Genomic DNA, 55,551 nt, shown 5'->3' with positions numbered 1-55,551 from the left:
CAAAGAGCAAGGTCAATGGTTAATAATCAAGCAGCTTAAGGCAGCGCCATTGGGCTGTAAAGCCCAACACTTATTTTCAATTACTGCTTAAGATGAGCGACATACCCCCAATACTCCTCCCAAAACAATTTTTTCACCCTTTTATCACCCCGAAAAAGATTAAGTAAAAACTTATGATTAGGGTTCTTACTGCTCATAATAATCATATTGGCGCAATCCCTTACCGGCATACAAAGCACAGCAGTGCCAAATTGAGCCCGCATGAGATCCAGAATCGGCTTTTGCTCTTTTACATTGGCGACATTCACCGCCAAAATTCCCTGATCTGTTAAACTGCGATAACAATGCTGAAAAAAATCTCCAGTTGCACAAGAGGGGGGATAGCAATGAGCGTTAGACAAATCGACCAGAATATGATTAAACAGCGACTGGTTTTGCCGTATGAAATCGCTGGCATCCTGATGAATAACAGATAAATTAGCTATTTTATCCAGTTGAAAATAACGATAGGCCAGATCAATCACTTCCTGTTCAAGTTCAACGGCTGTGATAGGCGATTCCCTATCCTGTTCAGCCAGCGCGTGTGCTGCGCCAGCACCGCCCAGGCCTAACAGGCAGCAATTACCGGGTAGTAATCTGGCCGCGTAAATCAGCAACTGAACATAATGCAAAACCGGTTTATGCGGGAATGATTTGTTAATCACAGTTTGCAAGGCGTTACTACCAAGTTTCAGCCAGCGAAAAAAAAGATTTTCCCAGACTTGCGCACCGCTATCAGCGTTATAAATGCATTTTCCAAAGCGGGTTTGCCAAATCATTTAGTTCTCTTGCTGAAAAGGATAGACAGAGCCTAATTTTAGCAGCTGCGTTAACGAATCCAAAGCGGTTAATACCTCAGTTATCAGCGCAGGATCAGCCAGATCGTTCGCATGCAACTCATGACGATAATGACGGAGCACCCATTGCTCTAACTGAGCGAGTAAATCATCATTAACCAATACACCTTGATGCATTGCTTTTAACTCTGCCTGATTGAGCGGAACCCGCAGCCGCAGGCAGGCAGGGCCGCCGCCATTACGCATACTCTGCTTCAAATCAAGATAGTGAACCAGGTTAACCGGATTATTTTTGTCGCTGATTATACTGTCGATCAAGTACTTAACCTGAGGATCATTCTTACACTCAGTCGGTGCAATAAGCGCCATGGATTGATCCGGCAAGGTAACCAGCTGAGAGTTAAAAAGATAAGTACGGACCGCTTGTTCCACCGTTAATTGTTCATTGCGGATTTCAATGATACTTAATTCAAAATCTGATTTTTTTCTTAATTCTGCTAAAACATGTAATTGATGTTGAAAGGCATGCTCGTGAATTAACAGCACATTTTCATTGCCAACCGCAATAACATCATTATGGAAAACACCCAAATCAATCGCCTGCGAATTTTGGCAGGCAAAAATAACTTTGGCAGGATCAAGCTCATGAGCACGAGCTACTATTGCTGAGGCTTCATAAGTCTGGCGGGCAGGGTATTTGACCGGCATTGGATCATCATTGCGCGAATGCAACGCATGTTTGCCATAAACAAACAGATTCAGTCCGGAAGCACTATGCGATTTACACAGACGGGTATGGTTGGCCGCGCCTTCATCGCCAGTGCTTACGCTTCCCGGCAATACCGGGTGATGCTGGAAATATTCCGGGTTGCTGAAAATCGTTTGCAATAATTTTCGGGAAAATCCTGCTTCCTGATGGCGGTGCAGATTACTGACCAGATTAGCTGCAGTGAAATGAACCCGATTATTGCTTGTGTCGTTACTGGCAGAGACAGTTGCCGCATTGGCTGTCCACATACTGGATGCCGAATAACAGGCGCTCAGGATCTCAGGAGCCTGCTTATGCGCTTTGGTAATTTGCTGCTCGGGAGAACCGCTGAACCCGCATTGATGTAATAATTCAAGATTGGGCCGTTGATGAGGCGGAAATAGAGCCTGCGGAATACCCAGCTTATGCAGCATCCTCATTTTCGCTATCCCTTGCAAGGCGGCTGCTTGTGGATTGGAACGGGTATGGGCATTGGACGTAGAGGCAATATTGCCGGCAGAAAGACCGGCATAATGATGAGTTGGCCCAACCAGGCCGTCAATGTTTAATTCAGTTACTTTCATACTGTTATTCCAAAGTAATACCGGGTAGTAATTGGGCCGGCTGTGCAAGCATGGTTTGCTCGAGGCTTGCAATAGGATAAGCGCAGTAATCAGCCGCAAAATAAGCGCTGGGTCTATGGTTTCCGCTATGGCCAACACCGCCAAATGGTAAATTGCTGGCAGCGCCGGTTGTTGGGCGGTTCCAATTAATCAAGCCTGCCCGTATCGTATTATAAAATTGCCGATAACGCTCTTCACTGTCGCTGAGCAGGCCGGCAGCAAGGCCGTAACGTGTAGCATTTGCCTGCAGAAGGGCCTGTTCAAAACTGTCATAGCGATAAAGCTGGATCAAGGGGGCAAAAATTTCTTCATCAGGCGCGTAGGCCGCTTCCGTCATATCGATAATGCCAGGCGAGAGTAGTCCACTGTTTTCTTTTAGCAATTTCAGCGGTAAAACGACATTGCCCCCGTAAGTAATCAGTCCTTCCTGCATCTTTAAATGGTGTTTGGCGTGTTCATGGCTGATTACAGGTCCGATAAAGGGTTCTGGTTGTTCAGTATAACTCCCGACCCGGATTGCTTCGGTGGCGGTAATCAGGCGTGAAACAAGCTCATCGCCGGTTTTACTGTTGCTGATGAATATACGTCTGGCACAGGTGCAGCGTTGACCGGCAGTGATATAAGCTGAAAGCAAGGTTTGATAAATAGCTGCATTAACGTCTTTGACATCATCTATAATCAGGGGATTATTGCCGCCCATTTCAAGGGCGAGAATTACCTCGGGCTTATTGATAAATGCCTGATGAATACGAAGTCCGGTGCGGTAACTGCCGGTAAAATAGACGCCCTGAATATTTTCTGCGAGTAACAGTTTGCCGGTTTCCGCATTGCCCTGAATGCAATTAATAACACCCGCCGGAATCCCGCTTTCATGCCAGCATTGCATAATTAATTCAGCAACTGCAGGCGTGAGATCGCTGGGTTTGTAAATTACGGTATTACCGGCAATCAGGGCGGGTACTATATGGCCGTTGCTCAAATGGGCCGGAAAATTAAATGCCCCCAGTACCGCAACAACGCCATGCGGTTTATAACGCAGACAGGCCATGGCGTCTGGCGCCGGATTTTGCCTTTCGGCATTACGTTCCTGATGTGCCTGAATCGATAAATTGATTTTGCCTATCACTGCATTGACTTCGGTGACCGCTTCCCATAGCGGCTTGCCTGTTTCCTGGGCGATTAGTAATGTTAAATCATCCTTACGCAGCTCAACTTGCCTTGCAAATTGTTGCAGATAACTGATACGGGTAGCCAATGTTTGTTGCGACCATTCGCTTAACGCTTTATGGGCTGCTTCCCCGGCAGTTTTTACTTCAATTTCAGTTGCGATGGTTCCCTGCCAGAGCGTGCTGTTGTCATAAGGGTTTTTCGATAGGAAGGGAGTTCCATTACCGTCAATCCATTTACCGTCCAGATAATGTCTGCCATTCAATGCAACAGTTCTATTCATCATCATTTATTTATCCTTGTGCTGCACCGGGTATAGATCATCAATATGTAATGGCGCAATTCTTATACAGTCACCTTTCTGAACATCAAGTAAAACAGCTGTTTTCTTGCCAAGTATGCAGCTACCATGCTCCAGGTTAAATACCGCTTGCCCAATCGTTGCTTTAAAATCAAGTCGAGTATTGGCCAATAAAAACCGCTTGCTGCTTACTTCATCACTGATATTTTTGATTGTCAAAACATGGCTGGCCGCAAGTGTGGAGATACTATTGAGGGGGGCTTCGATAGTAGGGCCTGCATCAAAAATATCAACATAACCCAGATAACGAAAACCTTCGCGTAGCAAGATGTTCATTGCCGGTATCGTGGACTGGTGGGGTTTTCCAATAACCGCTTGCGCTTCAGGCGCTAACAATTTGATATAAAGCGGATTGCGCGGCATTAAATCAGCAATGAATTGTTTATTGGTTGATAGCGTCAACCGGTCTGCATCCACAAAAGGCATGTGAAAAAAATGACGGCCAACGCATTCCCAGAAGGGCGATTGCCCCCAGTCGTTAGAAATACCGCGCATTTCAGCGATAACTGTAGAGCCAAAGCGATTAGGATAATGTGCCATAAATAAAAAACGGCTGCGGGATAGCAGCAGCCCATTTCCGTTACTACGATAGGCGGGCTCCAAAAACAGGGTACAGATTTCACTTTTGCCCTGATTATCATTAACCAGGCTTAATACTTCGTAATCACTGCGTATACCCAGTGAATGGCAGACACGGGTACGTTTTGAGAGCTTGTATGAATAAAACGGCGTTTCATAACCAGTGGCCGCGTCTATTGCCGAAGTGCCGATAATTTTTTTTGTTTCCCGATCTTCAAGCACAAATAAATAATATTCATTCTTTGGCGCATGGACATTTTTTTCAAACGACTTACACGACCACAGTAGACGCTTGTGCAGCAATTCTTTGTCTTTAGTCAGGGTCGTGATGCCATATCCGCTATGTTCGGCCAAATGATGAATGGCGTCCAGATCGTCTTCTTTTGCCCGGCGAAACAGGATCATTTCGCCAGCTCCTCAAGACCATTTTGTGCCAAATCGCACAGCAAAAGGGTGCTTAAGGCAGTACGCTCAACCAGGCTATCCAACAGAATGAATTCATCATGGCTATGGATATGGCCGCCACGCACGCCCAGGGTGTCAATTACAGGCAAACCATGACAGGCCAGATTATTGCCGTCGCAACAACCGCCGCTATCTTGCCAATCGATAGTCAAACCCAATTTCTGAGCCAGTAGCCGGATACGATCAAACATCCGTTCGGTTCCCGTGCAAACGCGTTTGACCGGCCGGCCAAAACCGCCATGGATGCTCAGGGAGTAGTCGTTACGTCTTAATTCTCCAAAAATGGCATACAGCTTATCCATAACCCAATATTCATCATCAGGATAACTAATCCGTACATCAAGCTGGGCAACCGCTTTTGCCGGCACTACATTTAATGCTTCGCCGCCGGCAATTTTTCCGACATTAATGGTCACGCCTTCACGCTCGCCATTGAGCGCATGGATAGCGGTAATTGCTTCTGCCAGGTAGGCGATTGCATTACGGCCTTCATAAAAATGACGCCCGGCATGCGCTGCTTTACCGGTAGCAACCAAAGTCAGCTTGCCGCTGCCTTTACGGTTTCGTGCCAGAGTGCCTATAGCATCCATAGCGGGTTCATAGACCATTGCTGCCTGATAATTTTTGGCAATTTCAGCATATAAAGGACTGGATGCCGGCGACCCGATTTCTTCATCGGCATTGAGCAAGACATCCCAACCAATAGAGCCGGCCAAATCAGTCTGCTCAAACATGGTAAGCGCATGTAACATAACAATAATCCCGCCTTTCATATCGGCGACGCCAGGACCATTGATTTGATTATCGTTAATATATTTCAGCGTCTGAAAGCTGCTGTCGCTGGGATAAACCGTATCCATATGACCTGCAAGCAAAACACGGCGTTTCAGTTCAGGCCGCTTGCGGATAAATAAAGCGTCGCCGCAGCGTTGAGTAGCTAATTCACCAGCCATGTTAACGGTAGCCACAGGCGCCAGGGATTTGGTTTCAATTTTGTCAGCAACCGATTTGAACGCAGTTGCAAGCGTCTGATGCATGTGCTTTAAGCCAGCCAGGTTGTCAGTGCCGGAATTGATTTCACAAAAATGGTGTAACTGCTCCACCATGATTTGCTTGCGTTGTTCAATTGAATTAAACAGTTCTAGAGCGACAGATTCCATTGCATATTTATTCCAATATAAAGAATATTGACCTTAACTTAAATTCAACAGCTTCGCAAGGTATACCACCAAACGCAGCCTTGATGCACGCAGCATAATCAAGGGTTTCCTAATTCAAACTGCCTAAAAGATGCTCCTTCTTTTGAGACACTGAATTTAGATTTTAAATCTGATTTGTTAAGTTTATAGAGGTTATACGGCAAAACGACCTAGCGGAATAGCTCTTAGATTGCTTTCTGTAGTACAAAAATATGGTATTCCCATTCTTGGATAAGGTATCAGGGGCTAAAAAAGAGCGTCCTGGGTTAAATCAATGAGCAAGACCAAACAAAATTGGACTTTCATTGATATGATTTAAATGGTCGTTGCTTTTAATAAATTCATGATGAAAAAATACAATGCATTGAACTCTAATTTAGGATGCCACTAAATATGGGAGGTTTACAGAGTGGGCAAATAATCATTCGTCCGGAAATGATGAGTTTCAATCCGTTGCCAAATCGGCTATATTTGAACCTAAAGTTGATTTCTATGAGAAAAGGCGGTAGCTCCTTATTGCAAGGGATTAAAGCCTGTTTAAAAAGTGAAGTGACCAATTTGCACACGTATCCTGACTTACCCCAAATAACTAGCAATTACAGTTTTTAAGCGCAAAGAGTGGAAATAATATATAAAATATTATATAATTAATTATGAAAAAAATAATATGGCTTGGCTCCAGCTACAATGACTTATTGAGTTTTTCAAAACCTGCAAAACAAGTCGCGGGCTTTAATTTGGATAGGGTTCAAAGGGGTTTGGAACCTGCTGATTGGAAACCGATGCCTTCGATTGGTAAAGGAGTTAAAGAAATTCGAATTCATTGTGAGAATGAATACCGAGTTATTTATGCAGCTCAATTTGAAGAAGGAATTTATATCTTGCATACGTTTGTTAAAAAAACCCAAAAGACAAGACACGCCGATATAGACTTAGCCAAGCAGCGTTATAAAGAGATTGTAAAACCGTAGTGATGGGAGTGCTTGAAATGAACCAACATATTACTAATGGCAGCATTTTTGATGATTTAGGATTTGATGAGGTTGAAGCAGAGAACTTAAAAATTCGTGCAATGTTAATGCGCGCGATTGATAAATATATTCAAGACAACAAACTCACCCAAATTACTGCTGCAAAAGTACTTGGCGTTAGCCAACCCCGAATTAGTGATCTGATTCGTGGTCAAATTGACAAATTTACTATTGATATGTTGGTGAACATGCTAGCAAAAGCACATGTTTCTGTCACAGTAGTTATTGATGATAGAATTGCCGCCTAAACAGGGTTTTAGCGCATATCCAGACATTCAGCCCAAACTTGAAGACATTGTTTTGTTTTAACTCAGGTGGCTTAAGGAGCATAAGCTTTGCTTTAAACACAGGCAGAGCGTGATCGATATTAGAGCGAACCAACGAAGGTAGGCATGCGGCTAAAAACAATAGCGTTAAATTTGGCAGGAAATCTTTTATTGATAGAGACAAAAGATTTCAATCTCTTCGTCATCCTCTGCTTTTTCTCAGTGCCTACCCTTAACCGGTGGGCTTTGTTGAATAAATAGAGAGTAGCCTTGATGCAGCGAAGCGTAATCAAGGTTTCTATCCCGTGTTTAGGCACCTATGGCTTGTAATTTCAGAGCGGGTAATCCCTTTCCTTTAAAGGTTTTTTGCAAACACGCATGAAGTCATCCTGACGCTCCCAGATGCCATCCGTGGCATCTGAGGGCTTGCAAAAAACCTTTAAAGGAAAGTGCTTACTGGAGAGAGTGGTAATGGTTCTTACTCTGATTCTAATGCATGGGTAAAATGGTGGCTGTTTTTCCGAGAGATTATTGAATAACCAGAGTGGGTTAACAAAGAATTGAAGTTACGCCGAAACCCAAGAAATAGAAGCGTTTGAATTAACCGATTTGGGAACACAGGATTGGGAAGGCCTGGAGGCATTAATTAAAAAACTCGATGAACCCGTGAGCCAGGTGACTGGAGACGGGGCTTATAACCAGTTTCCTTCTTATGCTCTTGCTGAGGAAAAGCAATTTAAGCTCATTGCGCCACCACCTGCGAATGCTCGGATATCCCAGGAGAGAAAGGATAAAATTAATAAAAAGAAACAGGCCTTATTAATCCAACGGGATGAGACGATTGAGAAAGTCCGCCAGTTCCGACGCAAAGAATGGAAAATAGCAAGTGGATATCATCAACGCAGCCTCGTGGAAACATCCATGTTTCGGATTAAAGCTTTATTAGGCGATAAATTAAGTGCCAAGCTATGGGAAAAGCACTCAACATTGCCATCGCGCTTTCAGCATGCGTAGTTAAGTCTAAGGTGTTGTATTTGCGGACACCCCGCCTTCCGGCGCTGTAATAACAACGTTTTGATTTCGAGATACGTTTTGACGTTAACCAAATAATCAGCCGGCGGGTTAACAGTCTGCCCAAAGGGACTGGGGAGTGCTTCGAGCGCTTCAAATTTATCAACCATAGGTCGTGGAAAGCCTAAAAAATTGCCACCAAAACTCTTGCGATTTCCAATTGATTAAATAGTCACACTCTTCAGCCAAGCCTTTATCGAGCGTTTCGTAAAAGTGCTTTTCAGCAATAGCTCCTAACCGACTTTCACCAAGCTCGTTATTGTTAATCCGAAGCGACATTGTCATCAGCGGTTAGGCGTTGCCAGTGCAAACAAACTTCAGCAGCTTTTACGAGCTGTTTTGGATTTAAACTGGCAAAGACCTGAAGAAAGATTTCATCGGAAAAAATCTCATTAGCTGAAATTTCATTTAGCAAATCATGAGGCATAAAATATACACATTGCTTTTACCAACGCCAGCCACTAAATTCACAAGATAGCCCATCATCTTCTCTACGACTAGGAATAACAGGCCCCCTTGCTGGCCTTGGTTCCGGCTCATTAATAATAATATCCTCAAGACTATCTCTTGTAACATCAGATAAGCTCTCTCTTTGGCTATTATCATGTAAGGCAGCCATAGGATGTCTGGTGTTATTATTTGTTTCCCTCGCCTCTTGCGCTGCTTCAGTAATCAATGGATTATTTTCACTCTGCCTACGATATAATTTTATAATCAAAAAACCAAAAACAACAATTACTAAACGTAAAAAATCAAACATACTACTCTCGCTTGTAAAATAGCCAGTATAATATGTTAACTAGATATCAATTTTTAGTCAAAGTATTTATTTTTTATCCGTGTTATTACTGATAATTAAACTATCAAATATCACATATATGGGCATAGACTATAATTCAATCAATACCTCATAATGATAGATGAATCATGTTTGATTTTTTTAAAACTAAATCATTAAAAGACGAGTTTGAAAATTGCTTGAAAAGTTATGCACCCTATAAAGGCAGCAACCTTTTTACCCTACGCTCACATATCCCTAGCCAGGAAATTTGGCGCTTGTTTGTCGATGGCTGCCTACAATCAGGCCGAGGATTGGTTAACTGTCCTATGTTTAATAAAAAAACTGTGGTTCTTTATTAGGTTGGAATTCTTTCAAATTGTATTGTTGTTTAATACAAGCGTCAGATTGGGCATAAGTATTAATCACGATACGGGTAGCTGCGGCAATTACATCGTCACGTTTTGGTGCATTTTTATCATTGCTTGAATAATAAATTGTCAGCACAATCGGATGGCATTTAGGCGGCCAGATGACAGCAATGTCATTTGTTGTACCATAATTAAAACCTGTACCTGTTTTATCACCCACGATCCAACCTTTTGGCAGGCCGGCTCGGATACGTGTATCACCTGTTACATTCTTCTTTAACCAGGAAATAAGCATATGACGCTGTGGCGGTGCCAAAACATCACCCAAAATAATTTTTCTCAAACTTTTTTCCATTGCTGCAGGTGTTGTTGTATCTTCTTTGCTAGTTGGACTTGCAAATGCTTCGTCAGGCCACCAATGGTCCAGTTTGAAATGCTTATCATTAATAGTGCGGGCAAAGGTATTTAATCCTGCTGGGCCGCCTAGTTTTTGAGTCAACAGATTCATGGCTGTATTATCACTGTAAGAAATAGCTGCAGCACAAAGTTCTGCGATAGTCATGCCATCGGCTAAATGCTTTTCCGTAATGGGTGTCCAATGCGTTAAATCACTTTTTTTATAGTTAATGGTTTCTTGTAGTAATTGCTTGTCTGTCATGCTCTTTTTGAGAATGGCGGCAACGCCAATCACTTTCGATGTGCAACCCATGGGGAAATATTCGTTAGCACGATACTCAATGCGTTGATTGTTTCCTGTATTTATGGCAGCAACTCCCAGCCGTCCCCCGCTTGCTGCTTCCAATTGCGCTAATTGTGCCTCTACTGAATTTGCCTGCTTACTGCTAAACGCTGACGTAGATATTCCTATTACACTAAATAATACGATACTTAAAATTAAACGATAATTCATTTGTACTCACTTATAAATGTATGATATTTGCATATAGATTCAATTTTTGCACAGTATAGATGTTTCAAAATCACTTTAAAAGTGATAAATTAAGCAACAACTGTTTCCTTTTTGTTAACAACCGTGTCTGATTTGGATCGTTTTGAAATTTTCACCTATGCGGCTCAAACCTGTAGCTTATCTCAAGCAGCTAAGCATTTGTCGCTAACAAAAGCATCCATAAGCAAACAAATCAAAAAATTAGAGGCAGATTTAGGCGTTGATCTGTTTATACGTACCAATCAGCGTTTGCATTTGACAAATCAGGGTGAAATTTTGTTGCAGCAATGCTTACGTTTAAAAAAAGAATTAGAAGATACCCGTGCTGTGTGCCAGGATTTTCATGCAACGCCTCAAGGCACTCTGCATGTTGTGGCGCTAGATTATTTCGCTAAAAAGATTATTTATCCCCGTTTACAAGACTTTATGCAGAAATATCCAGAACTGGATTTAATTATCGATATTAGTGAGCGTGTTCCTAACTTTGAACAGGAACAAGTCGATATTGCGGTTGGATTTTCATTAATTGCACCAGACAATGTGATACAAGGTAATTTAACAACCACGCGTCATGTGATGTGTGCTTCCCCTGCTTATTTTAAAAAGCATGGTAAACCAAATACCCTGCAGGATTTACGGCAACATACTTATATCGGCCATTATGCACGTCATGAAATATGCAGTACCCATTTAAAACGCGGCCATGAAATAAAAATTAAACCATCCCTGGTATTAAATCATGTTACAGGTATGGTTGAATGCGCCAAAGCAGGACTAGGAATTGTGCAACTACCCTTTTATATACTCGAGGAATCGTTAATTTCAGGAGACTTGGTCGAGGTACTTTCTTCTTATCAAGCTGTAAATGCGTCTGTTTATTATTTTTATCCTAAATTTCGTTATACACAACCTAAAGTGCGCTGTTTTATCGATTTCTTTCTTAAAAAGTAACGAATTGGAACTTAAAAATTACTTTTTCATTAAAGCCAGAAGCAGAAACAATTTCAGGCTTTATTGAATGTTCATGTTTTTGTAATAGTAAATTCTATGTATTAAAGGAAGAAGTCAGCACTAATACCAAATCTTTTTTTAAGACCTAAGATAGCATTCTTTCCTAGCTGTCTTTCTCCATTTAAAAATTTTGATACATTAGCTTGGCTTCCAAAAATATCAGCCAAATCTTTTTGATGCAGGTGATGTGACTCCATCAAATATTTCACCATTTCTACGTCAGTAATATTTGCACCAATATCAGGATGATGCTCATTATCATACTGCTCTAAATTATCACCAATAATTTGCATGGCAAGGGCTAGTGGATGAGTCTCATCATCTCTAACTTCATCTGTCAATTGGTCAAGAATTTCCTCCAGTCTTGAATAGTCTTCACTGCTTTTTGGTTTTTTAAAGACTGAAAGAGGTAAGTGAAATTCATGATTAGTATGTTCATCAATATAATCAATAGATAGGGCAGCCATAGTCATAATGCACCTCTTTTAAGCTTATCTTGGTTGCTACGCTTACTGTACTCTGCATGAGTAATGATATGTTCGTAACTTCAATTCTTTAACCCACTCTGGTTATTCAATAATCTCTCGGAAAAACAGCCACCATTTTAACCATGCATTAGAATCAGAGTAAGAACCATTACCACTCTCTCCAGTAAGCACTTTCCTTTAAAGGTTTTTTGCAAACCCTCAGATGCCACGGATGGCATCTGGGAGCGTCAGGATGACTTCATGCGTGTTTGCAAAAAACCTTTAAAGGAAAGGGATTACCCGCTCTGAACTTACAAGGCATAGGTGCCTGAACACGGGATAGAAACCTTGATTACGCTTCGCTGCATCAAGGCTACTCTCAACAAAGCCCATTTATAAAGAGGAAAGTGTTCAGTGTTAGTAAATTTCATATCATACTCTATATTTTCTATTACTATTAATAGGGTTGAAATTGTATTATATTTACACATTATTGGTGTTAATGTGTTATTTCTAATATAGGGAACTTCCTCTGCAAGGAATGTTGACTTATTAGTGCTTATTTAGTTTAAATTCAAACATAATTTGAAATATTTACATCAAAATGATAATATAAGTACAATTTGTCTAATATCTTTATCTTTATGTCGCTTCATCAATCAATTTTAAAACACCAGGAAAAATTAGGCTATCCCAAACAGAAAGGCGATTGTCATGGATTTGCATTACGCTGGATTGAGGAAGGGGTTGTTAATAAAGAAAATCTTTTTGAAGAAAGGCGTAAACTAATTCAAAGCCAACATGATTTAGCGCCCTTAATTAAGCAAGCAATTTTAAAAAAAAGTGATGAGCGCACTAATACAGAACAGCGTTTATCAGAAATACCGGCTTTTTATGATAGCTTATTCCTTTTCCAGTCACCTTCTGAATGTGATAATGTTTTTGAAGCATCGTCAAGCTTAAATCAACATGATATTGAAGCCATTTCGCGCGTGGCATCTAGTGAAAAAATTCTTGAACAGGGCGGGCTTAAAACAATATCGCGTAAGCCATTCATATACAACGAACAGGAAATCAAGGCGTTTCTTGATGAATTAGGCACAGCGTTTGAACAGGCTTCAACACAATCCAACCAAGCCATTGGGATACTTCTAGGAAACCATAATCATAGTATCGCCCTGTTGTACCGGCCGGGCAAGGGGTGGAAATTCCGCGATATTAACCAGGATAAATTTTATAGCCAAGAGACGAATAATACGCAAGCACTAGCTCGCGATATTATGACAGGACTTCGCGCAAATCCTTATCGTTTTTTTATTGCTCATTATTGGGTTAATTTTGTAGCGTGGGTCAGAAATTTATTTGGCAAACACTATGTAAGCTTTAACACTGATCTTATTATTACAGCTCAAGACAAGCGTGTTAATCTTTTAGAAAACGCGCTTGACCAAATTAGCAATAAACAAGTGCTTACTCAAGCGATAGTCAAGCGGACAGGAATTAATTATTTAGCCTTTGTCTATGCCAAGCATGGATATAGCCAGCAATTAGCTCAATTGGCTGAATTGGGATTTAATCTTAATGAGGCGCGCTCAGATAAGGCAAGCGCGGTATATGCTGCAACTGGACAGGGTCATCTTAACGTTTTGCAGACCTTAATTAGCCATAATGTCGCTCTTAACCAAACCAAAAAGGAAGCAACTAACCTGGCATTTAACGCTGTAAGATGCGGACATACAGCAATTATTGCTGAGCTTGCAAACCAGCAATTTAATTTAAATACCGCCTCAAAAGCAGGGGAAAATTTAATCCATATTGCAGCAATGAATAATCGCTCAGATATTTTAAATTTATTGGTTACTCAAAACCTGGATTTAAACAAAGAAAATGCTAACGGGTACTCGCCTATCCATTGTGCAGCTGAATACGGGTATCCGTTAATCGTTCAGCAACTTGCAAAATTTGGAGCTGATTTGAATAAAGCCGCTCCCAATGGTAATACTGCTGCCCATGATGCGGCTAGATGTGGCCATGCCTCAGTTATTACAGCGCTTGCCCAAAACGGCGCTAATCTAAATCAACTTAATAAAGTGGGGCTAACTCCTGCTTTGATTGCTGCTCTAAATGGTTTCTCAAGCGTACTTGAAGCGTTGATTGAAAGTGGCGCTGATATGACAATTGCTTCGCCTGAAGGAATAACACCATTGGTATTAGCCGCATTATCGGGTCATAAAGATGCATTGTTAACTTTATCATCTATAACTACAGATATCAATTTACCCTTGTCAAATGAGTTAACCCCTATTTCTGTTGCCGCGCTCTGTGGCCATGCTCACCTTATCTCCGTACTTGCTAGTAAGCATGCAAATTTGGATGTGAAATATAAGGACCACCCACCTGTTTTAATTGCCGCCAGCAATGGCCATCAACAAGTTATTACTGAATTAGCCAAGTATGGCGCTGATTTAAATGCAACTAACAGCATAGGGGCAACAGCCGCTTGCATAGCTGGGGAAGATGGTAATTTAAATTGCCTTGTCGAACTGGCAAAACAGGGCGCTGATTTAAATCAGGCAATGAATAACGGCGCAACACCGCTTTATCTTGCCGCCCAAAATGGCCATACCGCAGTAGTGACTAAACTAAGCGAGCTGGGCGCTGATTTAAATGTTGCGATTAATGATGGCGGTACTGCCTTATGTGCCGCGATGCAAAATAATCACGTAGAAACCATTGCTGAATTAATTAAGCTCGGGGTTAATTTTCCGGAAGCCCTTTCCGCCGGCAAACCATTTACGGCCAATGGCAAGGCGCCAATTAATCAATTTTTAAATCTTTTTAGCGCCATTAACCAACTAGGCCAACATGGCGATGCTTTAGCTGAAAGTCCTGATAACTTAAGCCGCGCGGAAGGGGAAAAAACCAGGGCGCTAGTTAACCAACTCCTAATCTTTACCCGCCAACTTTTAATTGCACGTATCGCTAATGATACGCAAAAGCAACAACAAATTAGTCGTGATTTTACTGCTGCTTATCAGCAAGGATTTAAAGCCATGAGCACGCATCGCGCCGCTTGGAAGCCGTTACTCATTAATATTGGCATTGCGGCCACCGGAGTTGGTTTACTAGCCATAGCAATCAAGTTATTAATTTCCGGCGATGGTTTCTTTGCTCATACCAAACGACAGAATCAGTTAGAAGTTATTAATGAGGCATATATAGATAATCGCATTATGTCAGTTAGCGCCTAGAGAAATGTAGAGGTGTGACGTAATAACTTTAAGTGTTAATTAACCATTTAATTTAATTATTTTATAAAATGTAAAACAATTTGCCATTATCTAATAGATATGATAAAAGTATTGTATTATGAATAGTTGCAATAAATTAATCATGCTTCCAACCATCATAGCTGCCGAATCCGATACTGTTATTCTTTTCGCAGATATTCTGCTGCCCGTTTTTTATTATTTGCCGCCAGACATGCTCTACAAACAATGCCGCCTGGTTGACAAAAACTTTAAAGGATTAGCTGAGCTTGCTTTGTTATCCAGGCGGGACCCCGATGCTTTGCGTTGGCAGAAACGGCTTTTAAGTGATATGACACACGGCATTTTAAACATGAATCCAGTGGAGATTAATCAGAAAATAAAAGGTCAAATTTCAAAATCATTTCTAAGATATGTTGCCTCCCCAACGAGTAAATTCCAAGCCGTGTTCGTTGCCGCCTCTCTCAGAAAGATCGATTTAATGCCGGAAGTAACAAGCCTGATTCAGGATTTAGAACCATTTTTAAACGACCTCAATAAAGAGGACCTCAACCAGAGTATTCGCAAGAAAGCCTTTGCTTTGATAACAATGCTTGCTCCAGCAATTAATGAAGAGACACAAGCGCGTCTAGTGATGTCAGCGCTGGCTATGTATAAACAAAGCATTAGTAATGAGTTTTTTATTTTGCCATCTAGCGCTCCCTTTTTTCCTGAAACTGGAGTTGACTATATAGCCTCTGCAATACCTTACCTTGCGCAACAAGCGCGGATCGATGCCATAAAAACTATCGTAAACTACATGAAACTGAGAGGGGGATACTATATATACCATCTCTTGTCAGAAGAACTGGTAAGACGTTTTAATAAGCTCGAATGGTCATCGCTTGTGCACGAAATGGCCATGAGTGTGTACGCACTAGACTCGCTTCGGCAAAAAGCGGTAAGAGGTGTAAGGAGCCTGGGTTGGCAGACAGAGGAAGTGTCAGTGCCTGCGCTTATTGATCAAATTAAGGATCGGGTTGATGGGAGGGAGTTGGATGAAGTTAGTTTTCTTATCGAATATCTTCGTATTGTATTACCTGTAATTCCAGAAGAAGCGCTAGATAGTTTTGTAGATTTGACGTTAACCTGTAAAGTAAAATCGCCCTATTGGCCACACAATCTTTATCCTGTTATTATCGAGTTAGGAGCATCCGATAGCATACGCATAATTTCTCCTAAACTGAGCCAGGCATCTATTGATAGATATGCTGATTTTATTGAGGATATTTTATCCAAATTAAACATCAACGACTCTGAGGCGATATTTAATGTACTAAAAGCGATTACCCCTCGGCTGAGTCAGGCGTCTATTGATAAATATTTTAAATTTATTGATGTTAATTTACCTGCCACAAACAATCATCTCTCGAAAGCAGCATTAGGTTTGTTAGAATGTATTGCCCCTATGTTGAGTCAAGCAGCTATTGATAAATATGTTGATTTTATTGAAGGTCATTTGTCCAGTTCGGAACGCTATTATGCGTTAAAAAAAGCATTGAATTTTTTAGGTTTTATCGCACCACGGCTTTCTCAGCAAAGGCTTGATTCTTTAGTGACGGTAATTATACCTAATTTGATGAACCATGGCAGATTAACAAATATTGATGAAAGGATGAATTGGTACTGCCTGATAAAAATGATTCCCTATCTTGGTAACAATACCTTGCTCACTCTTTTGACCTACCTGACAGGTTTGATTCAAAACAATAAGATTATACCCGAGTTAGCAGAATGTCTCGTAAAAATAAAGGAAAGACTTAGTGACAATGTGACTTCACCCGCTATAGTTGCGCTATCAAATAATTATTTTGATTATAATTATGCTCATAATAATGTCATACAGGCCTTAATACCTTGTTATACAGTAGAAGAAATACATGCATTTGAGAGTAGGGCACTTCAATCTAATAATAAAGAAATCTTATACTATCTATATTGCATGGAGAGGATGTTACCTGATATTGACGAGGTAAAGCGCAAAGCCTTTGTGAAAAATAACTTAAGTTTTTTTAATCACCCTCAGTTAGAAGTGCGACAAGCCATGTTCAATTTTGTAATGGAAGCGCTGTTAACGGGAATGAATCTTGATCCTGATATTTTTTGTTTCCTGACAAACACAAACACGGTTGAAACCATTATGGCGCGCTTTTTATATAGAGTTCTGACGAAATTAAATAGCGAACCTGCGGCTACACCGATTTCAACCACAACCGGCCAATCTCTACAAACAAACGGGTTATTTGCCATACCTAAACAACATCACACAAACCCCGGGCAGATATCTCCTGAAAATCGTTGGGGATTAGAAAACTGTACTATTCTCTAAGGTTGGTCACGACAATCTTACTCATTATCGAGTAAGATTTGATTGGGTTGTACCTGCCTTAAAACTGAAAACAGGTTCCTTTAGCAGAGTAAGGTAGGTTATCCTTAACACGGCATGTATAGAATATGATATAATGCACATTCTTTAATCAAGTGGGGAATGTTAATATGCGTGAGGAAATAAAAAATTTTCATTATTCTGGTAATCAAGTAGCTAGTATTGACTCAGCTCACATTACAGCTAGTGTCTATGGAACAACAATGAGGCTTAATTTTCCAGCAGACAAAAAATCTGACATCGTTAAATTAATGCTGCAAGCTAAAATCCATTTAGATTCAGTTCAAGTGACAAGCATTTCAGTCCAAACCCCTCTGCATAAAACTGAAAATATCAAAAAAACTTTAGAGGTTTTAACTAAAGCCGGGTTCATAAATCAAGATTTTGCAGAAGAAATAGCTACTAATTACCCTAATGGTCATGGTGGAACAATGGATTTGAATAACCCTTCTAAACGAGTAAATGCACTTTTAATAATGGCTGCATCGAGTATTTATAAAAGTGTGGAATTAGAAGGATCAAGAAAAAGTATGGAAGAATACAACGATCATGAATTTAAGCCCTGATTTGTTATAAAGAATTAATTTAATCTGGTCCGTGATTGTTGATCCGAAGATGACATTCTGATCCGGGCCATTCTAAAGGCTGTATCGTTGAAGTTGTCGCAATCTAAAGCCGGATTTAAAAAAAATTTTAAACTTGATAAAAAAGCACTTTTTTGGTCTTTCCAAGGGAAATGTCCACACTCATCGAGAGTAATTAAAGTAGATCTTGCAATACCAGCATATAAAATTTCCGCTTGTTCGGTATCAATTATCCAGTCATTTTTGCCTGAAAAAATTAGCGTCGGCGTTTTTACTTTTGTTAAATGCGGGCGGTAGTCAAACTCTAGCAGAAATCCTTTAAAAGCGTAGTTTACTAAATCAGTATTATAAGGAATGTTATATTTTAAAATTGGGAGCTCTTCAGGTTTCGGGGCGTGGTAAACGTATAGAGGTGCCATTGTTTTGTAATATTCTGCAAATTGTTCAGGACTTTCAAACTTCCCTTCCCATAGAAGCTCTGCTATTTTAATTTGTTCTGGTGTTCCTCTTTTTTTCAGGTTTTCTTGTGCTGCTCTGATGAAGTCTCCAGAAGCAGCACAAGAAGATAAAATAAGTTTCGATAAATTTTCTGAATAGGGCGATATTGCATAACCTAGGGCAACTATTGCGCCATATGAACAACCGTGAATTATAGGCTTGTTGATATTTAAAGCAATTCGGACAGCTTCAATATCTCTGATATGATGCTCCAAAGTGCAAAATCTAACATCAGCTTTATCGCTGTAGCCACAACCTCGAAGATCCAGAATAACCAAATCAGCATATTCCAAGAGAGATTCTTCTATATCAGCATATAGAGTATGGTTCCCACCAGGCCCACCTGGAATAAGAATCATAACATCGCGATCCCATTCAGTATTTGAAAAACGTTTTATAATTTTAGCAAATAGGTTTGTTTCAGGAGCATCGACTCTCGGTGGAATATGTATTTTCATAGTGTTTTCTTGTTATTTTACGGGCGATGAGATACTAGTTGTGACAAATCCATCGAATAATAGTTATCTAGCAGCATATAATTTAGATAATAGGGTTGTTAATGACTAATATATATGAACTATCAGCTACTGATATCCTTTGTAAAATAAATTCTGGTGAATTTCGTATTTCGGAAGTTGCAGAATCATTCATTAAACGAATTAATGAAGTAAATCCATTAGTAAATGCATTACAGCAATTTGATTCTGAAAAAATTTTATATGATGCTTTCAAAAAGGACCTGGCATTTTCTAAAAAAAAGATAGCTGGTAAGTTATATGGTTTACCAATATCTATTAAGGATGCTTTTCATGTTAAGGGTTTTATTGGTAGTAAGGGATGTAAAGGTTTATATGATGCCGTATCTACCTTCGATGCAACAGCTGTTTCTCGTTTAAGAATGGAAGGCGCTGAGATTTATGGAATTACAAATACTTCAGAACTTTTGTTATCATATGAGTCTGACAATTTGGTATATGGTAGAACAAATAACCCATATGATTTAGCTAGAACAGCTGGTGGTAGTAGTGGCGGACAAGCTGCTATTATAGCTCTCGGCGGATCGCCAGTTGGTCTGGGAAACGATGCTGGTGGGAGTATTCGTCAACCTGCTCACTATTGTGGTATTTGTGCACATAAGCCAACCCATGGTTTTGTTCCAAATACAGGAAATATTCCTGTTGATGGTTTTGGTATTGGATCCCAATTAGTTTCAATAGGTCCCATGGCTAGATATGTCGAAGATTTAATAATGATGATGGATATTATATCTGGACCAGATGGAGTTGACCCTCATACAGTGCCTGTTCAATTTCCAATTACACAGAATATTAATTTAAAGAATCTCAGAGTTGCTTATTTTTATGATAATCCTGCAGGGACTTTGCCTACAAGGGAAACTGTTAAGGCCGTTGACTCTGTGGTCGAGTTGTTAAAACCTTATGTCCATACCATAGTTGAAGCATATCCTTCGGCATTAGACAATGTTTATAGGCTCCATTATGAGACTTTTATGTTGGGAGGTGATGGGGGAAGAACCTTATTACAATATATCAAAAGTTTTAAAAATAATCAGGTTTCTCCTCTTACTCTTGAATACCTTGAACTATCAAAAAACTGTATATTTTCCATATCCGATTTACGGCAACGATTCGCTGAGTTAGAGCGATTTCGTTATAAAATGATTTCATTTATGAACGATTATGATTTAATAATTTCACCGGTTACAACCACTCCTGCTCGCTATCATGGAGAATCATTTGCTAATGTTCGTGATTTTGGTTATATTACAGCGCATAATTTGACAGGTTGGCCAGCTACCGTTTTACCTTGCATATATTCAGATTTGGGATTGCCTATAGGCGTTCAATTAATAAGCCAAAAGTGGTTGGATCACATACCGCTAGGTGTTGCCTTATTTTTACAAAAAAATATAGGTGTATTTTCTATACCAAAACTGTAATTAGCTGATGTGGTCTAATGGATTTGGACACACCAGTTAAGTTTATTATCTCTTAACTGGTGTGTCCAAATCCATTAGACCACATCATATTGGAGAGACAATAATGATAGGCGATTTTATGCAGTGTACGGTTTTGGGTTTTAATGAAGAGCAGATCAGGCTTGGATTTAGTTGTATTTTTGATGATATACCAATACAAACAGAAGAAGATTTTTTAAAGGTTCAGGAAGAGGATTGATATATTTTCAAAGTAACTTGTTCTGAGTGCAGAGATAGATAAGCTGGGCCATTCTTTCTAAACCAGCTCTGATGCTGGCTGAGATAGAAAGAGGCCTTATATAGCCGGCTCTATTTTAAATAATTACCTAAATAACAGGTTAAAAAAGAGCTCCATGAGCAAAGCACCATACCCCAAAGCCAATCCAACAGCCCTATGCCTACGGGAAAACTCTTAAAAATCGCAAGGCAGGTAAAATCATAGATCCCATAAATTACTGCGCCAAGAATGGCTCCGTAACAAGCAGCCCAGTAAGGTGAATTATTAGCTAAAGGAATGATGAATACGACAACACTTAAAGCAAACAATAAATACACCATGAGCGCTGCCCACCAAAACCAGGATAACTGTTGTTTTTCCAGCAGATAGAAATGAAGACGTAGTTAAATCACTGACTCAAGCAGGCATCCATTTAGAGGAAATTGGATTAAAATACGTTTTAGTACGAACGCCTTTACAGATCAGAAAAAGCCTGGATGCATTATGTAAAAACAAGCTGATTAGTGAGGATTTTTTTAGAGAAATAATAACAAATTATCCGGATGGTTGTGGCGGAAAAACGAGGTTACGTCATCCCTTCTTTCATCGTCCTTCATCTGTAAATTATGACAAAAAGCAGGAAACAGTTAGAACTATACAACAATATAATATTTGAATTTTAGCTTGTGCTTTGTTGCGGGTTTTACTTTTAAAGTCAATGCACATAGAGAAAATAATTTTATTAAGAGTTGCAGCTCAGATTCAGTCTGGGATATTTATAAAGAACTTTTGGGACGTTGCCAGTCAAATCGTCTCTATTTGGATTTTTTTTAAGTCATGATATGGCAAGCAGATGCTCTTCATTATTGTTTTTATATTGATAACCGTCTAAATTTGGATTAAAATAAGCAATTTAAAATCATATTGATTTTTATTATGCCAAAATATACTTGCTCCACAGAGGACGAGGATTCAAGCTATGAAAGCGATGATGACACCACCTATTATCCTGTAGACACTGCTCAATATAAGTTAGTCGAATATATCCAAAACACGAGTTCTAACAGATGCATTCAAATCCAACCCACGCTAAAAGGTTTAAATTATTTTTTAAGTGATAAAAATAAGATTCAATCTGGTCATATTGCTTTTGAAGACCTCTCAACCGAAGTAGCTAATCTACAGGATGCAATTATCAATACAGCTTGGTTTAAAACGCACTCAAAGAAAATTATTGATATTATTTTAAACCGTGGCCATGGAAGGAAAGGGTATCTTGCGACAGGAACTTACTCTGTTGCCAGACTATTTTCGCCAAAAACGCCTGACAAGCGAGACAATAGAAAAACTAAAGTGGTATTAAGTCCTGTTAAATGTGATTACAGAGAAAGCAGAAAAAAATATCATTTTTTTGAGAGTCTATATCCACAAGAACGAAGCTTTTATCTGGAGGACCGTAGTAAAGAAACTTATCGCATGGTCTTGCCCTATATTCCTGGCACGCTATATGGCGATTTGTCTCCCGTTACTGATTTTATTGAGCAAATCAAATTATTTTTGGCAACAGTAAAAGCTTTAAAAGAGTGTCATTCGAAAAAAATAATATGCCTTGATTTAAATCTTTATAATATAAAATACTTGGTCCCAACCAATAACAAGGATATGGGATGCAGTTACTTAATCGATGGAGGTTTTTCAAATGCATCAGACCAAATCATCGATACTGAGTTTTTCAAGTGTGAAACACAAGAAAAAATAGCCCAACGCATTATTCAATGTGATCATATTGCTCCAGAGTGCTGGTATATTAATACAGCGCCTACCGCTCAAGAAAGTATGGATATATATTCCATGGGGAAAATATTAACAAAAATTTTAACCCCACTATCACCTGAGCTAGCTCCGCTCATAGAAGGATGTTGCCAAATAAAACCAGATGATCGCTATAAATTAGATGCACTACAAAGCAATCTTGAAGATTTATTACAAAACCACAAAACATACTCACTTTAGATGCTAAGACTGGTTCTATAAAATTTCAGGGTAGCCCCAGATCTGTAATTTAACCCATTGATGCACTTGCTTGGCTTCCGCTTTGCACCACGCATATGCGATCTTGGCGATACCAAACTAGCCGTCGTGTTAAAAAACTGGCCGGCACAAAAGTCCTCATAAACGGCGCAAAGCTAATTAATATTCTCTTAATACTACATTGATAAGATGATTTTGAACTTTACAACCGGAGTTTAATATGAGCATACCTTACATAGATCCAAGCATCTTCCCGGAAATATTGTTGTTCGCAGGTGGAGGAGCGATGGGTGATTTGATTTTAGATTTTGAATTAAGAAAAGGCTCTACTACAGCTGTCAATGACACTAAACCTTTCTATGGGTTCTTCCAACCTTGCAAAGACTCTGGTGATACCTTCAGGAAAATCGTGTCACCAATTACCGCGCCTCTGGTTTTTAGCTTAATGGTCGCTGTAAAGCTTGTTGAATTAGTAATTGATACAGTTGCTATACTTCTGTCTGTATTAACCGCAAATCGCAAAGCTGTCAAAGATTCTGCCATCAAAACTGGTGTAGATTTATTAAAAGGCTTGGTCTATGCCTTTGCCGCAGTTACAAGCCCACTGGTCAACACCGTTGATGTGGTTGGTTCGGGTATTAATTCGCTCTTATCCAGTGAAAGCTGCCAAACACCATCACCTCAAATATCTTAAGCCTAATAGAAAAAAAGCGCTTTTAATAAGCGCTTTTATAGTTAAAGCGGGGTTAAATTACAGATCCGGGTCAAAGCGAACCAGCTCTTTAAATGGCAAAAAATAGCATTCCTGAGCGATACAAAGTCTATATGTTGTTTATAATGAAGGTAAATTCAGTTTTTCAGATAGTTATTGTCAATGACTAATTAGGGCGTGATTATTTTATATCAAGGTTGATGAACTGGAGTCTATATCCAATTCGGGATTATTTGCCAGGTTTTCACCCGTCTGATTTAGCTCACCTTGCAACATTTGCTCCCCTACATTTTTAAGATTGTTAATGAGTGAGATCATATGTTTCCGGGTGATGGCGTCATTGCCGGCTTCTCTGGTTGCGCTCCATGATTTGATAAATGAGTTGGTATAACCGCAGGTGGGGTAGTAGAGTAATCGGAATAGGGCGATCATAAAGCCAGAAAAATAGTATTGCAATCGGGGAAAGCGGATTGTAGCCTGTTGGGCGGCTCTTGCATATTCGTTCAAATTGCGATTAGTAGGGTTAGTAACTACTTCAGGTGTCATGCTGACTATCTCAAGCAATAAGCATTTTCCGCTGACTTTGTTTTTATTTTGTTTATTTAAATCTTCTATTATCGATTCTCCGTATTCCAGCATTTGAGCCATATTTGTTTGTACTTCAAGTCCTTTACTGATAGCTTTTTTATTATTGCTATTTTTTATTTTTTGCAATTGTGCGCTGCATTGTTGAATACGCAAAGGCAGCAGCTCTTCAACCCTTTCAGGAGGGCAATTAAAATCGCGCCAGGTAATCAGCCATTTCAGTTGAGGATTTTTTTCAATTGAGTCGTAATTAGTATTGACATAGGAGTTGATAGCATTCCAGACCAGATTGATATGATGGTTCATGCCTCGGCCTTTCACAACAATTGCCGCAGCATGCAAGCCTCGTTCAAACTCCTCTCGGGTTAAGGGTTCGTCTGCTTCAATTGATTTCATCAAATTGTAATAGATTGAAGAAGAGGCGGCTCTGTCGATTGCGTCTTTACAGGAAAAGTTAAACCCGTCAGGATTCAGGGTTCTGATAATATAATCTGGCAAGGCAAATTTGGTAAAATCTACCCAGATTGCCTGACAATCGGCACGGCTTAACAAATTCTGATTGCTTAAGCCCATCCGGGCGATGCTATTGTTCAGCAAATTCTGCAGAATTTCTAATTCAACTTGAGGTGAATAATCATCATTCTCATCACAAAATAATAATTTTCTGGCTCGTGGACTAATATAAAAATCGTTTGCGCCAAATTTTGAGGTATTTCTCTGATAGGCAATATTTATAATGCGGTTAAATTCGTTCTGGAAAGGAATCTCTTTTTTTGTACTAAAACAATGTTCTTCACTCATAATGCCTTTATCGGCAGGTAGTGTAATTACCACAAGATTCGAGAACTTTTCTTCCAGGCGATGCAATACTGTACTTAATTTTTTCTCTTTTGACCCTTCGATATCATGGTGCTCGCGATCAAGCCCAAGATTATTAAAATAAATATGTGAAATTTTAGTGGGTACGGCATTTTTTCGCTGAATATCAAGCCAGGCTATAAATAACGGGCTTACACGCTCCTCTCCATTATGACGTTGGCCTTGAGTGCCAATACGATACTCAATGGGTTTTTGTTGGGTTTTGTAGCGGTAATTTTTGATAGTCGGCAAGCTGGTTGTGTGTTGCGGTTTAAAATTTGGCGATACCAGGGACCTGAACCGCCCGCTTAGCGAACCGGCATCAGCAGGTGAAATACTATGTTTGTTTATGCGAACGCCATGATCTGCAATAGCGCGGGAAATAGTATTAGTAAGTCTTTGGTTTACAGGGCGGTGTTCCTGGATAACCTCCTTCAGCGTGTCATAAGCAAGCTCAAGAATGTCGTTATTATTGTTATAGATTGAGGCAATAAAATTTTCAAGGATGCTATGTTCTGATGATTCGCGGCTATTTTGATTGGTCAACTGGGAAATAATGGTTTCCTTGTATACCGCTTCATTGGGTTTTTTAGCTGTGCCTGGAATAAAAAGAGTTATATTTTCTTCAACATATTCGTTAATTCTCTTATAAAGATCGGCATAAGCGTGATCAGCGTGGTATTCCGCATCAACCAGGACACGGTATAATTCGTCGCAAAGTTCGGGATCTTTAGCTTGAAAGCGAGATAAAATTACATCAGAAGGTTTAACTTGTATGTGGTTACCCTTCTCGGAAGACGAATCTTGCTCAGCCATGACCCATGGAATAGTCAATTGGTGAATAAAGCGCCAGCAATTCTTATTGTGCAGTTTCTCACTGGTAATTTTCCTGTTTGGGGGGCTAGACCGATTAACCATACAAGTTCCTGTATTTGCTTACTTCTATAGTTTACTTGAAAATTATTAAGAAATTATGATGTAATTCAGTTATTCTAGTATATTTTTTATCGATTTGGTATTTTAGTTAGATTAAATTCATCTGGCATTGGATTTCCGCCTGTGCGGGAAGGACATACCCGGTATTAGTCTGCGCTTTAGAGGTTTTTTATTTGGACTCACTAATTCAAAATACACACCCGGAATGGCATGCCATGCTTAAAAATGCGCTGGGTTGTATGGATGCCGCTTATTTAAGCGAACTGGTAACTCAAAAGGATTGGCTGCCGGGTTATAATAATCTGTTTGCAGCATTCAGCCAGCCGCTGTCTGCAACCCGGTATATTTTACTGGGCGAATCACCTTACCCCAGACCGCAGTCGGCCAATGGTTATGCCTTTTGGGATGAGGCAGTGACCAGCCTCTGGAGCGATAAAGGATTTAGCAAGGAAGTGAACCGGGCAACGTCTTTACGCAACATCATGAAAATGCTGTTGATTGCCCGTGGTGATTTGCGTGACGATTTATCACAAAGCGCCATTGCCCAGCTTGACAAAGCGCCTTACTGTAAAACAGCCGAGCAGTTTTTTCGCGCTATGATCCGCAAAGGGTTCTTATTATTAAACGCCACCCTTGTTTTCAGAGTTGGCGAAGTGAAATACCATGCCAGACACTGGCGGCCATTTATGACCAGTTTATTTTTGCAATTAAGCGCCCTTGAGCAGCCTATCCAGTTTATTCTGTTTGGCAAAATAGCGGCAGAAGTGCCGGAGGCAAGATTGTTCGAGTGTTTAATCGCCGAGCATCCTTATAATTTAAGTTTTATTACCAATCCCGTAGTGCTTGAGTTTTTTAAGCCACTGGATTTATTGAGTTGTCATCATGACTAAATCAACTATTGATAATCGGGAAATTGCCAAATTTGCCAGCCTGTCCGAACACTGGTGGAACAAGCATGGCGCGTTACGAACTTTACATGATATTAATCCGGCACGCCTTGATTTTATATCCCGGTATGCTGCTTTGGCTGGCAAGAGGGTATTGGATGTCGGATGCGGTGGAGGTATTTTAACAGAAGCGATGGCTAGTACCGGTGCCATAGCAACGGGTATCGATGCCGAATCAGAAGCGATTGCGGTTGCAGACAGGCACGCTCAAAGTGTTGGAATTACCATTGATTACTCATGCACGCCTATCGAGGATTATGAGGCTGCTCCTTATCCCGTAATAACCTGTATGGAAATGCTTGAGCATGTGGCCTGTCCGCAGGAAGTAATCAATCATTGCGCCCGGTTGCTGCAAAAAGATGGGTATTTGTTTTTATCTACAATTAATCGGAGCTTCCAGGCTTATGTATCAGTTATCGTTGCTGCGGAATATGTGATGAATTTGTTACCGCGCCAGACTCATGATTACAATAAATTTATCAAACCGGCTGAGTTGGCAAGAATGGTCAGAGCGGCAGGGCTTGAAGTTATTGGTATGCAGGGGATTTCCTATAATCCGTTTACTCACACCGCTAGTCTGCAGGATTCCGTGGCTGTTAATTATTTATTGGCTTGCCGCAAAGGGTAGGTATGGTCCAAATTTGAATTCTTAATGTAGGTTGGGCTGTAAAGCCCAACATTCGATTTAAGCGCTGATTATTTCTTCTTTTCCGCATATCGCTGTTGATATCTTTGATAGGCATATTTTGCCTGTTCTTCAGTCACCACATCCACCTCATTGCCATATAAGTCAATTCGGGCAGTGTTGGCTTTCTGACAATTCAAATAAGCAGGTGAAGAGCTATAATAGCTTAAGCCTTCGCGCAGGGATTTTTTGCTGAAAGGGGGTTCTTCAAGACGATCATAGAACTCGGCAATTTCATCGAAAATCCCAATCTGCAATGGTTTTACCTGACTCCCTTTTTTAAAAAAGGCATTGGGGAAGTGTTCAATAAGCCAGTCAATAATAATTTGTTTATCTTTCTTTGCTGAAACGTTTTGTTGACTCATTTATGTCGCCTTTATTCTACAAATATTGGCTATAAATTATCATAATCCCGAAGATAAGCAAGCCTTGCCCTTTATTGGGTTAATTTCCTGCATTTCATCACTAAAACCTTGATTACGCTGTACTGCAGCAAGGCTGCATTCTGCTTGGCGCACCCCAAGAGATTTCTCAATTCAATAGAAGAAATCTGGAGAAATCGCTTGTGCAAACTGCTCTTTATTTTTCAATTCATTGATTTTAAAGGAAAATTTAATTTTATGCTTAAATGTAAAGCTTAATTGATGGAGTTTTAGCAGCTTGCAGATCCACGATTCACTTGCTAAATTCTAATCATGGACTTCAAAGGATCTGAGGTCTTACAAATGGATTTGTAATCATATGGAAATGATACGTGTCAAGGAAGATATTCAGGACAGGACGTTCTGAAATTGGAAGACTGCGAAAAAAGCCAAGGCCTAAAAACCTTGGCTTTTACTTTTTATGCGACTGCGTAGCCTGAATGGCTGAGATAATATTTGTCAGGATAATAAGCAAAAACAACAGAACCGCCTTTGATAGTGTTAATTACCGGTTTTGCAAGAGTTTTTGCAATCGATGGGCATCCCCAACTGCGACCGGCACGGCCTGCTTTACGGATAAAATCGGGCTCAACATACCAGGCGCCATGAATAACAACCCGACGGTTGTAAGCGTTGTCATTAATGCCTTGTTCCAGACCTTGTAAATTCAATGCCAAACCTTTTGAACCGATATAAGTATCGCGGGTAACGTAAGTTCCAAGACTGGTTTCTTTACTGGAAGCCTGATTGGAGAAATGGCGTGGAATATCCATGCCTGAATTTCTACCGTGGGCGACATACGTGTTATAGAGCAGTTTTTCTTTGCTGATATCAAAGATCCACATTCTTTGTTTTGATGAAGGCAGTGAATAATCAATCACTGTTAACATCGGCTTTTTCACATTGCCTTTTATAGATGCTTTATTATAAGCATTTAAAGCCAAAGTAAGAACTTGTTTATTGAGTTGTGGGGCTTTTACGCTAAGGTGCTGAACCTGGACTGAAACATTGGGATCGGTATGGGTTGCGGTTGGCACCGGAGAATTCGTCGTACTGCCTGAAAAAATCAGCGCAGAAAGGATGCTTAAGATTTTGCTCATTTCTCCATTCTCTCCTTTTTCTTGGTTAATTGTTTAACAAAGGCTGGTTATTATATTTACAATTGCAACAAATGTAAAATCACAAGAAAGATGATTGGTCAGGAGATGGATTTATTAAGCATTTCAAAAGGTTAATGGTTAAATGCTTGCCGTTCAGGCCGTTTTTCAGGGTGTTTTAGTGCAAAATTTATACAAAAATAGGCTAAAAAAAGCCATTTTTTAGTAAGAAAAGTTATCAGTTAGATAAAAAAACGGCTAATTATCGGCATCTAAAGACGAAATAATGCGGCGATTCTACACTAAATATTTCAATTCGCAAGGTTCTGAATTATTATCTTTGGATACCTATAAATGGAGAGTAAAAATGCTGGAACGTTACGCAACGCAACTTCCACAGGGCACTCGCGCAGTCATTAATGATGCTTATCGCATGAATGAGCTGACTATAATGACCATGCTGATCGAGAAAGCCGGTTTACCCGATGAAACATTGGCCAAAACCCGTGCTAAGGCAACTGCACTGGTTGAGCAGGTGCGTAATGAACGCAGGCGTAGCACTGGTATAGATTCTTTTTTAACAGAATATGCGCTGTCCAGTGATGAAGGCATTGCATTAATGTGCCTGGCAGAAGCCTTATTACGCGTTCCAGACAATGCGACCATAGACAGCCTGATTAAAGATAAATTGACCTCGGCTGACTGGAAAGCGCATCGTGGACAAAGCGACTCGTTTTTTGTTAATGCGACCACCTGGGCATTAATGCTGACTGGTAAAGTGCTGACCCCTGAAAGCGCTGATTCTTTGTTAAGCAAGGCCGTACGGAAATTAATTAACCGCAGCGGGGAAGGGGTTGTTCGCAAGGCTGTAGAAAAAGCGATGCGGATTATGAGTAAGCAGTTTGTCATGGGACGCACTATTGAAGAGGCGTTAACCCGGGCAAAGAAAAAAGAAGCAATTGGCTATCGCTATTCTTATGACATGTTAGGAGAGGCCGCACTGACCAAAGCGGATGCTGCCCGTTATCTGGTTGCCTATACCAAGGCCATTGAAGCCATTGGCAATAAGGTTGATAAAAACACGACCATTTATCAACGTCCAGGTATTTCTATTAAACTTTCTGCTCTGCACCCGCGTTATCAGGAGGCGCAAAAAGCACGCGTTCTCGAAGAATTGCCGCCAAAACTGCTGGCTTTAGCGCAAGCTGCAAAGAAGTACGATATTGCACTGACAATTGATGCTGAGGAATCAGAGCGGCTTGAATTATCACTGGATGTTATCGAGCGCGTATTTAATGACGATAGTTTAAATGGGTGGAATGGTTTTGGGATGGCGGTACAATCTTACCAGAAACGTGCTTTTTATCTTTTGGACTGGGTAGCAGAACTGGCTCGGAGAAAGAAACGCCGCATGATGGTGCGGTTAATTAAAGGCGCATACTGGGACAGTGAAATCAAAAAAACACAAATGCAAGGGCTTGGTGATTATCCGGTTTTTACCCGCAAGGTTTTTACCGATGTCTCTTTTCAGGCCTGCGCCAAAAAGCTGTTGACGATGACGGATGTGATTTATCCGCAATTTGCAACGCATAATGCATATTCCGTTGCCATGATTTTAAATCTGGTTGGGAATTACCGTGATTTTGAGTTTCAATGCCTGCATGGTATGGGCAAAGAGCTTTATGAACAAATCGTTCCGGCAAACCGTTTTGGCATTCCATGCCGCATTTATGCGCCTGTTGGCAGCCATGAGGATTTATTGCCCTATCTGGTACGCCGATTATTGGAAAACGGCGCCAACTCCTCTTTTGTAAATCGTATTGTTGATGAAAAAGCGCCCATTGCCGAATTGGTCGAAGATCCAGTAAGCAAGGCCAGTCAGTTGTTAAGCAAGATTAATCAGAATATTCCCTTGCCGGCCTCTATCTTTTTGCCTGAGCGTCAGAATTCTGCTGGTTTGGATTTGACTGATCGGGCGGTAATTGCAGAGTTAAAACAGCAATACAGTGAAATGACTTTAGGCGGCTGGCAGGCTAAACCCATGATTGCCGGTAAAGAAAAAAGCCAGATAGGACGCAATGTTGCCTCACCCCAGAAAACCGAGCGGATCATTGGCCAGGTTGCTGATGCTTCGCCTGATGATATTGAAAATGCCCTTACTTATGCCCAGAAGGCGTTTAAAGAGTGGAGTAATACGCCCGTTACAGACCGAGCCGCCTTGCTGGAGCGTTTTGCTGAATTGCTGGAGGAAAATACGGCTACTTTACTGGCGATGACATGTCTGGAGGCAGGCAAAAGCTGGAGCGACGGTGTTGCTGAAGTTCGGGAAGCGGTTGATTTTTGCCGTTATTATGCGGCTCAGGCAAATAAATTAATGGCAGAGCCAATGCGTTTACACGGTTATACGGGTGAGCTTAACGAACTATCACTGCATCCCCGAGGTACGGTACTTTGCATTAGTCCCTGGAATTTCCCGTTAGCGATTTTTACCGGCCAGGTTGCAGCAGCGCTGGTCACAGGTAATTGCGTGATTGCCAAACCAGCGGAACAAACACCCTTAATTGCTGCGTTTGCAGTAAGTTTAATGCATAAAGCCGGTTTTCCCGCTGGAGCTATTCAGCTGTTACCGGGTACTGGTGAAGCGGTTGGCGCACCATTAGTTGCCGACCAGCGGATTAAAGCCGTGGTGTTTACCGGTTCGACTCAGACAGCTAATTTAATTAACCAGACGTTGGCGGCAAGAGGGGGAGAGATTATACCTCTGGTGGCCGAAACCGGTGGCCAGAACGCTATGATCGTCGATTCCTCTGCCTTGTTGGAGCAAGTCGCGATGGATGCCTTGACTTCTGCTTTCGGCAGCGCCGGCCAACGCTGTTCCGCGTTACGTGTGCTCTATGTTCAGGAAGAAGTATACCCACGCATGATTGAATTATTAAAAGGGGCAATGGCAGAGTTAGAAATAGGCGATCCGCAATGGCTGGCTACTGATATTGGGCCAGTTATTGATGAGGAAGCGTTAGCTGGCTTAAAAGCCCATGTTACGGCAATGGCACAAAAATTTGATATTATTTATCAATGCAATTTGCCGGAAGAATGTGACTCAGGCTATTTTATGGCGCCAGTAGCTATTGCTATCGATTCAATAAAATCTTTACCACGCGAAGTATTTGGTCCTGTGTTGCATGTTGTCAGCTATAAACGGAAAGATTTGGATCAGGTAATTGATGACATTAACAATACAGGCTACGGCTTGACTCTGGGAATTCACAGCCGGATCAATCAGACCGTGGAATATATCCGCTCGCGTATTCATGCAGGTAACTGCTATGTTAACCGCAATATGATCGGTGCGGTAGTCGGATTGCAACCATTCGGCGGAGAGGGCATGTCCGGAACTGGTCCCAAAGCAGGCGGGCCTTATTATTTACTGCGCCTTTGCCACGAAAGAACCTATACTGTTGACACCACGGCCGCCGGAGGAAATGCAAGCCTGATGTCATTACCAGAAGGATATTAATAAAATGTCTATCGTTGAAGCTTTTTTATAACCTGATAGAATAATTTGACAAAATGGACTCAAGGATGATTATGAAATTGATTTCAAAAGCAATTATATTGCTTGGCGTCAGTAGTTATTGCTTTGCCGGTACTGCTAATATCGCACCAGCAGGTAACAATTTGGCAAATAGCGCCAATTGGTTTTTGAATTTACAAGGCGGTGTCTATAAAGCCAAAATGGGCGAGTCAGTAACGACTGTCAACAATGGTTCAGATCTTCCCTCACCTTTGGATCGTGATATTTATACTGCTAATAATCCGAATACCGCGGCTCTGTTAGCAGTGCAGGCAGGGTTGCGGTGGCAACTTTCTCATGCCGTGTTGAGCGCTTTTTCGCTGGGTATCCAGTATCAGCATTTTTTCACCTCGCACATCAACGGTCAGGTTATGCAATATTCCCTCCCTGAATTCACCAATTATAATTATGAATGGCAAACTGCCTCCAATCTTGCTTTGGTTAATGCCAAATTCAATTTCATGGAATATCAGCGCTTTTCTCCTTATATTAATGGCGGAATCGGGATAAAGTATAATACTAATAGCAAATATACCGAGTTCGCCTTACCGGAGGTGACGCCCAGAATATCGCCAGCTTATGGCAATAATTCAAGTACCCGGTTTGCCTGGATAGTAGGGGCTGGACTTGACTACCGCTTCAATCAACAATTTATTATTAATGCCGGATATCAATATAGCGGCTTGGGAAAATCATCATCCGCAGCAGGAGCAAGCAGCTGGGCAACGCAACACTTGAATTATGGCGACTATCACGCCAACGCATTTCTGTTAGGCCTGACGTATTTGTTTGATACAGGCCGCGCAGTTTCATACCAGAAATAATATCGAGTAAAATAAAATGACATTAATAAAAAACACAATACAGGCATTAAGTTTATTTGCAGTTTCTACGTGCTCTGTCGCGGGGATTGATCCTGTAAAATGGGTGCAGCAGCAAAGTTTTCCAGCTGAAATTCTGGTTGACGGCGGTACTTACGTCGCCTCATATACGTTCACCAACCAAATTCCAGCCACCATGGTAAAACCTTTAATTATTGAAAAAACCAGTAATTCTGGTTCAGAGTTTTCATATGAGGATCTCTGTACTGGAAAACGGCTTGCCTATAGAGAAACCTGCAATGTGACCATTTATTTGAATCCGACCATTGAGGGAAGTAAAACAGTTCAATTAATACAGGCTTATGGTAACGATCGTGTTCCCTTACCTCAATTATATACGATTGCGGTACAGCAAGGCGGCAGCCATACTGTGGTTGGCGACATTGCCACTGCTTTGCCTTCAACATTAGGCATTAATACCAGTGCGCCCTGGCGATTTATCTTTACTAATAATAATACCTTTCCTATAACGGGTATTAATATCTCTGTTTCCGGCTCATCGTATGATACCAATTGCGGCTTGTCATTAACTAATACCGCGCCTGGCAACAGCTGTTATGTCGAAGGAACATTCACTGCAATGTCAGCAGGGCCGCAGACTATCACTGCTACGCTTTCCTATTCTCAGGGTAGTCCAGTGACATTAAGTACCTCGACTGTCGGCGATGGTCAGAGCAGCGGCCTTATCTGCCAGCCAGCCAATCCGCTGGCGTCAGAAGTTTTAATCAATACCAGTGCGCCGGCGACATTATTGTGTACCAATAAAAGCGGTAACGATATTACTATCGATAACCATGTCACAAGTTATCCTTCGGGAGGCGCTGATGGCAATTTTGTACCGACACCGGCTGGCGGCGACAATTGTACGGCACAGGTATTGCCAAATAATGCAAGTTGTCAATTAAGCGGAACCTATACAGCGCCTGCCAGCGCCCACAATGGCGTGATTATTTCATTATTAGTGAATTATCATACAGCGTCTACGCCAGGGTTATCGTCACAGACGTCTACGACTACGAATGTTGTTACCGCCATTAATAATATCCGCACAATTCACCTGATTAATAATTGTAATTTTAATGTCTGGTGGTCAATGGTTGGCGGGGCGATTACCAATACGCCGGTCTGTAGCAGCAACAGCGATTGTCCGAGTGGTTCTACCTGCAATACGGCATCAAAAATCTGTTATTTTAATAATTACGGGCCGCAAACCGGTTCTTATGAGCTGACTTCAAACGGCGGCACCGCGACTACACAGATTATCCAGACAGCGGCATCAACGCCTGGCGATCAGGTGCTGTGGAAGGGATTAATTTCTGCCAGTACTCAATGCAACGGTTCCAGTTGCCTGAATAATGATTGTCAAAGCAATGGCGGAACAACTTCTTGCGCAGCCGGCGTCGGATTCCAGCAACCGGCCACTGAAGCCGAATTTACTTTACAGTTAGTCGGGGCTGGAAGTGTTGATACCTATGACATCAGTAACGTGAATGGTTTTTCCATGCCAATTTCGATGGCAACAAGCCAGTCTGCTTCAAATTATACTTGCGGTACAGCGGGCAATAATGTTGCAGCAGGCAGTTTACAGGCATGCAATTACAGTAATGTGACTCCGCCAACCAATATGTATTATTGGGTCAGCAATACCGGTGTTGGTTGCACCAGCCAGAATATGTGTAGTGATGCCACCAAGATATGCGGCCTGGCCTTTAATCCAAACAGCAACTCGTTCGTCAAAAATTGCGGTAGCTTCCTGGGGTACTGGGCTGCAAATCAAATCTGCCAGACCAGTCCGAGCTTTAGTTCTCCATTTGGCGATAATTTTAGCTGTAATCAAATGTTAAGCAATCCGTTCCCATCCAATACATATACGTTGACTCAGTTATTGAAGTGTTCGCCGCCGAGTTCAAGCGCGCCGCTTTTTAACAGCTGTTATTTGAATTATTCCGGCTATAACGCGCAGCAACTTTCGCAATGTTGCGGATGTACTGACTGGCCAGGTATTGCCAATCCATCAGCGTCTTGTCCAGTCGGTCAGGTCGATCCGCAATGGACGACTTATGTTCAGCCGCTGATTCAATGGATGAAGCAGGCTTGTCCTACAAGTTACTCTTATCCATACGATGACAAGGCAAGCACATTCCAGTGCGCTGCCTCTGCCTCGAATGAATATACGATTACTTTTTGTCCGGGCAACGGCACGGGTTTGCCAGCAGGAAAAACAGATGGCCGCTAAGCCTTAATACCGCGCATAAAGCGCGGTATGCAGGCCGAAAGGTAAGTTATTGCGACGGTCACTGGGCTGTTACGACTCTTTTCAATTTTGTGAAGCTTATGGGTTTAACTGAAAGCGGCTATTAAATTCAGGCTGTTGCTCACTTAAACTTAATATCTCTTCATAGAAACGAGTCGTTCCACCATCACGCCCAAGCAGGGGGGGAGTATCAATAGCATGCTGTGCAATGCTTTGGATCTTTTGTAATAATTGATTCGCGGCCTGGTTGTCCTGAAGATTTCCTGTTTTAATTGCCTCATAAATCTCTGCTACCCGATGAGGTAATGTTTTTTGAATACCATTATCTAATTTGATGCTTTTACCGCCAAATAGCCTGAGACAAACAAACTTGGTTTGGGGATTTTCAATAAATTTTTTAATATCCTCTAAACAAAGTTTGGCTTGATTATTTGTTTGCTCTACTTGTTGTTCAGGTTCAGCTTGATGAATCGGTGCATCATACTGCCTCCTTTTGATTTCGGTTTCAACATCATGCCGATACAAACGATCTAATTTTCCCGGGTAGTCGTTGATGCACGTTATATCGTCCCATAATGAATCTAACGAATACGTTTTATTGTCTTTTTTATTAACAAATAGATTCCATGTATGAGCGCTATCATCTCCAAATTCGACTCGATGATGAATAACTTCACCTTGAATTAAATGATCTTCAACCAGGCGTGAAAGTAGATAAGCATTTAATAACGTATGATGGCGGCATAAACCATTTTTATTTTTTATAAAATCGCTTAAAGGGATAATTTTATTGCCTGCAGCTAATTGCTGTTGAATAAATTGTCCTGGTTTACTGTGGGGAAAACAGGTTTGAGTTGTTTGCTTAACTATTTTTAACACAGCTTCAATGGATTGATTAGCATTAATTTTGCTTTTAATGGCTGAATAAATCTCATCAAGCAAAACATCATCTTTTTCCAGCAATAGAATTTCCCGTTTAGATGAAGAACCTGCTGAGCAAAGCGTTGCATTAAACTGGCGTGTTTTTCTTGTAACTAATGGAATAGGAATATTATTTACAACTATTTTGTGTTCAAAATTTATAATTTCAAGATCACGATTCTTTAAAATCATTGAACCAGTGCGGCCATGAGGAACAAGTTCAATGCGGTTATTGCTTCTAACAATAAGTTCGTTGACTTGTTGGGCAACCGCTTGCGGTAATGATTTTTTTGCTTCCAGGGGAGTTTCTATAGCATTTTTATCTAGCAAAGAAAAATTTATTAATTGAGGCTTTAAAGAGGGGTATTTTTCAGCAAAAGCAAGCCATTGTTGTTGGGTAACCCAATTTCTCATCGCTTCTATTAATTTATTATGATATAGGAATAAAGCTTCGGCTGCATCATAATTGTGCATTGCTAACTCGAAGGCTCTTTCACTTGCTTGTCTAATAACTCCTGCATTGATTAGCTCATTCTCACGCATTAAAATGTCATTAATAAGTTTGACCGGTGTAAAAGCAGGCATTTTGATATCTCATATTTAGCACTTATTTATTATTATAGGTTCTATTAATTAAGAAATTATTAATTTAAGTTTTTAGTATTGACAATCTTCTTTATACCGGGCAATGTTTGTAGGTTGGGTCGTTTTGACCCAACAAGTTTTTTATTAAACACTACAGATTTGAAAAGTGGCTATAAACTACACGTCGCTACAAAATTCTGAGCAGCGCCATATTTTGCTTCCAACATATTGATGACATTATTAATATCATAACAAACCATAATGTAATCATAATAAAGCGTTGCGCCCGTACTTGGATAAAGCCTTTTTACAGGCATGCGCTCAAAACCATGTTTTTGATAAAAGGCAAGCGCGTGATGGTTTTTATCTTCAACCTGCAGCTTCATGCTGCAAATGCCGGCAGTTGAGGCGTGATTAAAACACACAAGCAACAGTTGGGTTCCTATTCCTTGTCCCTGTATCGCTTTCCCCACGTATATTTTGTCAAGAAAACTACTTTCGGGCAGTGTTATCAGTTTTGCATAACCTGCAATTTTTCCTTTATCGAGAGCACCAAAAAATACATTTTTCGGATCTGACATTTCCTGTCTGATTTTGTCAACATCAAAAACAGCATCCACTATTTTGGGTTCTTCATTATAAAACGCAGGGTAAGCATCCTGCCAGGCTTGTTTCATAAAGGGAATCAAGTTCGGTAAATCATTTTCTACTAATCGTCTGATAATCATTTTTTGTCCTTAAAAAATGAAAAAGCCTTTTATTCCTCCATTTGATTATGGCTGCCATGACACGCTTCTGCAATAATTAGATTAATAGCGTTGCGCAGTGACCTTATTGACAAAAAATATTCCAAGTTATCAAAAAATGTTCTATATTTAAAGGTGGTGTTCATAATTTGAATTGTCATATTCAATAAGGATATTGAAATGAAAGCATTATGTTGGCATGGAAAACATGACGTCAGGGTAGATTCTGTTCCTGATCCTGAAATTATTAATAATCAAGATGCCATAATACGGGTGACTGCAACAGCCATCTGTGGATCTGATTTACATTTATATAATGGTTTAATGCCTGAGATGAAATCAGGAGACGTATTAGGCCATGAATTCATGGGCGAAGTTGTTGAATTAGGTTCCGGCAATAAAAAATTGAAAATAGGTGATAAAGTCGTTGTTCCATTCACTATTTCATGCGGCAAATGTAATTTTTGTAGAAAAAAATTATTTGCCTGCTGCGAATTATCAAATCCTAATGCAGAAATAGCACGCCAACGTATGGGACAAACACCGTCTGGAATGTTTGGTTATTCGCATGTATTAGGCGGTTTTTCCGGTGGTCAGGCTGAATATGTACGGGTACCTTTTTCAAATATTGGCCCGATTAAAGTACCTGAAGATATGCCGGATGAAAAACTCTTGTTTTTGTCGGATATTTTTCCAACAGGTTACATGGCAGCAGAAAATTGCGGCATTCAACCAGGCGATACCGTTGCGATCTGGGGTTGCGGACCGGTAGGGCAGTTTGCGATTCAAAGTGCCTGGATGTTAGGCGCAGGGCGGGTTATTGCCATAGATTGCGTGCCTGAGCGCCTCAAAATGGCCGAGAAATACGGTAACGCTGAAACCATTAACTTTCAGGAAGAAGATGTTTTCGATAGCCTGATGGTGATGACCAGAGGTTTAGGCCCTGAACGCTGCATCGATGCTGTAGGTTGTGAAGCCCATGTCGGCCCTACATTTGACTCTGTTATAGATCGGGTAAAACAAATCACTTGCCTGGCTACTGACAGGGCGCATGTCATGCGCGAGGCTATTCGCTGTTGCGGCAAGGCTGGAACTATTTCAATGCCGGGCGTTTATCTTGATACGCTGGATAATATTCCCTTTGGCGCCGCCATGAATAAAGGCTTGACTTTCAAAATGGGACAAACGCATGTCCAGCGTTATATGCCTTTATTGTTAAGAAAAATAACAGAGGGAAAAATTGATCCTTCTCGTATTATTTCTCATCGTATCAAATTAAAAAATGCTCCGGAAGCATATAAAAATTTTGATGAAAAAGACAACGGTTGTATTAAAGTCGTCATGACTCCCTAGGAGACAATTATGGACATTTACGAATACTTAAAAATGGATCACGATAAAGTTAATCATCTTTTTACTTTGTTTGAAAAAACGTCATCCAAAAAACGGCAGCATGAAATCGTGGCGATGATTTTTCAAGAACTGATGGTTCATGCTCACTCTGAACAGGAAACTTTTTATAAAGTGCTTTTGCAATATCCGGAAACACGGGAAGTTTCTTTACACGGAGAAAAAGAGCACCAGGAAATTGAGCGCCAAATCACTATAATCAATAATTCCCTGGATAAACATTATGTGAATGAAGTTTTAAAATTAAAAGAAATTGTTCAGCATCATGTCAAAGAAGAGGAAGGAAAAATATTTAATAAAGCAAAAAAAGTTATTTCCGAGCAAGAAGCAATTGTTTTAAAAGAAAAAATGCATTATTTAAAAGGAAAGTTTTTACTGTGGCTTGAAAAAAGTAAAAACGAAAGTAAACCTAAAATAGTCCGAAAAAAGAGCCCGCCAGCCCAGGCTGAAAAAGAATCTGCCCGAAATTCGGCACAATAAAGCTGGTTGGGAAAAAACGGTTTTAAATTAAATCAGAGTAGTTTGGGCTGTAAAGCCCAACACTCCATATCAATAAATCCTGAGTACGTTGCTCCATTAAATTTACCCAGTCTTTGCGCATGACAATCTTTTGGCCTTGTGCACGCTGCTTAATTGTAAGTAAAAAATTATTATTTTTAGGTACAAGAAAAATAATCAAATAAAGTTCTAAATGATAAAAAATATTACAAAAAAAATGTAAATCTGTTATAATGGATAAATCCTGAGCATTTGGCATATTTTATGAAACTGATAGAAGCAATACAAACTAATAACTTTACAACCGCTATGCTGTTAATTAATAAGAACGAAGAATTAACACCTGAATGTATTGAATCCGCATACAAGACTGGAAATATTATAATTATTCGCGATATATTTTTACATGCTGAGCAAATCAATATGTCCGAAGAAGTTTTAAACAAATTAATTGATATTAGCCTCGAAGCGCAAGAGGGGCTTGACGGACCTGCCTCGGCAGCATTTTCTCTGGCAATCGGCCTCCATACTAGACCATCAGATGCTGTTTTAAGCTATGCGATACAAAAAAATTATGAGGTTATTATGGCTAATCTGGATCGTTTTAAAATTTTACCTCTCCATATTGAAGCCGCAATTAATGCAGCTAATTGCATGATACTGGCCCCGTTACTGGAAAATTATTTTAAATCGAACGAACCGGACAGCTTATCAAAAGAGCTTATTAAGCGGGCCTTTGACTGTGGCCAAGCACAAAATGACTTTAGGATTGAAGATATTCTTATAAAATGTAAAGTACCTGTTCATGCTAATGAAGAACTCGTAAAAGAAGCTTTTATAGCTGAAGGAGATGGTGAACACTTAGCCTTTCATGGCTTTAAGATTATTAATTACCACATGAATAATAATCCTGATTCTAATATGCTGGATCAATGTATCAGCTACGGCAATCATCTTCGATTAAAACAATTACTGGAGAGGGGGGTAAATATTACTCCTGCGTCGCTTGCTTTGGCTATCAAGCGTCAGGATCTTCGAATACTTGGTTGTTTGACAGAGCATTTTAAAGATAAAGTTGATGAGCTGGTTAAACAATCTGATGTAAAATCTGTTTTTGAAGCATTTAGAAAATTGCCGGCTGAATCAGTCACTCTTATTAAAAAGCAACTAGAGCAGATGACTCCAGTAGAACAAGAGGCGCGGGGAGAGCAGATAGAGCAGCTAGCTCAGATAGAGCAGGTAGTTCAGCAAGAACAAGCAGCTCCGTTAGACCAGGCAACTTCAGGCACTCAATCACAAACTGCCAGTATTCTGACCCAAATCTATGCGAAAGCCCAAAATTATCATACAGCAACAAAATCGCTGCGCTTCTTTAATCAGGCTATTCGAATTCAGGAAGAGAAAGAACCATCAAAACGTCTGGATAGTGAAGTTCCACCATTACCTGTTATCCCTTATGAAATCGCAGAGCGCATTGCTTTCAATTTCTTTGAAAGCAATCTGTATAGACCAGCTGAAATAAAATCGCTCATCAGCGATCATTACTCAAAGCCTGCCCCCTCAAAGCCTGGTACATTCTAGGCTCCACAGCCATTAAATTAAGGATACTGTCAGCCCCGCCTTCGCGGGAATGACAGTACCCTTAACTCAAGAACCTCAAGATTGACGGATTGGCTTCAACAAGTTTTATTCCTCCGAAAAATAATTGGCTTCAAAACCAGGGTTTTCTCATAGTATATCTTGGAGTAAGATTCGAATGATTATTATCAGGCTATAGTTTAGAATTTTTGCGAGGTTGTAATATGAAAAAGGTTGGAAATAAGCAATCTGGTGCGCATGTTGAGATGGAGCTCCCAAAGGAGGTTCGAAAATTGTTGTATGATAGTGAATCCGGCAGTTCGGATACTCCGTTGAGCGTTAATTATCTCGGTTATATTGCAGCTGCTTTGGAGAAAACACCACACAAGACGCCTCAACACAACAAATTAAGGGGCCAATTGGATCAATGTATTAATTTAGCTTTACAATCAACAGCCGCAGATTGTTGGCGGGCTATTGAGCATCTTTCTGCCCACGGCGATTTACTCAGCCGCCTGAAGGGATCCAGGCAACGATTACAAACACTAAAATTAGTTTTTGAGAAGGCATTAACTGTTCTCGGCTATCAATCACGAGCTCGCCTCTTGCAGTTTGTAATCAAAGGCTCGTTACCTAATAAGCTTGAAATGATACGTTTTTGTATCGATGAGACAAAAAGAAAGTTCAATGAGACCAGGATACCACGCTGGGAACTTGTTGAGATAACCTCTGATTGGGAAACAAACCTGTTTAATTTTCTTACTATTGACGACATAACCTGGCTGCTGGCTTGTTATAATAAACAATATAACCATCGCTCCCAACTCCAGTGGACAGTAAGCATCTATAATCAACAACTTGATGCAGAGGCATCCAGGGTTTATATCGAAATGTTTTATTTTTGTATAATGACATTTATGGTTCTATTTGTGGATGATATTGTAAAGCGGAAATCTTGTGAGAATAATCCAGACGCATCGTCAAAAAAAGATACTGATGAGGCAATGATGTTTATGATATGGTTGCTTTACACTGGATACCTGCTTTCCATTCCGGTACGTACGGCGGTTACACTGGTGAATACCCATGGTTTGTTCAGCTCGCATCACCTGCCGCCTCTTGAACCGCCGGAATGGATAACGGAGAAATTGGAGCAACTCCTCCAGGCTGCCCGCTCTTTATCTGCCTGCTAGCCGCTTCTTATTCTCGGAGTCTCAGTTATCCGGAATTCCGGATAATTGAGACTCCAGGCATCGTGTTACGAGAAACAGATAACCAGGCTCTATGAATTAATAGGCAACTCTCAACCGGCGCAGTTTAACGCAATTTACCAATGGGAGTATACCGACAAGTAAATTCAAATGGTTGAGGGTTTGTTTCTTTTTCCAGATGAAGATAATAATTACTTGTCGCTAACAACTGGTTAACATCTAGAAGAATATCAATTTGATGGAGATAGTCACGGTGCGGGGACTCCCATTGCGTAATTTGTTGAACCGCTTTATGCTTGGCTTGAGCTTCATCAGGAGCTACAACAAAAACATTCTGATGTAATTCTGTAAATTGATGGCTGTCATAACCGCCTAAATTAACGAAATACAATTTCTTATCATTTTGTTCAGGTGGAGTATGAGATATTTTGAGACTATACCCATCTGCATAATTTAGCACTCCCCAAGCATCGAGGTGTAAACTTGTTGGAATCCCCCACCAAGTGTTCCGCAGAGTCTCATAGGTTTCTTCAATTGTATTGGCAACCACAAACCGCATGTCATGGAGTTCAATAAGGGATTTTTCATGCGCACCGCCAATATAAATAACAAATAGCTTCACTCGGCTACCTCGGTGACAGTATTCACATAGACCCAAGCAGATATTCCCGATGAAAGCATAACCTTTATCCGTTTATAGTCAGCGACTTCATAAGAATCGGCGCATCTTAATTCTTCTTCGCTAATATCAAATACCATTCCGTCGACGCAGTTAGCTGAATTACCTGTGTAACTAATGATCGGGTGGAAGGCTTCACCGCTAGTAGCAATTACATCAGGATCAGTGATTTCTAACATAGCGAGTTCATATCCAGGTAATTGATCTTTGTTGCCCTCTAACGTACGGCCGAAATTAGCGAGTTGTACCGTTTCGTATTGAAGTGTGCCATATGAAAATAGTTTTTCTGTATTCATTTACAAAACCCTTTTTAGGAACCTTACCATGTCCCTGAAAGTAATAATATTTTTAAAAATTTTATTGATAATTTTTTGATATCATTGGCGTCATTGAGAGAGGATTTTAACCTCGCTCTCTGGAAGCGCGCGACTATTTGCCCTGATGAATCCATTATTATCCATAAATTGCTTTAATTCAATAAGGCTATGTTTATAATCCTTCCAGAATGATGTTTTTTAATGTGAAGTATTGCTGCTTTTAAGATATAAAACATAGCTTTTATATTGGGAATTATTTTATGATGGAACTGTACCTACACCCGCTTGGGTGGCTAGGGGATTTAAATCACTGCCCTCGGTTTTTTTAGATTGAAACATGCTCTTACACCAATCAATCTTTGATATTTTATCTACTGCTATAAGGTCATTGACTTTGGGCAGAAGACGCATAAGGCAAGCTGCTAATCTTTCTGAGCATAATTGTAAGGCATCTGGATGCGTCCCTAAATCATTACCACACTCATCCAATAAATTACTTATCGCACGAATGGTTATAACCGGTATATTATAATACTCTACGGTCTTATATACACCAGCACTTTCCATTTCTATAGCGCTGCAATTTAAACTTTTAATTTCTTCAAATAAACTCTTTGGCGCTGGAAATGTATTACTCGTTACAATAACGCCTTGCTTAAGATGTTCAAATGAAAAATTATCGATTAAGTTTTTAACACTATTATTAACAAAGAAATAAGAGCTAATTGTTTTTAATGTATGTGGGTCAATTAGGGCATTTTTATAGGGTGTATCTTTTAATAGCTTAGGTAGTAAATATAAATCAGCATCTATAATTTTGTTTGCTAAAACAAGATCGCCAATTTGCTGATCCTGCTTTAACCCACCAGCAACACCACAAAAAATAATTAAATCTGGTTGAAGGTTTTCACATAATATTGTTGTTGTAATGGCAGAAGCAGTTGTCCCTATTCCTGATAGAGCAATAAAAACATCATGACTATTCCATTGCCCAGCGAGGCAGCGACATTTAGATACCATCATTTCTTTTAAATTGGAAAAACTACTGATGATATGTGGTAACTCATCCTGGAAAGCGCCTAAAATAATGATACGCATTAAATCAACCTTTTTTACGTAAATCTTAATCCTGCAGTTAGTCCGCCATCTACCAAAATAGATGAACCATGTATGTAGCTCGAATTCATAATTGATAAAAACAATATTAGATCAGAGATGTCAGAAGGTTGTCCCATTTTTTTAGTGGGTAGTTTTTTTGCCAATTCCTTGTGTTCTTTATTCTCAGACATTTCTGATTGTATGAAGCCAGGCAACACCGAATTACACTGTATATTATAATCCGCCAGTTCCAGTGCTAATGATTTTGTTAATCCTATTACAGCATGTTTTGAGGCACTATAAGCAACTGAGTTTTCTCCGCCGATGACTCCATAAGCAGAGGCTATGTTTATAATCCTTCCGGAATTATGTTTTTTAAGGTGTGGTATTGCTATTTTTAAGATATAAAACATAGATTTTATATTAGTATTAAAAACAGTATCCCACTCTTCAACCGACATGTCTTCTAAGCTTGAAAAAGCACCACCGAATCCTGCATTATTGATTATTATATTCGGAGTTATGTTTGCAGATGTTAATTTTTCAAAAAGTATTTTAACTTGTTCATAGTTAGTAATATCGCATTGAAATAAACTACAAATTCCATTGTTTTTTTCGATCTCTAATTTGACTAAACTTAATTTTTTTATATTTCTTGCAACGATAAGGACATGAATATTATTGCGAGCAAGCTTGATGGCTATCTCTTTACCTATTCCTTGACTTGCCCCAGTTATTAAAGCCACATCCTGTTTCATAAGACCCCTTTTAGTGGAGTCATTTGTATTTTCACCAAATGCATCAATTGGGAATGAGTAATAATCCATTCAATCATATTTGCGACATATTTGGGGTCTATCATGTTTTTTTGCTTAAAGCTTGGGTACTTTACCCAGGCTTTTGATTTAACAGCACCCAGATAAATTTGCGATAATTTAATCTTTTTGTTTTCTTCTGTGAAGATTTCCAATAATTTAGAGGTAGCTACTTTTGAAGCGGCATAAGTCGAATTTTCTTCTAGCGTTAAATATTCACTTATCGAATTTATATTGATAATTAAAGGAAATTTACTTTTCATGAGAAGAGGTGATGCTGCATGCAGACAATTCCATACTGAAATGTAATTGATATTCATAAGATCTTGGACTTCTGAAGGGTTTGTATGAAGCATAGGTTTAAATTGTACTTTTCCTGCAGCAAAAATAAGAATATCAATTTTCTTAAACTCTTTTGATAACATATTAAATGTTTGTTTTACTTCCTCATTATTTGTTAAATCACACTGAAAATGATTAATATTAAGTGGTTTTTTTAAATCAATAATTTTAATTTTATGATTCATTTCAAGCCTCTGGGCGATCTTTAGCCCAATGGCGCCTCTGCCAATGATTATAATATTCTTTTTTTGATTATTCATTTAATTCCGCAATGCCTTCTAATCAATCAGGACGCTTTGTTGCTAAATTTTATCGAGGTAATGACGGGAGTATTAGTACACGCCGGTATAAATATGCTGGAAATTTTAACATATAGAATGTTATAAAACATTAAAAATAGACCTGGTCACGGTTCTTTACTATCAAAACCTCTTACCATGCTTTTGGCGTTGATCTTTTTATAGAATTGAACGGCCCAGAGAAGATTCTAACCTCCGCATTGCCCCTTATGAGACAGTAAATTATTGATCCGACGTTACCCATAAAAATCCATTAATTTCTTGTGATATCAATACTTTATACTATTGTCACATCAAAGTTTGTCCAATCGAATGCGCCCGTATCCAACCGTTTTTGGGCACCCAATAGGGTGCCTAGAATTAATTAAATTTTAAAAGCGCGTTTTTTCATCAATATGAATTAAGTTAGAAGTGAGGGATGTGATACCCTTTACATATCGAAGATCCGATCCGCGCATATCCACATTATACAGCTTAACATTTGTGAAATCAGCTCCTTGTAAATTTGAGTTCCTAAAAGAAGCATTATGAAGTATATTTCTCTCTAAATTAGCAAATGATACATTTTTTAGACTTGAATTGATAAATAAAGGTCCTATTAAATTAGCATGGTCAAATCTGGCATAATCAAGATTTGTTTGATAAAACGTTGCTTCACGTGCATAACAATAGGAAAAATCTGTAAAACTTGCATTGCAAAAAGAAAAATTAGCCCCCATAATATCGCCGGATTCATCTTTTGTTGAAAAGCAACTATATCTACAATCAACGTTATGTAATATAGCATTCCTTAAATTGTCATAAGCAAAATTACAATAAAGTAGCCGGCTGTCATAGAGATATAGCCAGCCTAAATTTGATTTAAAAAAATTTTTTTTCATTTGATTTCTTAGGGCAACATCAAACTCCTCCATCGAATTTAAGTCTCGCAACTTCCAGGATGGTGTAAATAAAATTCCAAACATATTTAAATTTTTTAATTCACAACGATTAAATTCTACTTGTCGTGCTGTTAAGTAGTGATTTAATAAATCTATTCTATTTTGGAATTTGTAATCAGACTTCCTTAAATAGTCATACCATCTTATGCTAGCAGGATCCTCAATGGCTAACCAATTTGAAGCGAGAAAATTATAATTTACAAATGCAACATCTATATTATCGAATATATTTTGGATATGATTTTTATAACCGTCCCATGCAGTTTTGCCTTGATGATTAAGCTGGTTTGATATTTTTTCTAACAATACACGATGAGAAGTTTTTTTCCAGCTTTCATCTACATTAAATATCTGTGCTAATGAATTATATGCATTGTTTGATTTAAGAGGATGATTAGTATCTCTAAGTGAAAAAGAAAGCTTTTTTAATGGTTTCAAAAAAGGTTTTAATGAGTTCATTGTTATTTCCTTAAACAAATACCGTCAAGAATTTGCTCGCTAATTCTGACAATTTGAATAAGAAAAAAATAAATAAATGAAAAATTAAAACTTACTGGGATTGGCTCATGCGAGCATGCGGGTGTCAGTAAGACCACTCATGAATTGAATGATATTAGCCAATTTCGCTTTTGTCAAGAGTAGGGGATGATGTAGTTTGTATGATGTCAAAGAGGGGGTACGGATCCTAGTGCCATGCTTCCTGTGGCTTCTCCGAAGGCCGAATTATTGATTTAAAAGGGCGTATTCAATCAGAGAAGTTACGTGTTGTATTAGCTAGCAATACCGCAATGGTCTTTCGTACTGGGAAATAGGCCAACCTATCCTTGAAAAGCAAAATACTCAAGGATGGGTAAAAAAGTTATTGATGGGTTATCTTTTGATATGCGTGAACAATTCCCTGAAATGAAAGGATTTTCTCCTCGTAACCTCAGTTATAAAGGCTTTTGCCCCTGCTTGGCCTGATTTTGAAATTTTGCAACGCAGCGTTGCAAAATGGAGGATTGAGCTACCCGATTAGATAAGTTTCCTGAATTTGACGATCGTAAAATTTTGCAAAATGCGGGAAGAATTAGTGCAAAAATCACTCAAGATCATGCCGAAAGTGAGTTTGAGAAATATCGCGTCATACAAGATCATCTTTTTGAGTCAGACTTTGAAAGAAATGAAGACAATTATTGCCTAATTTGGTGAAAGTTATTTTTTAGCGGTTGGATAGGCACCGGATTTAGTGCCATGATGAGGATCATGCCATATGAACCGTAATACTCTCCCATCTTTTATTCCATAGAGCCGAAGCGTGCTATTTAAGCGTAAAGAAAATAATTCTGAAACATCGTCAAGTTTTAGTTCTTGTAACCGCTTAATTGCATCCTTTGCAAATCCTTCGATGGAAAGTGGATGGCTGTTTGTGCCGCTAGCTCGACCACCAGAAGCTTGTTTGATTGTATTCCATGTCATATTTTCAAAGCTGTGAAGATGATCCTTTATTATTTTTATGAATTCTTTCTCCCTTAGTTTTTCCCACCCCCATAACTCGTGATCCTGATCACAGCGATGAAATTGCCATGCTGGTGTTAATTGATCAGTAGAGTCTGGATTCTCTTTAGTGCGAACTTCTTTGCCATGAGGCTTATAATTAGCACGTGCCTCTCTATTGTTAGAAGGCGCGTAAGCGATTTTAGGCTGAGATTTACTTTTTTTAGACATTATATACTGCTGTAATACTCTGACATTGATTCATTTGAAATTATACGGTTTCCTCGCTCTCCATCAACTAACCCAATTCGAGCTTTTTTCCATGGCTCCTCCATATGTGTGAGATCACTTAACCATTGAGCATCTTTGTCGCCATAGAATTCGAGAACACGATCAATCACATCCTTGCTCTCATCAGGAATGCTTGAAATATCGCCTTTAAAAAAACCAGGCTCAAGACTAAAAATACCTTGGTGCAGAGAATACAAGGAGGGTACAACAGGGCCATTAGCCCAAGCTTGGATTTCTTCCGAAAACAATTCCTTATCTTCCCACACAAGATGCCAGGCTTGCGCGTAATAGATAAGTTTTTGCAGTTTCATGGCAGACATCGTCCCTTTTTGGGTGAGGATGTAATCTGCAACATCAATCGCTTTTACCATTATTAAACAATTCCTAATTTAAACAATTATTATAATTATACTACAAAAATAATTTATTCTTACGTTACATGCATTTCAAGTTATTTTGCTCAAGTGATGTGTAGCAATTAATTGGGTTATCCCTATAGTTGTCCCCATTAAATATACTAAAGCATTAACATCAAGTGCCATCCGTTACCCATTGATTTCATTGGCGTCCCGGAGAGGATTCGAACCTCCGACCTGCCCCTTAGGAGGGGGCTGCGCTATCCAGCTGTGCCACCGGGACTTTGTAACTTCGCAAGTCTAACGTTATCGTCTGAAAATGACAATAACGTTAGTGAAATGTTCTTACATCGAAACGTAATTTGGGCCGCCGCCGCCTTCGGGGGCTTGCCAGACTATGTTTTGTTTTGGGTCTTTGATGTCGCAGGTTTTGCAGTGAATGCAATTTTGGGCGTTAATTTGCAGGCGGGGGCCGTCTTCTGTGTCCAGGATTTCGTAGACTGCGGCAGGGCAGTAGCGACTCTCGGGAGAGGCGTATTCCTGATAATTTACTGATATTGCCAGTTCCGGATTGCGTAACTTGAGGTGGCAGGGTTGGTTTTCCACGTGGTAGGTGTTGCTTAGAAAAACCGATGACTGACGATCAAACGTTAGAATATTATCCGGCTTGGGGTAGATGATTTTTTTACAATCCTTGGCCTTCAGCAGAGTTTCATTGTCGGTATGATGACTCATCGTGCCGGGTAGTTTACCTTTGGTCAAAGTCTGAACTGCTGCATTGAGTAAGCCTGCCCATATGCCATGTTTAAAGCCAGGGCGGATGTTTCTTACTTCATAAAGTTCTTTTTCGACCCAGGAGTTTTTTAATTTTACCGGATAATCAGTCATTTCAACGGGTTCTGTCGCTTCGGTAAGCGCTTCAACGCAAGCTGCAGCTGCAAGCATGCCGGATTGCATGGCGGTATGGATGCCCTTGATTTTAGCGACATTCAGAAAGCCGGCGGCATCGCCAATAAGAGCGCCGCCAGGGAAGGTCAGTTTGGGGATGGATTGCCAACCGCCTTCGTTAAGCGCTCGGGCGCCGTAGCTGATACGTTCGCCGTCACGCAGCAGCCGGCGAATGGCTGGATGGGTTTTAAAGCGCTGCATTTCAGAAAATGGGCTTAGCCAGGGATTTTGATAGTCCAGACCGACAACAAAACCTATTGCTACCCGATTATCGGATAAATGATAGATAAATGAACCGCCATAAGTTTTTGAATCCAGCGGCCAGCCAATGGTATGGACAACTTTACCTGGCTTATGATTTTCCGGTTTGATACGCCAGATTTCCTTAACGCCTAAAGCGTAGGTCTGGGGTTGTACTCCGTCTCGCAGCTGGAAGCGGCTCATCAGGTTTTGGCTCAGTTGGCCGCGGCAGCCTTCGGCAAACAGGGTTTGTTTTGCCAACAGATGCATGCCTTGCTGATAATGCTCGGTTTGGCCGCCGTTTTTATCAACGCCGACATCGCCTGTGGCAACCCCAATAACCTGGCCATTATCGTTATATAACACATCCGTTGCCGGAAAGCCGGGATATATTTCGCAGCCCAGTTTTTCGGCCTCACCTGCCAGAAACTGGCACAGTTCGCCAAGGCTGATAATATAATTCCCCTGGTTATGCATTTGCGGCGGGGTAGGGAGCCTGATTGCCCGCTTGCGGGTTAAAAAATAAAAATTATCTTCCGCAACCGGTGTGTTTAAAGGCGCCTGTTGCCAACTGTCAGGCAATAATTCCTGCAGGCTTTTGGGTTCAAGTACCGCGCCAGAAAGGATATGCGCCCCGACCTGCGCTCCTTTTTCCAGTATGCAGACTGTAATTTCCCGGCTTTGTGCCTGAGCCAGTTGTTTGATGCGAATCGCCGCAGCCAGACCGGCCGGTCCGGCGCCAACAATAACGACATCATATTGCATCGTTTCGTGTACCATAAAAAATCCTTACGAACGAAAATTAAAATCATGGCTTGGATAGCAGCCAAGATCAAGATGTGGGAACATCTAACTGGAAATTATCTTAATAAAAGAACATTTTAAGAAAAAAATGTTTAATCACAGGACAGCATCAGGTAGAATACCCGGGCACTGATATGTGAGCCATGAAAATGGATAAGCAAAGCCAATATATAATTACCGAAAACAAACAATTACCGAATACTTTACTTCGTTTCTTTTGGTTATTCCTGAAGAAGCAGCCTGTTGCTTTTGCCGTTTTTTTCCTTGCCCCTGCCAGCATGATCCTGGAAACCAACATTATCCCTTATGCTTTAAAGATGATTGTTGACGGAATAGGGCGTTCCGAGACTAACCGGGAAAATATTTTTCAGGTATTGGCGCCAGCCTTATGGCTTGGGGGGTGCAGCTGGTTTGGCCTGATTTTGATTATCCGTCTGCAGAACTGGTGGCAGGCCTATGTAATACCACGCTTTCAGGCTCAGATAAGAATGACTGCGCTGGATTATTTAACCAGACAGTCTTTTCAGTATTTTGCCGATCGAATGGCGGGCAGTCTGGCCAATAAAATTAATGATCTGCCGCGCAGTTTTGAGGCGATACGTTTAATCATCAGCTGGAATGTGATTGCAACGCTGGCTGCGGTCATTGCAACATTAATCATTTTGACACTGATTAATGCCTGGTTTACCTTGATGCTTGCCAGCTGGCTGGTGTTGCAAGTCATAACCAGCTGGTATTTTGCGAATAGGATTAATCGATATTCGGAACATAACGCCCATGACAAAAGCAAATTAAGCGGCAAAATTGTCGATACGCTTGCCAATATCGGCGCGGTAAAGCTGTTTTCCCGCCACCGGGATGAAATGGCATATATTGCCAAAACCCAGCAAAAGGAAGTGAACAGCAATAAAAGGCTGATAAATTTTACCAACTTATTCCGGCTGTCGCTGGATATTCCCGCGACCATCATGCTGGTTGTGATGGTGTATCTGATGCTGAGTTTCTGGCAGAAAAACCTGATAAGCAGCGGCGATATTGTATATATTTTCAGTGCAGTGCTGTCAATTATGAATCAGGTATGGTTTCTCGGACATGCGCTGGCCGATTTATTCCGTGAAGTCGGAGTTGCCCGTCAGGCGTTATCGATAATCACTGTGCCAATAAAAATTACCGATGTTGAAAATGCAGAAGATATTCATGTCCATGAAGGGAAAATTGAATTTAAAAATGTCAGTTTCCGTTATCATCAGGACAACAGGGTTTTTGATAAAAAATCTGTTGTCATTGAGCCCAGACAACGCGTTGGGCTGGTAGGTTATTCCGGAAGCGGTAAGACGACTTTTGTCAATTTAATCCTGCGGTTCTATAACCTGGATTCGGGGCAGATTTTGATTGACGGTCAGGATATCAGCCAGGTTACCCAGGACTCCTTGCGTGCGTCAATCAGTATGATTCCCCAAGACCCGGTTCTTTTTCACCGTAGTCTGCTCGAAAATATCGGCTATGGTAAAAAGGACGCGACAGCTGAGGAAATTATTGCTGCGGCTCAACGGGCATCCTGTCATGATTTTATCAGACGTCTGCCTGAAGGCTATGACACGTTAGTGGGCGAACGGGGAATTAAATTATCAGGCGGACAGCGGCAGCGGATTGCTATAGCACGAGCGATATTAAAAAATACCAATATTTTAATTCTTGATGAAGCGACTTCCCAGCTTGACTCATTAACGGAGGAGCAAATCCAGCATTCCCTGCTTGATTTAATGACAGACAAAACCACGCTGGTTGTTGCCCATCGTTTATCAACCTTGCTTCGTATGGATAGGATATTGGTTTTTGACAAAGGAAAAATTATTGAAGATGGTCCACATAGCGAGTTAATCGCTAAAAGCGGCTTATATAAAGCGATGTGGGATGCACAAGTAGGCGGATTTTTACCCGAAAAAGTCGATTGGAGTCATGTGAATGATTAACAGCGAGCCCGAAATTGGCGGTTTGGAGCTTAATTTTTTTCCTTCAGCAGAATTTGAAACGGCAGAGGAAACGCCAGATGAACAAGTCCGGGTAGTACGGAATGTTTTACGATTATTAATGATGGGATGGCAGCCTGGGAAATGGAAAGAATTGATTTCGTGGCCAATATTTAAAGACCTTTTTATTAATCGTGATCCTCATCTGACCAGGGAAATGCGTCTTGCATTTCAGGAAGGCTTTAATAATATTTATCAGCAACTCAGTGTAGCCGAGCTGAATCCGGCCCAGCTTGCACAAGCGCAAATATACATCAGTAACTGTATGGCTTATCTTCCATTTGCCGAGTTGACAACTTATGAGTCAATGACAATTCCGCAGTGGATAAATAATCAGTGGCGTATGGTCGATTATAAAGTAAAGCCAATGGAGCTGACTCTGACTTCTGGTTTAAAGAAGTTATTTATCGAAGAAGAGGATCGGGTTTTTTGTTATGGCCTTGAACCAATTAATTTTAATTTGACCACAGCCAAGCCGCATTTGATTTTTATGGGGACAAACCCTGTTGGTCGAGGGTTCAATGCTCAGCTTAAAACCGATTTCGAAGATTTCGAAACCACAGGTAAAGACCTTTACCGTTCCGGACGTTCCAATATCGTGAACTGGCTGGATAGAATAAATCAAAAGATAGATGTGTGCGGAGTCAGCCTGGGGGGCAGTCAGAGTGTGATTGCGGCTATCGATCAGGGTGACAGGATTTCTCGAGTTAATGCGCTAAATCCAACCGGTTTATATATACCCTGGCGCAAAAGCCGTTATGATAATTGGGCGACTATTCAGCAAAAACCGGAAGTGCATATTCAGAGACAGGGTAAAGATCCGGTATCGCAATTCGGGCACTGGAGGGAGGGATGGAATGTATGGCAGGTTGATGCACCGGAAGAAAAGTGCGGCACTAGCGCTCTAATCCACCATACCATCAATTTTGCTGGACTTGCAGGCGTCACGTTTCGCCGAATCGATCCAGCTCAGGATAATCAACGGCGGCGGGTTCGCGATTATATTCTTAATGTATTGTTGCGTAGCCTTGTTTCTTATCTGCTCTTAATTCCATATCACTACTTGATCTTGCCGCTCATTCGTTTTCTGGCAAATCGTAAATTACAGGTTTTGATTAGCGGGGTATTATTCGGTATTTTTTTTGCCGCTATTGGCCCTGCGTTTCCTCTCGGCTTGATTTTTTTTAGTGCTATTTCAGTTGGGTATCTGTTAACCCGGTTGATTGAGACAGTCAGTGATAAAAATTTTCTAGCGCCTGATTCGCAGTTGGCAAAATATTTATATTGGTTTGCCGAGCGATCGCTTTTCACTCAGTTTGCTATTGGAATTTTTACTGTTAGTCTGGTAGCTGGCCTTACCAGCGCGATTTTTTTGCCGACTTTCGCTTCGTCAATGATTGCTTTGATTATTTTGGGGATGGTAAGCGTACCCATGATCATTGGCATCGCACAGAAAATGGTAGAAATTGTTAAGGTCATTATTGGGGTAACTAAACCTGCAGTGCCTCCATGTGAGGATATCAATTTACCATTAAATGAATCATTGAATATTTACCGGCAGAAAATCAATGTTCAATTCAGCCATGACGAAATAAATGCTTATCGCCAAGCTAAAGATATTATTAAAAAGAAACCTAAAGAAGAAACGCCGCATGCAGCAGCAAGCGCTGAAATGGTTGAATCGGAAACAGTAACGGTGCATAAATCCAGAGCTAAAATTGTTACCATGAGGGAAATGATTCGCTCAATAAATAGATTTGGTATTAATGCCAGTAACAATGGTCAGGACCAATTAGAGCGCGAATTGGAACAGGTGTACCAGAAGTATTCGGCAGAAAAGCAACATTTTAGTGTTTAAAATCTTAGTGCATGCAAAAAAAATCTGTCATGCTCCCGAGGTAAGAAAATGTGTCATCCCCGCGAAGGCGGGGATCCATCCCTGAAGCAAGGTAAGGTGCCAGCATGAAGGATGGATGCCCGCCTGCGCGGGCATGACAAACTTTTATGCCGGAATTTTTTAGCAATCCATCAGGATGAAAATGGAAAAGAAGAATATTACATAAAATGTGT

The 55,551-nt window shown here is 40.4% G+C and carries 49 protein-coding genes, 1 tRNA gene and 1 pseudogene; 22 read left to right on the top strand and 29 right to left on the bottom strand.

Going from position 1 to position 55,551, the window contains the following annotated elements:
* Positions 1–80 precede the first annotated feature (80 nt).
* From ACFORL_RS10275 to ACFORL_RS10255, 5 genes are read right to left on the bottom strand one after another with little or no spacing between them, the layout of a single operon-like run.
* The gene (locus ACFORL_RS10275) at positions 81–818 is read right to left on the bottom strand and encodes a spermidine synthase (RefSeq protein ID WP_382343683.1); all 738 of its coding nucleotides are present in this window, start codon (positions 816–818) and stop codon (positions 81–83) included.
* Positions 819–2,168, bottom strand: a complete 1,350-nt coding sequence (gene astB / locus ACFORL_RS10270; protein WP_382343681.1) for an N-succinylarginine dihydrolase — start codon at positions 2,166–2,168, stop codon at positions 819–821.
* Positions 2,169–2,172: 4 nt separating this feature from the next.
* Positions 2,173–3,663: a succinylglutamate-semialdehyde dehydrogenase gene (astD, locus tag ACFORL_RS10265; RefSeq protein WP_382343680.1), complete on the bottom strand. Its 1,491-nt coding sequence runs from the start codon at positions 3,661–3,663 to the stop codon at positions 2,173–2,175.
* Entirely contained in the window at positions 3,664–4,719 is a 1,056-nt protein-coding gene (locus tag ACFORL_RS10260; protein WP_382343679.1) for an arginine N-succinyltransferase, read from the bottom strand.
* A complete protein-coding gene (locus ACFORL_RS10255) occupies positions 4,716–5,939 on the bottom strand; it encodes a hydrolase (RefSeq protein ID WP_382343678.1) in 1,224 nt (407 codons plus the stop codon). Before ACFORL_RS10255 ends, ACFORL_RS10260 begins: the two co-directional genes overlap by 4 nt.
* A 692-nt stretch (positions 5,940–6,631) precedes the next feature.
* Here ACFORL_RS10255 and ACFORL_RS10250 point away from each other — a divergent pair.
* From ACFORL_RS10250 to ACFORL_RS10240, 3 genes are all read left to right on the top strand, one after another.
* A complete protein-coding gene (locus ACFORL_RS10250; RefSeq protein WP_382343676.1) occupies positions 6,632–6,949 on the top strand; it encodes a type II toxin-antitoxin system RelE/ParE family toxin in 318 nt (105 codons plus the stop codon).
* Between the two features lie 17 nt (positions 6,950–6,966).
* Positions 6,967–7,257, top strand: a complete 291-nt coding sequence (locus ACFORL_RS10245; RefSeq protein WP_382343675.1) for a helix-turn-helix domain-containing protein — start codon at positions 6,967–6,969, stop codon at positions 7,255–7,257.
* Positions 7,258–7,860: 603 nt separating this feature from the next.
* On the top strand, positions 7,861–8,289 hold the full coding sequence (locus tag ACFORL_RS10240; protein ID WP_382343696.1) for a transposase: 429 nt from the start codon (positions 7,861–7,863) through the stop codon (positions 8,287–8,289).
* Between the two features lie 159 nt (positions 8,290–8,448).
* Here the strand turns inward: ACFORL_RS10240 and ACFORL_RS10235 are convergent, their stop codons facing one another.
* The 4 genes and pseudogenes from ACFORL_RS10235 to bla all read right to left on the bottom strand — a co-directional run.
* Positions 8,449–8,625 (bottom strand): hypothetical protein, encoded by a 177-nt coding sequence (locus ACFORL_RS10235; RefSeq protein WP_382343673.1) that lies wholly within the window; start codon positions 8,623–8,625, stop codon positions 8,449–8,451.
* Positions 8,609–8,773, bottom strand: coding sequence for an F-box-like domain-containing protein (locus ACFORL_RS10230; protein WP_382343672.1), 165 nt, complete (start codon positions 8,771–8,773; stop codon positions 8,609–8,611). The genes ACFORL_RS10235 and ACFORL_RS10230 overlap by 17 nt, the downstream gene beginning before the upstream one ends.
* An 18-nt stretch (positions 8,774–8,791) precedes the next feature.
* Complete coding sequence (locus tag ACFORL_RS10225; RefSeq protein ID WP_382343670.1) at positions 8,792–9,106, bottom strand: hypothetical protein; 315 nt, start codon at positions 9,104–9,106, stop codon at positions 8,792–8,794.
* A gap of 438 nt (positions 9,107–9,544) precedes the next feature.
* A pseudogene (gene bla, locus ACFORL_RS10220) lies at positions 9,545–10,405 on the bottom strand (class A beta-lactamase); the annotation flags it as partial.
* 123 nt (positions 10,406–10,528) lie between these two features.
* Between bla and ACFORL_RS10215 the strand changes: the two are divergent.
* Positions 10,529–11,395 (top strand): LysR family transcriptional regulator, encoded by an 867-nt coding sequence (locus tag ACFORL_RS10215; RefSeq protein ID WP_382343668.1) that lies wholly within the window; start codon positions 10,529–10,531, stop codon positions 11,393–11,395.
* Positions 11,396–11,496: 101 nt separating this feature from the next.
* On the opposite strand, the gene ACFORL_RS10210 is transcribed toward ACFORL_RS10215, so the two are convergent.
* Positions 11,497–11,928 carry a helix-turn-helix domain-containing protein gene (locus tag ACFORL_RS10210; RefSeq protein WP_382343666.1) on the bottom strand — a complete coding sequence of 144 codons (432 nt, stop codon included), beginning with the start codon at positions 11,926–11,928 and terminating at the stop codon, positions 11,497–11,499.
* Between the two features lie 617 nt (positions 11,929–12,545).
* On the opposite strand from ACFORL_RS10210, the gene ACFORL_RS10205 reads away from it, so the two are divergent.
* The 3 genes from ACFORL_RS10205 (at position 12,546) to ACFORL_RS10195 (ending at position 18,182) form a co-directional block, all read left to right on the top strand.
* Positions 12,546–15,173, top strand: coding sequence for an ankyrin repeat domain-containing protein (locus tag ACFORL_RS10205; RefSeq protein ID WP_382343664.1), 2,628 nt, complete (start codon positions 12,546–12,548; stop codon positions 15,171–15,173).
* A gap of 118 nt (positions 15,174–15,291) precedes the next feature.
* On the top strand, positions 15,292–17,559 hold the full coding sequence (locus ACFORL_RS10200) for a hypothetical protein (protein ID WP_382343662.1): 2,268 nt from the start codon (positions 15,292–15,294) through the stop codon (positions 17,557–17,559).
* Positions 17,560–17,726: 167 nt separating this feature from the next.
* Complete coding sequence (locus ACFORL_RS10195) at positions 17,727–18,182, top strand: hypothetical protein (RefSeq protein WP_382343660.1); 456 nt, start codon at positions 17,727–17,729, stop codon at positions 18,180–18,182.
* Between the two features lie 14 nt (positions 18,183–18,196).
* Here the strand turns inward: ACFORL_RS10195 and ACFORL_RS10190 are convergent, their stop codons facing one another.
* Entirely contained in the window at positions 18,197–19,156 is a 960-nt protein-coding gene (locus ACFORL_RS10190; protein ID WP_382343659.1) for an alpha/beta fold hydrolase, read from the bottom strand.
* Positions 19,157–19,257: 101 nt separating this feature from the next.
* Here ACFORL_RS10190 and ACFORL_RS10185 point away from each other — a divergent pair, with 101 nt between their 5' ends.
* Together ACFORL_RS10185 and ACFORL_RS10180 are read left to right on the top strand one after the other, a co-directional pair.
* The gene (locus tag ACFORL_RS10185; RefSeq protein ID WP_382343657.1) at positions 19,258–20,658 is read left to right on the top strand and encodes an amidase; all 1,401 of its coding nucleotides are present in this window, start codon (positions 19,258–19,260) and stop codon (positions 20,656–20,658) included.
* A gap of 103 nt (positions 20,659–20,761) precedes the next feature.
* Positions 20,762–20,896, top strand: coding sequence for a hypothetical protein (locus ACFORL_RS10180; RefSeq protein ID WP_382343655.1), 135 nt, complete (start codon positions 20,762–20,764; stop codon positions 20,894–20,896).
* Positions 20,897–21,006: 110 nt separating this feature from the next.
* Here the strand turns inward: ACFORL_RS10180 and ACFORL_RS10175 are convergent, their stop codons facing one another.
* Entirely contained in the window at positions 21,007–21,297 is a 291-nt protein-coding gene (locus tag ACFORL_RS10175; protein WP_382343694.1) for a DUF2177 family protein, read from the bottom strand.
* 553 nt (positions 21,298–21,850) lie between these two features.
* On the opposite strand from ACFORL_RS10175, the gene ACFORL_RS10170 reads away from it, so the two are divergent.
* The gene (locus ACFORL_RS10170) at positions 21,851–22,927 is read left to right on the top strand and encodes a hypothetical protein (protein ID WP_382343653.1); all 1,077 of its coding nucleotides are present in this window, start codon (positions 21,851–21,853) and stop codon (positions 22,925–22,927) included.
* A gap of 238 nt (positions 22,928–23,165) precedes the next feature.
* The gene (locus ACFORL_RS10165; RefSeq protein WP_382343651.1) at positions 23,166–23,639 is read left to right on the top strand and encodes a hypothetical protein; all 474 of its coding nucleotides are present in this window, start codon (positions 23,166–23,168) and stop codon (positions 23,637–23,639) included.
* Between the two features lie 204 nt (positions 23,640–23,843).
* Here ACFORL_RS10165 and ACFORL_RS10160 read toward each other — a convergent pair whose 3' ends face one another.
* Entirely contained in the window at positions 23,844–26,018 is a 2,175-nt protein-coding gene (locus ACFORL_RS10160; protein ID WP_382343649.1) for a hypothetical protein, read from the bottom strand.
* Positions 26,019–26,251: 233 nt separating this feature from the next.
* Here ACFORL_RS10160 and ACFORL_RS10155 point away from each other — a divergent pair, with 233 nt between their 5' ends.
* Positions 26,252–26,926, top strand: coding sequence for a uracil-DNA glycosylase (locus ACFORL_RS10155; RefSeq protein ID WP_382343692.1), 675 nt, complete (start codon positions 26,252–26,254; stop codon positions 26,924–26,926).
* Positions 26,919–27,611: a bifunctional 2-polyprenyl-6-hydroxyphenol methylase/3-demethylubiquinol 3-O-methyltransferase UbiG gene (ubiG, locus tag ACFORL_RS10150; protein ID WP_382343647.1), complete on the top strand. Its 693-nt coding sequence runs from the start codon at positions 26,919–26,921 to the stop codon at positions 27,609–27,611. The genes ACFORL_RS10155 and ubiG overlap by 8 nt, the downstream gene beginning before the upstream one ends.
* A 68-nt stretch (positions 27,612–27,679) precedes the next feature.
* Here ubiG and ACFORL_RS10145 read toward each other — a convergent pair whose 3' ends face one another.
* Positions 27,680–28,033, bottom strand: coding sequence for a ProQ/FINO family protein (locus ACFORL_RS10145; RefSeq protein ID WP_382343645.1), 354 nt, complete (start codon positions 28,031–28,033; stop codon positions 27,680–27,682).
* 476 nt (positions 28,034–28,509) lie between these two features.
* Positions 28,510–29,190, bottom strand: a complete 681-nt coding sequence (locus ACFORL_RS10140) for a murein L,D-transpeptidase catalytic domain family protein (protein ID WP_382343643.1) — start codon at positions 29,188–29,190, stop codon at positions 28,510–28,512.
* A gap of 364 nt (positions 29,191–29,554) precedes the next feature.
* Here ACFORL_RS10140 and putA point away from each other — a divergent pair, with 364 nt between their 5' ends.
* The 3 genes from putA (at position 29,555) to ACFORL_RS10125 (ending at position 35,878) form a co-directional block, all read left to right on the top strand.
* A complete protein-coding gene (putA, locus tag ACFORL_RS10135; protein WP_382343641.1) occupies positions 29,555–32,704 on the top strand; it encodes a bifunctional proline dehydrogenase/L-glutamate gamma-semialdehyde dehydrogenase PutA in 3,150 nt (1,049 codons plus the stop codon).
* A gap of 71 nt (positions 32,705–32,775) precedes the next feature.
* The gene (locus tag ACFORL_RS10130) at positions 32,776–33,585 is read left to right on the top strand and encodes an outer membrane protein (RefSeq protein ID WP_382343639.1); all 810 of its coding nucleotides are present in this window, start codon (positions 32,776–32,778) and stop codon (positions 33,583–33,585) included.
* Positions 33,586–33,601: 16 nt separating this feature from the next.
* Positions 33,602–35,878 (top strand): thaumatin family protein, encoded by a 2,277-nt coding sequence (locus ACFORL_RS10125; protein WP_382343637.1) that lies wholly within the window; start codon positions 33,602–33,604, stop codon positions 35,876–35,878.
* A 96-nt stretch (positions 35,879–35,974) separates the two neighbouring features.
* Here the strand turns inward: ACFORL_RS10125 and ACFORL_RS10120 are convergent, their stop codons facing one another.
* Together ACFORL_RS10120 and ACFORL_RS10115 are read right to left on the bottom strand one after the other, a co-directional pair.
* A complete protein-coding gene (locus tag ACFORL_RS10120; RefSeq protein WP_382343635.1) occupies positions 35,975–37,402 on the bottom strand; it encodes a hypothetical protein in 1,428 nt (475 codons plus the stop codon).
* Positions 37,403–37,572: 170 nt separating this feature from the next.
* Entirely contained in the window at positions 37,573–38,130 is a 558-nt protein-coding gene (locus ACFORL_RS10115; protein ID WP_382343633.1) for a GNAT family N-acetyltransferase, read from the bottom strand.
* 198 nt (positions 38,131–38,328) lie between these two features.
* On the opposite strand from ACFORL_RS10115, the gene ACFORL_RS10110 reads away from it, so the two are divergent.
* On the top strand, positions 38,329–39,501 hold the full coding sequence (locus tag ACFORL_RS10110; RefSeq protein ID WP_382343631.1) for a zinc-dependent alcohol dehydrogenase: 1,173 nt from the start codon (positions 38,329–38,331) through the stop codon (positions 39,499–39,501).
* 9 nt (positions 39,502–39,510) lie between these two features.
* A complete protein-coding gene (locus tag ACFORL_RS10105; RefSeq protein WP_382343629.1) occupies positions 39,511–40,038 on the top strand; it encodes a hemerythrin domain-containing protein in 528 nt (175 codons plus the stop codon).
* A 22-nt stretch (positions 40,039–40,060) separates the two neighbouring features.
* Here ACFORL_RS10105 and ACFORL_RS10100 read toward each other — a convergent pair whose 3' ends face one another.
* On the bottom strand, positions 40,061–40,315 hold the full coding sequence (locus ACFORL_RS10100; RefSeq protein ID WP_382343627.1) for a hypothetical protein: 255 nt from the start codon (positions 40,313–40,315) through the stop codon (positions 40,061–40,063).
* A gap of 5 nt (positions 40,316–40,320) precedes the next feature.
* Between ACFORL_RS10100 and ACFORL_RS10095 the strand changes: the two genes are divergently transcribed.
* Both ACFORL_RS10095 and ACFORL_RS10090 read left to right on the top strand, forming a co-directional pair.
* Complete coding sequence (locus tag ACFORL_RS10095) at positions 40,321–41,637, top strand: hypothetical protein (RefSeq protein WP_382343625.1); 1,317 nt, start codon at positions 40,321–40,323, stop codon at positions 41,635–41,637.
* 221 nt (positions 41,638–41,858) lie between these two features.
* Positions 41,859–42,827 carry a hypothetical protein gene (locus tag ACFORL_RS10090; protein ID WP_382343623.1) on the top strand — a complete coding sequence of 323 codons (969 nt, stop codon included), beginning with the start codon at positions 41,859–41,861 and terminating at the stop codon, positions 42,825–42,827.
* Between the two features lie 124 nt (positions 42,828–42,951).
* Here the strand turns inward: ACFORL_RS10090 and ACFORL_RS10085 are convergent, their stop codons facing one another.
* From ACFORL_RS10085 to ACFORL_RS10040, 10 genes are all read right to left on the bottom strand, one after another.
* The gene (locus ACFORL_RS10085) at positions 42,952–43,467 is read right to left on the bottom strand and encodes a DUF1543 domain-containing protein (protein WP_382343621.1); all 516 of its coding nucleotides are present in this window, start codon (positions 43,465–43,467) and stop codon (positions 42,952–42,954) included.
* Positions 43,464–43,820, bottom strand: a complete 357-nt coding sequence (locus ACFORL_RS10080; protein WP_382343619.1) for a gamma-glutamylcyclotransferase family protein — start codon at positions 43,818–43,820, stop codon at positions 43,464–43,466. The genes ACFORL_RS10085 and ACFORL_RS10080 overlap by 4 nt, the downstream gene beginning before the upstream one ends.
* A 279-nt stretch (positions 43,821–44,099) precedes the next feature.
* A complete protein-coding gene (gene mtnN, locus ACFORL_RS10075; protein ID WP_382343617.1) occupies positions 44,100–44,939 on the bottom strand; it encodes a 5'-methylthioadenosine/S-adenosylhomocysteine nucleosidase in 840 nt (279 codons plus the stop codon).
* Positions 44,940–44,953: 14 nt separating this feature from the next.
* Positions 44,954–45,697, bottom strand: a complete 744-nt coding sequence (locus ACFORL_RS10070; RefSeq protein WP_382343615.1) for an SDR family NAD(P)-dependent oxidoreductase — start codon at positions 45,695–45,697, stop codon at positions 44,954–44,956.
* A complete protein-coding gene (locus ACFORL_RS10065; protein ID WP_382343613.1) occupies positions 45,694–46,356 on the bottom strand; it encodes an SDR family oxidoreductase in 663 nt (220 codons plus the stop codon). Before ACFORL_RS10065 ends, ACFORL_RS10070 begins: the two co-directional genes overlap by 4 nt.
* 410 nt (positions 46,357–46,766) lie before the next feature.
* Positions 46,767–47,795, bottom strand: coding sequence for a pentapeptide repeat-containing protein (locus tag ACFORL_RS10060; RefSeq protein ID WP_382343611.1), 1,029 nt, complete (start codon positions 47,793–47,795; stop codon positions 46,767–46,769).
* A gap of 735 nt (positions 47,796–48,530) precedes the next feature.
* Positions 48,531–49,043, bottom strand: coding sequence for a hypothetical protein (locus ACFORL_RS10055; protein WP_382343610.1), 513 nt, complete (start codon positions 49,041–49,043; stop codon positions 48,531–48,533).
* Positions 49,043–49,474 carry a Panacea domain-containing protein gene (locus tag ACFORL_RS10050; protein ID WP_382343609.1) on the bottom strand — a complete coding sequence of 144 codons (432 nt, stop codon included), beginning with the start codon at positions 49,472–49,474 and terminating at the stop codon, positions 49,043–49,045. Before ACFORL_RS10050 ends, ACFORL_RS10055 begins: the two co-directional genes overlap by 1 nt.
* Positions 49,475–49,665: 191 nt before the next feature.
* Positions 49,666–49,742 (bottom strand) — tRNA-Arg (locus ACFORL_RS10045).
* 62 nt (positions 49,743–49,804) lie between these two features.
* On the bottom strand, positions 49,805–51,427 hold the full coding sequence (locus ACFORL_RS10040; RefSeq protein WP_382343607.1) for an electron transfer flavoprotein-ubiquinone oxidoreductase: 1,623 nt from the start codon (positions 51,425–51,427) through the stop codon (positions 49,805–49,807).
* A gap of 173 nt (positions 51,428–51,600) precedes the next feature.
* On the opposite strand from ACFORL_RS10040, the gene ACFORL_RS10035 reads away from it, so the two are divergent.
* Together ACFORL_RS10035 and ACFORL_RS10030 are read left to right on the top strand one after the other, a co-directional pair.
* Positions 51,601–53,424, top strand: a complete 1,824-nt coding sequence (locus tag ACFORL_RS10035) for an ABC transporter ATP-binding protein (protein WP_382343605.1) — start codon at positions 51,601–51,603, stop codon at positions 53,422–53,424.
* Complete coding sequence (locus ACFORL_RS10030) at positions 53,417–55,339, top strand: hypothetical protein (RefSeq protein WP_382343603.1); 1,923 nt, start codon at positions 53,417–53,419, stop codon at positions 55,337–55,339. The genes ACFORL_RS10035 and ACFORL_RS10030 overlap by 8 nt, the downstream gene beginning before the upstream one ends.
* Positions 55,340–55,343: 4 nt before the next feature.
* On the opposite strand, the gene ACFORL_RS10025 is transcribed toward ACFORL_RS10030, so the two are convergent.
* Positions 55,344–55,551, bottom strand: a 208-nt coding sequence (locus tag ACFORL_RS10025; RefSeq protein ID WP_382343601.1) for a hypothetical protein, incomplete at its 5' end; no start/stop codon positions are given.

It is taken from the genome of Legionella dresdenensis (assembly GCF_042649825.1).
Lineage (GTDB): Bacteria > Pseudomonadota > Gammaproteobacteria > Legionellales > Legionellaceae > Legionella_C > Legionella_C dresdenensis.
The sequence above is the reverse complement of the archived record's forward strand: the minus strand, read 5'-3'. Positions and strand labels throughout refer to the sequence as shown.

Excerpts from the sequence above, each read along its gene's own strand:
- ACFORL_RS10275 (WP_382343683.1), bottom strand. The coding sequence starts at position 818 with ATGATTTGGCAAACCCGCTTTGGAAAATGCATTTATAACGCTGATAGC.
- astB (WP_382343681.1), bottom strand. The coding sequence starts at position 2,168 with ATGAAAGTAACTGAATTAAACATTGACGGCCTGGTTGGGCCAACTCAT.
- astD (WP_382343680.1), bottom strand. The coding sequence starts at position 3,663 with ATGATGATGAATAGAACTGTTGCATTGAATGGCAGACATTATCTGGAC.
- ACFORL_RS10260 (WP_382343679.1), bottom strand. The coding sequence starts at position 4,719 with ATGATCCTGTTTCGCCGGGCAAAAGAAGACGATCTGGACGCCATTCAT.
- ACFORL_RS10255 (WP_382343678.1), bottom strand. The coding sequence starts at position 5,939 with ATGGAATCTGTCGCTCTAGAACTGTTTAATTCAATTGAACAACGCAAG.
- ACFORL_RS10250 (WP_382343676.1), top strand. The coding sequence starts at position 6,632 with ATGAAAAAAATAATATGGCTTGGCTCCAGCTACAATGACTTATTGAGT.
- ACFORL_RS10245 (WP_382343675.1), top strand. The coding sequence starts at position 6,967 with ATGAACCAACATATTACTAATGGCAGCATTTTTGATGATTTAGGATTT.
- ACFORL_RS10235 (WP_382343673.1), bottom strand. The coding sequence starts at position 8,625 with ATGTCGCTTCGGATTAACAATAACGAGCTTGGTGAAAGTCGGTTAGGA.
- ACFORL_RS10230 (WP_382343672.1), bottom strand. The coding sequence starts at position 8,773 with ATGCCTCATGATTTGCTAAATGAAATTTCAGCTAATGAGATTTTTTCC.
- ACFORL_RS10225 (WP_382343670.1), bottom strand. The coding sequence starts at position 9,106 with ATGTTTGATTTTTTACGTTTAGTAATTGTTGTTTTTGGTTTTTTGATT.
- ACFORL_RS10210 (WP_382343666.1), bottom strand. The coding sequence starts at position 11,928 with ATGACTATGGCTGCCCTATCTATTGATTATATTGATGAACATACTAAT.
- ACFORL_RS10200 (WP_382343662.1), top strand. The coding sequence starts at position 15,292 with ATGAATAGTTGCAATAAATTAATCATGCTTCCAACCATCATAGCTGCC.
- ACFORL_RS10195 (WP_382343660.1), top strand. The coding sequence starts at position 17,727 with ATGCGTGAGGAAATAAAAAATTTTCATTATTCTGGTAATCAAGTAGCT.
- ACFORL_RS10190 (WP_382343659.1), bottom strand. The coding sequence starts at position 19,156 with ATGAAAATACATATTCCACCGAGAGTCGATGCTCCTGAAACAAACCTA.
- ACFORL_RS10185 (WP_382343657.1), top strand. The coding sequence starts at position 19,258 with ATGACTAATATATATGAACTATCAGCTACTGATATCCTTTGTAAAATA.
- ACFORL_RS10180 (WP_382343655.1), top strand. The coding sequence starts at position 20,762 with ATGATAGGCGATTTTATGCAGTGTACGGTTTTGGGTTTTAATGAAGAG.
- ACFORL_RS10170 (WP_382343653.1), top strand. The coding sequence starts at position 21,851 with ATGCCAAAATATACTTGCTCCACAGAGGACGAGGATTCAAGCTATGAA.
- ACFORL_RS10165 (WP_382343651.1), top strand. The coding sequence starts at position 23,166 with ATGAGCATACCTTACATAGATCCAAGCATCTTCCCGGAAATATTGTTG.
- ACFORL_RS10160 (WP_382343649.1), bottom strand. The coding sequence starts at position 26,018 with ATGGTTAATCGGTCTAGCCCCCCAAACAGGAAAATTACCAGTGAGAAA.
- ACFORL_RS10155 (WP_382343692.1), top strand. The coding sequence starts at position 26,252 with ATGCTTAAAAATGCGCTGGGTTGTATGGATGCCGCTTATTTAAGCGAA.
- ubiG (WP_382343647.1), top strand. The coding sequence starts at position 26,919 with ATGACTAAATCAACTATTGATAATCGGGAAATTGCCAAATTTGCCAGC.
- ACFORL_RS10145 (WP_382343645.1), bottom strand. The coding sequence starts at position 28,033 with ATGAGTCAACAAAACGTTTCAGCAAAGAAAGATAAACAAATTATTATT.
- ACFORL_RS10140 (WP_382343643.1), bottom strand. The coding sequence starts at position 29,190 with ATGAGCAAAATCTTAAGCATCCTTTCTGCGCTGATTTTTTCAGGCAGT.
- putA (WP_382343641.1), top strand. The coding sequence starts at position 29,555 with ATGCTGGAACGTTACGCAACGCAACTTCCACAGGGCACTCGCGCAGTC.
- ACFORL_RS10130 (WP_382343639.1), top strand. The coding sequence starts at position 32,776 with ATGAAATTGATTTCAAAAGCAATTATATTGCTTGGCGTCAGTAGTTAT.
- ACFORL_RS10125 (WP_382343637.1), top strand. The coding sequence starts at position 33,602 with ATGACATTAATAAAAAACACAATACAGGCATTAAGTTTATTTGCAGTT.
- ACFORL_RS10120 (WP_382343635.1), bottom strand. The coding sequence starts at position 37,402 with ATGCCTGCTTTTACACCGGTCAAACTTATTAATGACATTTTAATGCGT.
- ACFORL_RS10115 (WP_382343633.1), bottom strand. The coding sequence starts at position 38,130 with ATGATTATCAGACGATTAGTAGAAAATGATTTACCGAACTTGATTCCC.
- ACFORL_RS10110 (WP_382343631.1), top strand. The coding sequence starts at position 38,329 with ATGAAAGCATTATGTTGGCATGGAAAACATGACGTCAGGGTAGATTCT.
- ACFORL_RS10105 (WP_382343629.1), top strand. The coding sequence starts at position 39,511 with ATGGACATTTACGAATACTTAAAAATGGATCACGATAAAGTTAATCAT.
- ACFORL_RS10100 (WP_382343627.1), bottom strand. The coding sequence starts at position 40,315 with ATGCCAAATGCTCAGGATTTATCCATTATAACAGATTTACATTTTTTT.
- ACFORL_RS10095 (WP_382343625.1), top strand. The coding sequence starts at position 40,321 with ATGAAACTGATAGAAGCAATACAAACTAATAACTTTACAACCGCTATG.
- ACFORL_RS10090 (WP_382343623.1), top strand. The coding sequence starts at position 41,859 with ATGAAAAAGGTTGGAAATAAGCAATCTGGTGCGCATGTTGAGATGGAG.
- ACFORL_RS10080 (WP_382343619.1), bottom strand. The coding sequence starts at position 43,820 with ATGAATACAGAAAAACTATTTTCATATGGCACACTTCAATACGAAACG.
- mtnN (WP_382343617.1), bottom strand. The coding sequence starts at position 44,939 with ATGCGTATCATTATTTTAGGCGCTTTCCAGGATGAGTTACCACATATC.
- ACFORL_RS10070 (WP_382343615.1), bottom strand. The coding sequence starts at position 45,697 with ATGAAACAGGATGTGGCTTTAATAACTGGGGCAAGTCAAGGAATAGGT.
- ACFORL_RS10065 (WP_382343613.1), bottom strand. The coding sequence starts at position 46,356 with ATGAATAATCAAAAAAAGAATATTATAATCATTGGCAGAGGCGCCATT.
- ACFORL_RS10060 (WP_382343611.1), bottom strand. The coding sequence starts at position 47,795 with ATGAACTCATTAAAACCTTTTTTGAAACCATTAAAAAAGCTTTCTTTT.
- ACFORL_RS10055 (WP_382343610.1), bottom strand. The coding sequence starts at position 49,043 with ATGTCTAAAAAAAGTAAATCTCAGCCTAAAATCGCTTACGCGCCTTCT.
- ACFORL_RS10050 (WP_382343609.1), bottom strand. The coding sequence starts at position 49,474 with ATGGTAAAAGCGATTGATGTTGCAGATTACATCCTCACCCAAAAAGGG.
- ACFORL_RS10040 (WP_382343607.1), bottom strand. The coding sequence starts at position 51,427 with ATGGTACACGAAACGATGCAATATGATGTCGTTATTGTTGGCGCCGGA.
- ACFORL_RS10035 (WP_382343605.1), top strand. The coding sequence starts at position 51,601 with ATGGATAAGCAAAGCCAATATATAATTACCGAAAACAAACAATTACCG.
- ACFORL_RS10030 (WP_382343603.1), top strand. The coding sequence starts at position 53,417 with ATGATTAACAGCGAGCCCGAAATTGGCGGTTTGGAGCTTAATTTTTTT.